At 38.0% G+C, this 57500-nt stretch carries 53 protein-coding genes, 2 pseudogenes and 1 other annotated feature; of the genes and pseudogenes, 33 read left to right on the top strand and 22 right to left on the bottom strand.

Translation table 11 applies throughout. The features are described 5' to 3' along the window. Positions 1 to 275: 275 nt before the first annotated feature. Together V7138_RS02220 and V7138_RS02215 are read right to left on the bottom strand one after the other, a co-directional pair. Positions 276 to 1769 carry a peptide MFS transporter gene (locus V7138_RS02220; protein WP_335393850.1) on the bottom strand — a complete coding sequence of 498 codons (1494 nt, stop codon included), beginning with the start codon at positions 1767 to 1769 and terminating at the stop codon, positions 276 to 278. Positions 1770 to 1976: 207 nt separating this feature from the next. Further along, on the bottom strand, positions 1977 to 2342 hold the full coding sequence (locus tag V7138_RS02215) for a DoxX family protein (protein WP_335393848.1): 366 nt from the start codon (positions 2340 to 2342) through the stop codon (positions 1977 to 1979). A gap of 160 nt (positions 2343 to 2502) precedes the next feature. Here V7138_RS02215 and V7138_RS02210 point away from each other — a divergent pair, with 160 nt between their 5' ends. After that, positions 2503 to 3876, top strand: a complete 1374-nt coding sequence (locus tag V7138_RS02210; protein ID WP_335393846.1) for a TolB family protein — start codon at positions 2503 to 2505, stop codon at positions 3874 to 3876. A gap of 35 nt (positions 3877 to 3911) precedes the next feature. On the opposite strand, the gene V7138_RS02205 is transcribed toward V7138_RS02210, so the two are convergent. Genes V7138_RS02205 through V7138_RS02195 form a run of 3 tightly spaced genes read right to left on the bottom strand, consistent with a single transcriptional unit; the run spans position 3912 to position 6712 of the window. Further along, positions 3912 to 4088: an SE1832 family protein gene (locus tag V7138_RS02205; RefSeq protein WP_335393844.1), complete on the bottom strand. Its 177-nt coding sequence runs from the start codon at positions 4086 to 4088 to the stop codon at positions 3912 to 3914. 40 nt (positions 4089 to 4128) lie between these two features. Further along, entirely contained in the window at positions 4129 to 5382 is a 1254-nt protein-coding gene (locus V7138_RS02200; RefSeq protein WP_335393842.1) for an MFS transporter, read from the bottom strand. A 19-nt stretch (positions 5383 to 5401) separates the two neighbouring features. Continuing rightward, positions 5402 to 6712: an alkaline phosphatase family protein gene (locus tag V7138_RS02195; RefSeq protein ID WP_335393840.1), complete on the bottom strand. Its 1311-nt coding sequence runs from the start codon at positions 6710 to 6712 to the stop codon at positions 5402 to 5404. A 400-nt stretch (positions 6713 to 7112) separates the two neighbouring features. Here V7138_RS02195 and V7138_RS02190 point away from each other — a divergent pair, with 400 nt between their 5' ends. From V7138_RS02190 to V7138_RS02175, 4 genes are all read left to right on the top strand, one after another. Further along, positions 7113 to 8477: an MATE family efflux transporter gene (locus V7138_RS02190; protein WP_335393839.1), complete on the top strand. Its 1365-nt coding sequence runs from the start codon at positions 7113 to 7115 to the stop codon at positions 8475 to 8477. A 466-nt stretch (positions 8478 to 8943) separates the two neighbouring features. Beyond that, positions 8944 to 10269: a UDP-glucose dehydrogenase family protein gene (locus V7138_RS02185; RefSeq protein WP_335393836.1), complete on the top strand. Its 1326-nt coding sequence runs from the start codon at positions 8944 to 8946 to the stop codon at positions 10267 to 10269. 24 nt (positions 10270 to 10293) lie between these two features. Beyond that, a complete protein-coding gene (locus V7138_RS02180; RefSeq protein ID WP_335393834.1) occupies positions 10294 to 10851 on the top strand; it encodes a phosphatase PAP2 family protein in 558 nt (185 codons plus the stop codon). Then, positions 10848 to 11990: a glycosyltransferase family 4 protein gene (locus V7138_RS02175; protein ID WP_335393833.1), complete on the top strand. Its 1143-nt coding sequence runs from the start codon at positions 10848 to 10850 to the stop codon at positions 11988 to 11990. The genes V7138_RS02180 and V7138_RS02175 overlap by 4 nt, the downstream gene beginning before the upstream one ends. A 31-nt stretch (positions 11991 to 12021) precedes the next feature. On the opposite strand, the gene V7138_RS02170 is transcribed toward V7138_RS02175, so the two are convergent. From V7138_RS02170 to V7138_RS02155, 4 genes are read right to left on the bottom strand one after another with little or no spacing between them, the layout of a single operon-like run. Beyond that, the gene (locus V7138_RS02170) at positions 12022 to 12720 is read right to left on the bottom strand and encodes a hypothetical protein (protein ID WP_335393831.1); all 699 of its coding nucleotides are present in this window, start codon (positions 12718 to 12720) and stop codon (positions 12022 to 12024) included. Then, a complete protein-coding gene (locus V7138_RS02165; protein ID WP_335393829.1) occupies positions 12720 to 13451 on the bottom strand; it encodes a hypothetical protein in 732 nt (243 codons plus the stop codon). Before V7138_RS02165 ends, V7138_RS02170 begins: the two co-directional genes overlap by 1 nt. Then, complete coding sequence (locus V7138_RS02160; RefSeq protein WP_335393827.1) at positions 13438 to 14334, bottom strand: ABC transporter ATP-binding protein; 897 nt, start codon at positions 14332 to 14334, stop codon at positions 13438 to 13440. The genes V7138_RS02165 and V7138_RS02160 overlap by 14 nt, the downstream gene beginning before the upstream one ends. Beyond that, on the bottom strand, positions 14331 to 14717 hold the full coding sequence (locus V7138_RS02155; protein WP_335393824.1) for a GntR family transcriptional regulator: 387 nt from the start codon (positions 14715 to 14717) through the stop codon (positions 14331 to 14333). Before V7138_RS02155 ends, V7138_RS02160 begins: the two co-directional genes overlap by 4 nt. Positions 14718 to 15177: 460 nt before the next feature. Here V7138_RS02155 and V7138_RS02150 point away from each other — a divergent pair, with 460 nt between their 5' ends. After that, positions 15178 to 15828, top strand: coding sequence for a 5-bromo-4-chloroindolyl phosphate hydrolysis family protein (locus tag V7138_RS02150; protein ID WP_335393822.1), 651 nt, complete (start codon positions 15178 to 15180; stop codon positions 15826 to 15828). Positions 15829 to 15834: 6 nt separating this feature from the next. Next, positions 15835 to 17022, top strand: coding sequence for a toxic anion resistance protein (locus tag V7138_RS02145; RefSeq protein ID WP_335393821.1), 1188 nt, complete (start codon positions 15835 to 15837; stop codon positions 17020 to 17022). A gap of 39 nt (positions 17023 to 17061) precedes the next feature. Here V7138_RS02145 and brnQ read toward each other — a convergent pair whose 3' ends face one another. Further along, positions 17062 to 18393 (bottom strand): branched-chain amino acid transport system II carrier protein, encoded by a 1332-nt coding sequence (brnQ, locus tag V7138_RS02140; protein WP_335393819.1) that lies wholly within the window; start codon positions 18391 to 18393, stop codon positions 17062 to 17064. A gap of 96 nt (positions 18394 to 18489) precedes the next feature. Further along, positions 18490 to 18729 (bottom strand) — a binding site (T-box leader). Between the two features lie 133 nt (positions 18730 to 18862). Then, positions 18863 to 19624, bottom strand: coding sequence for an IclR family transcriptional regulator (locus tag V7138_RS02135; RefSeq protein ID WP_335393818.1), 762 nt, complete (start codon positions 19622 to 19624; stop codon positions 18863 to 18865). Positions 19625 to 19772: 148 nt separating this feature from the next. Between V7138_RS02135 and V7138_RS02130 the strand changes: the two genes are divergently transcribed. The 20 genes from V7138_RS02130 (at position 19773) to V7138_RS02035 (ending at position 44987) form a co-directional block, all read left to right on the top strand. Further along, positions 19773 to 20417, top strand: a complete 645-nt coding sequence (locus V7138_RS02130) for a bifunctional 4-hydroxy-2-oxoglutarate aldolase/2-dehydro-3-deoxy-phosphogluconate aldolase (RefSeq protein WP_335393816.1) — start codon at positions 19773 to 19775, stop codon at positions 20415 to 20417. A gap of 3 nt (positions 20418 to 20420) precedes the next feature. After that, positions 20421 to 21434, top strand: a complete 1014-nt coding sequence (locus tag V7138_RS02125; protein WP_335393814.1) for a sugar kinase — start codon at positions 20421 to 20423, stop codon at positions 21432 to 21434. 55 nt (positions 21435 to 21489) lie between these two features. Next, positions 21490 to 22320 (top strand): 5-dehydro-4-deoxy-D-glucuronate isomerase, encoded by an 831-nt coding sequence (kduI, locus tag V7138_RS02120; RefSeq protein WP_335394028.1) that lies wholly within the window; start codon positions 21490 to 21492, stop codon positions 22318 to 22320. A gap of 20 nt (positions 22321 to 22340) precedes the next feature. Continuing rightward, positions 22341 to 23123: a 2-dehydro-3-deoxy-D-gluconate 5-dehydrogenase KduD gene (gene kduD / locus V7138_RS02115; protein ID WP_335393812.1), complete on the top strand. Its 783-nt coding sequence runs from the start codon at positions 22341 to 22343 to the stop codon at positions 23121 to 23123. A gap of 188 nt (positions 23124 to 23311) precedes the next feature. Then, on the top strand, positions 23312 to 23977 hold the full coding sequence (locus V7138_RS02110) for a YesL family protein (protein WP_335393810.1): 666 nt from the start codon (positions 23312 to 23314) through the stop codon (positions 23975 to 23977). Further along, positions 23955 to 25736, top strand: a complete 1782-nt coding sequence (locus V7138_RS02105) for a cache domain-containing sensor histidine kinase (protein ID WP_335393808.1) — start codon at positions 23955 to 23957, stop codon at positions 25734 to 25736. The genes V7138_RS02110 and V7138_RS02105 overlap by 23 nt, the downstream gene beginning before the upstream one ends. Continuing rightward, entirely contained in the window at positions 25714 to 27264 is a 1551-nt protein-coding gene (locus V7138_RS02100) for a response regulator (RefSeq protein WP_335393806.1), read from the top strand. Before V7138_RS02105 ends, V7138_RS02100 begins: the two co-directional genes overlap by 23 nt. Before the next feature lie 127 nt (positions 27265 to 27391). Beyond that, the gene (locus tag V7138_RS02095) at positions 27392 to 29887 is read left to right on the top strand and encodes a hypothetical protein (RefSeq protein ID WP_335393804.1); all 2496 of its coding nucleotides are present in this window, start codon (positions 27392 to 27394) and stop codon (positions 29885 to 29887) included. Next, the gene (gene bglB / locus V7138_RS02090) at positions 29881 to 30954 is read left to right on the top strand and encodes a beta-galactosidase BglB (RefSeq protein ID WP_335393802.1); all 1074 of its coding nucleotides are present in this window, start codon (positions 29881 to 29883) and stop codon (positions 30952 to 30954) included. The genes V7138_RS02095 and bglB overlap by 7 nt, the downstream gene beginning before the upstream one ends. A 45-nt stretch (positions 30955 to 30999) precedes the next feature. Further along, on the top strand, positions 31000 to 32286 hold the full coding sequence (locus V7138_RS02085) for an ABC transporter substrate-binding protein (protein WP_335393800.1): 1287 nt from the start codon (positions 31000 to 31002) through the stop codon (positions 32284 to 32286). 72 nt (positions 32287 to 32358) lie between these two features. After that, complete coding sequence (locus V7138_RS02080; RefSeq protein ID WP_335393798.1) at positions 32359 to 33288, top strand: carbohydrate ABC transporter permease; 930 nt, start codon at positions 32359 to 32361, stop codon at positions 33286 to 33288. After that, positions 33285 to 34103: a carbohydrate ABC transporter permease gene (locus V7138_RS02075; RefSeq protein WP_335393796.1), complete on the top strand. Its 819-nt coding sequence runs from the start codon at positions 33285 to 33287 to the stop codon at positions 34101 to 34103. Before V7138_RS02080 ends, V7138_RS02075 begins: the two co-directional genes overlap by 4 nt. Positions 34104 to 34185: 82 nt before the next feature. Further along, complete coding sequence (locus tag V7138_RS02070; protein ID WP_335393794.1) at positions 34186 to 36576, top strand: glycoside hydrolase family 31 protein; 2391 nt, start codon at positions 34186 to 34188, stop codon at positions 36574 to 36576. A gap of 344 nt (positions 36577 to 36920) precedes the next feature. Continuing rightward, positions 36921 to 38105, top strand: coding sequence for a DEAD/DEAH box helicase (locus tag V7138_RS02065; protein ID WP_335393792.1), 1185 nt, complete (start codon positions 36921 to 36923; stop codon positions 38103 to 38105). 80 nt (positions 38106 to 38185) lie between these two features. Beyond that, positions 38186 to 39211 carry a Gfo/Idh/MocA family protein gene (locus tag V7138_RS02060; protein ID WP_335393790.1) on the top strand — a complete coding sequence of 342 codons (1026 nt, stop codon included), beginning with the start codon at positions 38186 to 38188 and terminating at the stop codon, positions 39209 to 39211. A 220-nt stretch (positions 39212 to 39431) separates the two neighbouring features. Then, positions 39432 to 39929: a TRAP transporter small permease gene (locus tag V7138_RS02055; RefSeq protein WP_335393788.1), complete on the top strand. Its 498-nt coding sequence runs from the start codon at positions 39432 to 39434 to the stop codon at positions 39927 to 39929. Then, positions 39930 to 41225, top strand: a complete 1296-nt coding sequence (locus V7138_RS02050; RefSeq protein ID WP_335393786.1) for a TRAP transporter large permease — start codon at positions 39930 to 39932, stop codon at positions 41223 to 41225. 59 nt (positions 41226 to 41284) lie between these two features. Continuing rightward, positions 41285 to 42307, top strand: a complete 1023-nt coding sequence (locus tag V7138_RS02045; RefSeq protein ID WP_335393784.1) for a TRAP transporter substrate-binding protein — start codon at positions 41285 to 41287, stop codon at positions 42305 to 42307. A 114-nt stretch (positions 42308 to 42421) separates the two neighbouring features. Then, positions 42422 to 44272, top strand: coding sequence for a sensor histidine kinase (locus tag V7138_RS02040; protein WP_335393782.1), 1851 nt, complete (start codon positions 42422 to 42424; stop codon positions 44270 to 44272). Then, on the top strand, positions 44247 to 44987 hold the full coding sequence (locus tag V7138_RS02035) for a response regulator transcription factor (RefSeq protein ID WP_335393781.1): 741 nt from the start codon (positions 44247 to 44249) through the stop codon (positions 44985 to 44987). The genes V7138_RS02040 and V7138_RS02035 overlap by 26 nt, the downstream gene beginning before the upstream one ends. A 30-nt stretch (positions 44988 to 45017) precedes the next feature. Here V7138_RS02035 and V7138_RS02030 read toward each other — a convergent pair whose 3' ends face one another. Further along, positions 45018 to 46004: a LacI family DNA-binding transcriptional regulator gene (locus V7138_RS02030; RefSeq protein WP_335393779.1), complete on the bottom strand. Its 987-nt coding sequence runs from the start codon at positions 46002 to 46004 to the stop codon at positions 45018 to 45020. A 333-nt stretch (positions 46005 to 46337) separates the two neighbouring features. On the opposite strand from V7138_RS02030, the gene uxaC reads away from it, so the two are divergent. Together uxaC and larC are read left to right on the top strand one after the other, a co-directional pair. Then, the gene (gene uxaC / locus V7138_RS02025; protein WP_335393778.1) at positions 46338 to 47738 is read left to right on the top strand and encodes a glucuronate isomerase; all 1401 of its coding nucleotides are present in this window, start codon (positions 46338 to 46340) and stop codon (positions 47736 to 47738) included. A 211-nt stretch (positions 47739 to 47949) separates the two neighbouring features. After that, positions 47950 to 48423: a nickel insertion protein gene (gene larC, locus V7138_RS02020; RefSeq protein ID WP_335393776.1), complete on the top strand. Its 474-nt coding sequence runs from the start codon at positions 47950 to 47952 to the stop codon at positions 48421 to 48423. A 166-nt stretch (positions 48424 to 48589) separates the two neighbouring features. Here the strand turns inward: larC and V7138_RS02015 are convergent, their stop codons facing one another. The 6 genes and pseudogenes from V7138_RS02015 to V7138_RS01990 form a co-directional block, all read right to left on the bottom strand. Continuing rightward, positions 48590 to 49072 (bottom strand): peptidoglycan-binding domain-containing protein, encoded by a 483-nt coding sequence (locus V7138_RS02015; protein ID WP_335394027.1) that lies wholly within the window; start codon positions 49070 to 49072, stop codon positions 48590 to 48592. 54 nt (positions 49073 to 49126) lie between these two features. After that, positions 49127 to 49639 (bottom strand): annotated as a pseudogene (locus V7138_RS02010) (peptidoglycan recognition protein family protein); the annotation flags it as partial. A gap of 715 nt (positions 49640 to 50354) precedes the next feature. Beyond that, positions 50355 to 50543, bottom strand: coding sequence for a YfhD family protein (locus tag V7138_RS02005; protein WP_309535690.1), 189 nt, complete (start codon positions 50541 to 50543; stop codon positions 50355 to 50357). 105 nt (positions 50544 to 50648) lie between these two features. Further along, positions 50649 to 50765, bottom strand: a complete 117-nt coding sequence (locus V7138_RS02000; RefSeq protein ID WP_335393774.1) for a YfhE family protein — start codon at positions 50763 to 50765, stop codon at positions 50649 to 50651. 92 nt (positions 50766 to 50857) lie between these two features. Further along, positions 50858 to 51415 carry a GNAT family N-acetyltransferase gene (locus tag V7138_RS01995; protein ID WP_335393772.1) on the bottom strand — a complete coding sequence of 186 codons (558 nt, stop codon included), beginning with the start codon at positions 51413 to 51415 and terminating at the stop codon, positions 50858 to 50860. A gap of 306 nt (positions 51416 to 51721) precedes the next feature. Further along, positions 51722 to 52639: a TIGR01777 family oxidoreductase gene (locus tag V7138_RS01990; protein ID WP_335393769.1), complete on the bottom strand. Its 918-nt coding sequence runs from the start codon at positions 52637 to 52639 to the stop codon at positions 51722 to 51724. A 99-nt stretch (positions 52640 to 52738) separates the two neighbouring features. Between V7138_RS01990 and recX the strand changes: the two genes are divergently transcribed. Together recX and V7138_RS01980 are read left to right on the top strand one after the other, a co-directional pair. Then, positions 52739 to 53560: a recombination regulator RecX gene (recX, locus tag V7138_RS01985; protein ID WP_335393768.1), complete on the top strand. Its 822-nt coding sequence runs from the start codon at positions 52739 to 52741 to the stop codon at positions 53558 to 53560. Positions 53561 to 53562: 2 nt separating this feature from the next. Beyond that, the gene (locus V7138_RS01980; RefSeq protein WP_335393766.1) at positions 53563 to 53880 is read left to right on the top strand and encodes a YfhH family protein; all 318 of its coding nucleotides are present in this window, start codon (positions 53563 to 53565) and stop codon (positions 53878 to 53880) included. Positions 53881 to 53914: 34 nt separating this feature from the next. On the opposite strand, the gene V7138_RS01975 is transcribed toward V7138_RS01980, so the two are convergent. From V7138_RS01975 to V7138_RS01965, 3 genes are all read right to left on the bottom strand, one after another. Further along, positions 53915 to 54067, bottom strand: a complete 153-nt coding sequence (locus V7138_RS01975) for a YpzG family protein (RefSeq protein WP_116354056.1) — start codon at positions 54065 to 54067, stop codon at positions 53915 to 53917. Between the two features lie 87 nt (positions 54068 to 54154). After that, the gene (locus V7138_RS01970; protein ID WP_010677476.1) at positions 54155 to 54313 is read right to left on the bottom strand and encodes a small, acid-soluble spore protein K; all 159 of its coding nucleotides are present in this window, start codon (positions 54311 to 54313) and stop codon (positions 54155 to 54157) included. A gap of 163 nt (positions 54314 to 54476) precedes the next feature. Beyond that, positions 54477 to 55460: a metal-dependent hydrolase gene (locus tag V7138_RS01965; protein WP_335393762.1), complete on the bottom strand. Its 984-nt coding sequence runs from the start codon at positions 55458 to 55460 to the stop codon at positions 54477 to 54479. 245 nt (positions 55461 to 55705) lie between these two features. On the opposite strand from V7138_RS01965, the gene mutY reads away from it, so the two are divergent. Next, the gene (gene mutY, locus V7138_RS01960; protein ID WP_335393761.1) at positions 55706 to 56785 is read left to right on the top strand and encodes an A/G-specific adenine glycosylase; all 1080 of its coding nucleotides are present in this window, start codon (positions 55706 to 55708) and stop codon (positions 56783 to 56785) included. 14 nt (positions 56786 to 56799) lie between these two features. On the opposite strand, the gene V7138_RS01955 is transcribed toward mutY, so the two are convergent. Then, complete coding sequence (locus V7138_RS01955; RefSeq protein ID WP_335393760.1) at positions 56800 to 57027, bottom strand: cytosolic protein; 228 nt, start codon at positions 57025 to 57027, stop codon at positions 56800 to 56802. Between the two features lie 370 nt (positions 57028 to 57397). On the opposite strand from V7138_RS01955, the pseudogene V7138_RS01950 reads away from it, so the two are divergent. Next, positions 57398 to 57500, top strand: a pseudogene (locus V7138_RS01950) (gamma-type small acid-soluble spore protein); the annotation flags it as partial.

Here is a 57500-nt window from a genome sequence, read left to right as displayed (position 1 = left end):
GACAGGTCGTTCTTGATAAACGAGAGTTGAGTCCAAATGAGATAGTGATTCTGACAGGTCGATCAGGAAAATCGCGAGTCTAGTCAAAATGAGGTGCTAATTTTGACAGGTCAAGCAGGAAAATTATAAAACGAGTCCAAATAAGATGCCGTTTTTGACAGGTCTATCGGTAAAAATCCGAAAGCAAGTCCTTTCAATATCCCTTAATCAAAAACAAAGAGCGTGAGTTACATCTCACGCTCTTTGTTATACTGTATTATCAACAGGGCTAATAATTAGTTAACACCCTTCATGAACTTTTGAATCTTAGGTGACACAAATAATAGGATGATACCTAAAACGATTGATGCCCCGCCAATGATTCCGAAATAAGCCATTTCTGTTTCGGGTGTATAGAACTTAACAAGCTGTGCATTAAGAGCTTGTGCCGCAGCATTTGAAAGCATCCATAAACTCATCATCTGTGCAGTAAATGCAGCAGGTGCTAATTTTGTTGTAGCTGAAAGTCCAACCGGTGAAATGAGTAATTCCCCAAGAACAACGATGAAATAACTTAGTACTAGCCATAAAGGATTTACTAATGAATCCGCTCCGGCAAAATAACCTGGTAAAAGAATCACTAGGAATGAAAGACCAGCAAACAGCAATCCTAAAGAAAATTTCTTAGGAACTGAAGGTTGGCGATTTCCAAGCTTCACCCAGAACCATGCGAATACTGGTGCAAGGATAATAATAAATAATGGATTTAAGGATTGGAACCAAGCTGGTGAAATTTCCATGCCTGCAAAATTTAACTGTGTTCGTGTATCTGCATAGTTGGCAAGAATCGTTGCCCCTTGTTCTTGAATAGACCAGAACATAACGGCAGCTAAGAATAAAGGAATATACGCTAAGATTCTTGAACGTTCCACATCAGTTGTTTTTGAACTACGGTACATTGTCACAAAATATAAAGTAGGAATTAAGAAACCTAGTATACCAATAAGTGCGATAAATGAATCAAATGTTAGGAAACCTGTAGGAATTCCAACAGCAACTAAAATTGCAACAACAATTAAGCCGATAGCAATCTGTGTATAAACTTTTTTCTTTTCAGTTGGTGCTAGTGGGTTCGGTACGATTGTCCCAGCAAGACCAAGATTCTTTTTCTTTGTTAAAACAAACATGATTAATCCAATGAACATACCAACAGCGGCAATCGAGAAACCTAAGTGGAAATTATGCTTCATTCCAACTTCACCAACGATTAATGGTGCAAGGAATCCACCAAGGTTGATACCCATATAGAAAATACTAAATCCAGCGTCACGACGTGAATCAGTTTCACTATAAATCTCACCAACAACACTAGACACATTCGGTTTTAGTAATCCTGTACCAAGTACAATCAGAACCATTGAGATAAAGAATAAAGTGATGGTTCCTGGAATCGCAAGTGCGATATGACCTAACATAATTAAAATTCCACCGTAGAATACGGCTTTTGAAGTACCGAAGATCCGGTCTGCTAACCAACCTCCGATAATACCTGACATATATACAAGTGATCCATAAATGGACATAATCGCCATCGCAGTATGCTGGCTAAGTCCAAGACCACCTTCCGTTACTTCATAATACATGTAGAATAATAGAATGGCTCTCATACCATAATACGAGAATCGTTCCCAGAATTCTGTGAAGAAAAGAGTGAAAAGTCCTTTAGGGTGTCCGAAGAATCCGTTTTGAGGAACACTGTCCACAATTTTCTGTCTATTATAGCCTGACATAACATAACCTCCAAAATAGTATATTGGTATAATAATTTAAATTGTTTCACTATGTCAAATATAAGAAAATTCTGATTCGATTCAATATTTTACAAGGTTTATAATCTTATATAAACTGAAAGGGTCTACAGTAATTGTTTTATTAAAAAAATAAACAGATTGCATCGGCAATCTGTTTATCACTTCCAAGATTGGACATATTTTCAATTATTTTTGGTGTGAATTATATAGAATGTATAATAATGCCAGCATGACGATATCAAGTCTTGCTGCAAAAGCGAATTGTAAGAATCCTGTATGTAGAATAGGAATTTTAACTAAAAGGATAGCTGCAATGATAATGACGAGTAGTGGAATCGTTGCTTTTTTTACTTCTTTATTGATGGCAATGAGAATTCCACAAATGATTTCAAGTATGGCGACAATATACATGACCATCACTGGTGCAGGTAATGGCAGATTCATAAAGGTGGCGCTTAGTTCGTTGCTAAGAAGCTTCAACGCGCCTGCTGCAATAAACACATAGGCAACAGAATAATGGATGAGCTTCATGCTAGAAAACGTTTTGTTCAAGATTATTTCCCTCCTTTTTCTAACACTCTATGCCTTGAGGGACAAACTATTCTTACAATTGGTTCAGGAAAAGATAAATACATAAAAAGTAGTAAGCCGAACCGAATTCAATTGACTGAATAAAATAGGCAAAAGACATCTTTAGAGGGGATGATGTATTTTGTCTTTTTATGATAGGGCACGACCAAATGGCGTGATAGCCTATACTTCAAGTAGAGGCGGTCAATACGATATTTGGCTTTATTATTTACAAAATGGGGCTACAATGCAGCTAACGAATGGGTTAGCGGATTCTTTTTCAAAGCCTTATTGGTCAGGGGATAATAGTAAAATTGCTTTTGTTGGGAGAAACCAGATTGTGTATGTCATCTATCTTTCTACAGGAAGAATGGCAGCCATAGACCAGATTGGTCCGAATGAGGACCTTACATTGGATTGGTCCCCAAATCATCGGACACTGGCTTATACAACGCGAAATCATATCATGATTTATGATGTTTTGACACACCGGGCCACAAGTGTTTCAGCTACGGGTGCATCAGATGTCCAGTGGTTTCCGAACGGAAGGGAGCTTCTTTTTCAAGGAGTGGATTCTTCAGGTATCCAGCAATTATTCCGTATAGCTACAAATGGTTCAGAAAGAAGGCAAATCACAAATAATTCAGAAGGTCCATTAAATGATGTTTCCCTTTCTCCCGACGGAACATTTGTGCTTTATACGACACCAGGGGCAAGTATTTCATTGATTCGTACAGTCGACTTGTCGTCGGGGGAAGTATACGAAATCAAAGGCGGTGAACAAGCAAAAAATTTCTACCCGACTTGGTCACCCAATTCCCAGTTAATTGCCTTTAGTGCCACAGCTTACAATGAAGGAACTGGCTATTATAATGAAATACGTGTTGTTGGAAAACGCGGTGGCAATGAACGGGTACTTGTGAAGTCTTCATGCTATGCAACACCTGTTACATGGTCGCCCGATAGCCGTTTTATTGGTTATTTGTCGGGCTGCTCAGAACAAGGATTTGCCACTGAAATGTGGATGATTGATTTACAGAATCCGTCACCTGTCATGCTCACGAGAGAACCGCAAATTGGAAATCTGAGCTGGTCATCAGGAAATATTCGTCCAACAAACGGGGTCTATACAAATGAAACGTATAGAGTGAGATTCCGTTATCCGTCGAACTGGCACCAGGTAAATTCGGAGAGATATGAAGGAGCAGATGGATTTTTTCAAATTTCCGCAATCGGTGGTGGAGATGATATTCATGAAGTCTGCAGGGGAGAAGCATACCACCAATTGCTGCCTTATGGATCTTCGCCACGCATTTACCAAACAAGAATAAGCAGTCAAGAGGCATGCCTAATCTATCCATCTGCAGACCAACCTTCTGAAATGAATCGCCAAGCCGCAGCCATCGTCAGATATCCTGTCCCAGTAACAATTGAAGGTTCAACGTATAATTACTTTATTTTATGGGCGGATGAAGACCATCTAAATTCGATCGCAAGAACAATAACATTTCTATGAAAAAAGAGTTGCAACCATTCTGGCTGCAACTCCTTTTACATTTCGCGCAGTTGTTTAGATAATGTGCTGATTTCTTCTTCGAGATCTGCAATTTGACGCTCCAATGGCGAGATATTGCCATTCACAGAATCTAATTTTTCCAGATCATTTTGAAGACGGACATAGTCTAATTTCAGCTCGCGCAGTTTGTATTCCAATTCTTTTTTATCCATTGGTAGTCCTCTTTCAGGTTTTTCTTTATTATATCATTTCTTATTTTGCCTCGCTTGGTTCAGGAACACGCGTTAAAATGATAAAACCGATAATGAATAGGATGACTAAACTGAATACGCCTGTGTTTGATTTACCCGTAATTTGCGCTGTTACGCCAACTAATAACGGCCCCATAATGGCTGCGAATTTTCCAAAGATATTATAAAAACCAAAGAACTCGTTTGCATTTTGTTTCGGTACAAGTTTAGCAAAATAAGAACGGCTTAACGCTTGGATGCCACCTTGAGAAGTTGCAACCAGCATCGCAAGGATCCAGAAATCCAAGGTGGTTTTTAAGAAATACGCATAGACGCAAACAATAATATAAACAAAAATTCCGACATAGAGCATCTTTTTACCCGTGAATTTTTGTGCCAGTCTCCCGTATAGAATCGCAAATGGAGCTGCTACAACCTGTGTCACAAATAATACGATTAATAGATTTGTCGCACTAATTCCAAGGTCTGTTCCATATGCTGTAGACATCGAAATCACCGTACCCACTCCGTCAATATAGAAAAAATAGGCGACTAGGAACAAAAACACAGCACGGTATTTTTTAATTTCCTTAAAGGTTTTTCCAAGTCGCTTGAAACTGTTCACGACTGGATTTGGTTCACGCTCAATGTAGTAACGCTGATGAACATTTTTAAAGATTGGGATTGAGAAAAGCCCCCACCAGACGGCTGTAATGAGAAAGGCAATCTTGCTGGCAACCGTTGCTGAAATCGGTAGAATTTCTTTCTGTGCAAGTAAGATAATCGCGATGGCAAGTAAGAATGGAATCGTACTGCCGATATAGCCGAGCCCATATCCCCGTGCAGAGACACGGTCCATTTTTTCCTCATCTGTTACATCGACGAGGAAGGCATCATAGAAAACATTCGCACCTGTTGAGCCTAGTGCAGCAAACGTATAAACAATCAATAAGAGCAGCCAATTGTCAGCTGGAATAAAGGCTAATAAAGCGGTTGCCGATACCCCTAAAGCAAAGAAGAACGTGAAAAATTTCTTTTTGTAACCCTGATAATCGGCAATGGTTCCTAAAATTGGACCAAGCATGGCTAAAATAAAGGTAAAAATCGCAATGGTGTAGCCAAGATAAGCAGTCGAGTCGGCCGGATCAACACCCGCATTCGTTGCAGCAGCCTTATAAAAAATGGGGAAAACAGCTGTTGTAATAATAATCGAATACGCCGAGTTGGCCCAATCATAATACATCCAGCTTGATTCCTCTTTCGTAAAACTTCTCATCCCAAAACCTCCTTAAAAGTTAGTATATATCTAGTAAATCTTCAACAACACAACCATCCGTTTCCCCTAGATCCAGGCCTAATAGGCGGGCAAATGTTGGGCCTTCGTCAACAAGGTGCATGGCCGGGATTTCAATGTTCGGTCGTATTCCTTTTCCAGATGCAATGAGTACCGTTGTGTAATTCTCTTTTTCTGGTGAATAGCCATGACTCGCGAACGTATAGCGTTTTTCACGAACATCTTCGGCGTTGATTTCATCGATATACTCACCTTCAAGATTCTCCTTGAAGTAGTAACCCAGGCGCGCTTCTAGCATAAATGTGGCGTTGGCGTCTGCACCTTTTTCCTTTGCTTCATTATTAGATAGAATTCGTTCAATTCCGTTCTCCTCATTTTTGCTTAGGTCTGTTAAAAGCGCTCTTACTTGTTCTAGTGTTTTTGTATCATTTTTATCCTTGATATAAATATAGGCTGAGCCATCACAGCTCTTGCAATAAGCCTTCCAATCGATCACTTTACCTTCTGGACCTACGGAAATAAGGCCTTCCCTTTTAAATAGTACATTTGGCTTAATTGCTTTCGATTCATCTAATGCACTGTGGTCGCCTAAAGCGATGATCGTTGTTTCTTCATAGATTCCACTTTCTTTCAGTGCATTCATTATTCTGCCGAGTCGTTCGTCATGGCGACGGAGGGCAGCCATTGCTTCAATAGAGGAAAATCCATGATAATGACGCTGTGAATCTAAATCGACAAAATGAACAAGCATTAGATTCGGCTTTTTTGTCTTTATTGTTTCAACTGTTGACTCAAGTACAAAATCATCTAGTTCGGGCTGATTTAGTCCATTTCGTAGATGTCCAAATTTACGATTCATTTCCAACTGATAGAGTGGACTTCCATTAAATAAGGAAACCAAAATTTGATTTTGCCAAGGTCGATTTGCGAAAATCTCTGGCATATTGTAATCGATATTTGCCTTTGCAGTAACAGGCCATAGTAGAGCTGCTGTCTTCATGTCAGCTTTTTTAGCCTCGTCGTATAAAGTCGTACTTTTCACATGCCTACGATGCCAATACCAATCCGGTGAAAGCCTGCCAGGCTGAAGAAATGTATTATTCACGATTCCGTGATTCCTTGGGTACTTACCGGTGACAATCGTAGCGTGACAAGGATAAGTAACAGATGGATAGATGGTTTCCACATTCCTGCAAAATGACGCTTGTTCGAATAGCTTTTTGAAATTGGGAAGCTTTTCGATGATTGGAAAATCTAGTGATGATAGACAGTCAAATGAAATGACGAGTAAGTGATCTGTAAGTCGAGACATAGGGACGTTCATCCTCCAAAAGTCTTATAATCTACCTTTAATATAACAGAAAATTGGCAATTAAAATATGAATTTCATGTAAAGGGAAAGTAAAAAAGTATTCAATTTACTGGTAGATGGAATATAATAATGGTTATGTTTGATTAACTTTATTCAGAAGAACTTTTACTTTAAATTCAATCTGAGAACAAATTTGCTGGGGGTTCAAACTCATGCTGAAAAAAGTTAATGCCTCCGGCGGATGCCACGATTTTTCAAAGGGAATTTTTCGAGCATAAGATCAAAGACTAAGAACGCCACTTCCTGTGGCAACGTCTTTGTGACCCACCTCGTGTGGGCCTAAAAAAAATCGGGCGCAAATACGCCAAGGCGCATTTGATTCAATGAAGGAGAACGTGTCATGTACGAAACACACACCATTAGAGAAAAGATAAAATTAATTTTTGTCATGTTAATCCCGATTTTAATTACACAGCTCAGTATGTTTTCCATGGTCTTTTTTAATACGATTATGACGGGACGCTTTAATTCTTCAGACCTGGCTGGAGTAGCAATTGGATCTTCTATTTGGAATCCTATTTTTACTGGACTCAGTGCTATTTTACTAGCGGTATCACCAATTGCTGCCCAAAGATTTGGTGAAAAAAAGAGTCATGAGGTAGCGACGGTTGTATCAAGTGGGATTTATTTATGCTTCATCATTGGGTTAGTGGTCATTTTAGCTGGAGTCATCTTTTTAAATCCGTTGTTGACGATGATGGATTTGCCGGAGAATGTTCATCAGACTGCACATGATTATTTAGTAGGTTTGAGCTTTGGAATCATTCCGCTATTTATCTTTAATGTGTTACGGTCATTCATTTATGCATTAGGAATTACGAGAGTTGTAATGTTCATTCTATTGGTATCTGTACCTATAAACCTTCTATTAAATTATGTTTTGATTTTTGGAGCATGGGGCTTTCCAGCGCTCGGTGGTGGAGGAGCGGGGCTTGCCACCTCGATTACGTATTGGGTGATCGTATTAATTACGGCTTTTATCGTGATAGCAAAAGAACCGTTCTCGTCCTATAAAGTTTTTGTGGGTCTTAAAGGGTTTACCTTTAAAGAAAGTAAGGAGATTTTAAAAATCGGTGTCCCTATGGGGCTATCAACGTTTTTTGAAACAAGCATGTTTGCGGTTGTGACCATTTTAATTAGTAAATTTTCAGTTACAACCGTTGCGGCATATCAATCTGCATTGAACATTGTTTCGTTCCTCTATATGATCCCGGTGAGCATTTCGATGGCGTTGACGGTTTTAGTAGGATATGAGGTAGGTGCCCGCCGCTATAAGGATGCGAAAGTATACAGTTGGCTTGGGATTGCGCTATCTATGCTCATCGCTCTTGTAACTGGATTATTTGTGATCTTGTTCCGCTATGAAGTAGCAGGGCTTTATTCAACGGAAACGGCGGTTATCACATTAACCGCGCAATTCTTGATTTACGCGTTATTTTTCCAAGTGTCAGATGCCATTCAAGCAACGGCACAGGCTGCTTTAAGAGGGTACAAGGATGTTAACATCGCGTTTGTGATGACCTTGATTGCCTACTGGCTCATTTGCTTGCCTGCAGGATGGGGGCTCGCTCACTTTACAGATTTGGGAGCAGCTGGTTATTGGCTCGGACTGACATTTGGCTTGCTCGCAGCAGGTGTCGGTTTATCAGCAAGACTTATTCATATTCAACGAACACGGTTTTCGGAGGAGAAGATGGTGGGGTAAGTTGGATAGGCGGTACCGTACGCTTAGATTTTGTTAACACAGTTGGAGTGTTATTTAGAAGTGTCTATGAGCCTGGTCTCGTGGACAAAACGAGTTGTAGTACGACGTGAAATGTCTTTGAACCCAACTCTCGAAGACAAAACAATGCAAAGCGGAGTATCAATAATTAATTTAGAAAAACGAAGGAAGGGGAGCCCCTTCCTTTTTTTAATACTCCTATACCAAAACTTTACAATTCTTTAACCGTAGCTAAATTAAATAATCGCAATTTTTCGATAAGATGTAATAAAGTGCATGTTCAAAAGGAGGATGAAAAGGACCAAGAAGTTCGAGGCGGCGCAGTTTTGAGTAGCGGAACGTATGTAGTAAATACGTGAGCAACGGAAAAACAAGCCAACGAAGAAATTCGATGTGTCATTTTCACCGGACTTTTTGAACATCCTCTAAAAGGTGATGGAGGGGTTAGATGAAGATTACGGTTGCTGGTGCAGGCTATGTGGGGCTGGTTACGAGTGTTTGTTTAGCTGAACTTGGTCATGAAGTCATTTGCATGGATATCCAAGCTGAGAAAATTGAAAAGCTGCAAGAAGGGTTTTCTCCTATTTATGAACCAGAGCTGGAGCCGCTTTTACAGAAAAACTTGATCGAAGGCAGACTTTATTTTACGACAAACCCTCGTTATGCGTACACACATGCTGATGTCATTTTTATCGCAGTTGGTACTCCACAAAATGCGGATGGTACTGCAAATCTTGACTACGTCTATACCGTTGTTGAAACGATAGCTGTTCATATTGAAAATGATGTGATTATTTGTACAAAAAGCACCGTTCCTGTGGGGACGAATGAAAAAATAAAACGAATCATTGATTCAAAAAAACTCCCGCAGCTTCAGGTTGAGGTCGTATCTAATCCTGAATTCCTTCGTGAGGGATCAGCTGTATTTGATTTCTTTTACGGAGATCGAATTGTAGTGGGGGCAGAAAACGGTGAGAGTGCTAGAGTGATTGAACAAATCTATCAGCCTCTTAAAATTCCACTCATCAAAACGGATGTGAAAAGTGCAGAAATGATTAAATACGCCTCAAATGCTTTTCTTGCGACAAAGATTAGTTTTGTGAATGAGATTGCAAGAATGTGTGAAAAAGTAGGCGCGAACATTGATGACGTAACATATGGAATTGGCAAGGACCAACGAATTGGACCCTATTTTTTAAAAGCGGGGTTGGGTTATGGAGGTTCTTGTTTTCCAAAAGACACGAGAGCTTTGATGCATACCTCGGGTAGTTTGGGACATCATTTTGAATTACTTGAGGCCGTTATTCAAGTGAACAACCGTCAAAGATCATACCCTGTCCTCAAAGCAAAAGAGATTTTGGATTCAATAAAAGGGAAAAGGGTTGCGGTTTTAGGTCTTTCCTTTAAACCAAATACTGATGACATGCGAGAAGCAGCTTCTATCACGGTCATTAAAGAATTGCTTCAGGAGGGGGCTAGTGTTACAGCATACGACCCTATCGCGATTCAAAAGGCGAAAGAGATATTTGGAAATTCCATTGACTATACAGACGAAATTCCAAAAGCTATTGAAAAAGCTGACTTAACAATCATTACAACCGAGTGGGATCAAATTAAACAATTCCCATTAGACCAATACAGTTTCTATATGGAAGAGCCGAAAGTAATTGACGGAAGAAATTGCTATCCTCTAGAAGAAGTACAGAAACACCCACTGTTCTATGTTTCGGTTGGAAGACCAACAGTGGTGAATATGTTAACAAATAAGCTGTAAGGGTTAAGAGAGGGGAGTTGAATCATGAAGCTTTTTCTTTCAATGTATCATGCTGATTGTCGAATCTTTCAAAAGGTAAACCAGTATTATGACAAAAAATGGCTACACTTTTTCTTCTCGAGAATCACATTTTTAGGTGGGGCGACTTTTACAATTATCACTTGTCTTGCATTAGCCTTGATCACAACAAATCAACTAAGAATGACGGCTATTGCAAGTGCGCTTTCCTTAGCAATTAGTCATATACCAGTACATGTGATTAAGAAACTGTATCCAAGAAAAAGACCGTATTTAATAGTAGAAAAATCAAAGTTTCCTTTAAAAGCATTAACAGACCATTCGTTTCCATCGGGACACACAACGGCCATCTTTTCGGTTATTATTCCTTTTATTTTATATATGCCATACCTTTCACTCATTCTGCTTCCAATTGGGATAAGTGTGGGACTGTCCAGAATATTCTTAGGCTTACATTATCCCTCTGACGTAATGGCGGGTGGAATGTTGGGAACCACAGCTGGAATTCTAAGCTTACCTATCGTAAATCAATTAACGGAATCTACCTTAAGGGGGATCTTATGAAAATAGCGATTTTTACAGATACCTTTTATCCAGAGGTTAACGGTGTAGCACGCACATTAAAGAGGTTTACAGATTATTTAGAGGAGCAAGGTATGGATGTGAAGGTGTTTGCGCCAAAATCGGACTCGAATGAATATGTAACGAGTCATATACACCGATTTAAAAGTTTATCCTTTTTCCTATATCCCGAATGCAGGCTGGCTTTTCCAAATATGTTTCACATTCGGGCTGAACTTGAAAAATTTTCACCAGATATCATCCATGTCGCAACACCTTTTAACATTGGATTTTGGGGAAGCTATTATGCAAAGAAGTTAAACATACCGCTTGTAGGTTCATATCACACCGATTTCGACTATTATCTGCAGTTTTACGATTTGCAGTTTTTATCCAATCCTTTGTGGTCTTATATGAAATGGTTTCATCGACCATTTCAAAAGCTATATGTTCCAACCCTTGTGACAAAAAATCAGCTTGTAGAAAAAGGGTTTGCTAACATTGAAATATGGACCCACGGGGTAGATTGCGAACTGTTTAATCCTTACTATAATCATGTTGTCGTTCGGAAGAAATATCAGGTTTCTAAAAAGTTTATGCTGACGTACGTGGGCAGGTTAGCTCCGGAAAAGAATGTAGAATTACTCATTGAAATTGCTAAGTCATTGCCGTCGGAGTGGAGTGAACAAATCCAATGGTTAATCGTCGGTGACGGACCACAGAAGAGCAAAATGGAGGAAGCAGCTCCACCGAATATGACCTTTACTGGATTTTTGAAGGGAACGGATTTGGCAGAAGTGTATGCTGCATCAGATTTATTTGTCTTTCCATCCTCATCTGAAACCTTTGGGAATGTCATGCTTGAATCCATGGCAAGTGGCACCCCGGTAATTGGGGTGAACGCTGGGGGCGTTAAGAATGTTGTACAAGAAGGAATTACTGGCCATTTATGTGAGCCCGGTCATACACAGGAAATGATGAATACAATCCTGCATCTCCTTGAAAATGATGGTGTTCGCAACCGAATGGGAATGGAAGGAAGAAAATATGCATTAACCCAAAAATGGGATGTCATCTTTGAAAACTTACTTTATAGCTATTCAACCGTTATAAAAGAACCAAGCAAACAAAAATATGCTTAAAAAGGAAGGGGCGACCCTTCCTTATCTTGATTCATTCTCCAAGAAAGTTCACAAACTCGCTCCCAATTAGCTCGATGCTTTTCGGAACACGGACGATGAGAAACTCATAATTAAGTGGCTTATCGTCCTCATACCTTCTTTCGAAATCATCCGTAATTCCTCCGCCCCTAAATTGGGAAATCACAAAATCATTATGAAAGCTATAAAGCTTAACCTGATTGTCCGTTGGGGGATACGCCGTCAAATAATTTCCTTCGATTGTAACGCTTGGTACTGGGATTTCTTCATAAAAATCATACCCGTTAAAATTCGTATTCGCCACATAATAAATGACCTCAATGGTTTTGTCTTCGTTTTCTTTTCGATCAAAAATCGCATACATGTTATTGTTTTCAAATAGTTGAATGTTAAGTTCCTTTTGCTCAAATGGAATATTCCATCTTTCTTTTTCTTTAATCGCTTCGACATTTTCGATTTTACCTTGTTCAATCGCTTGATGAATTTGGTCATAGGTCAAATTTTCAGTATCGCTCTCCGATGCAAAGAAGCTAGATTGAGGGATGCTATAATAAACAATGACGGTTGCGACTAAAATGATAAAATACGTTCCGAGTAAAACTTTCGTACTTTTCGTACCATTAAACTTTTTACCAAAAAATACAGTAAGTAAAACAGCCGCTATAATAAACAAGATGATCGCTGGAAGGATGAATGTACCGATTATTGACATTATTTTCGAACCTCCAATCGGTTGGTTGCAGCAATTACAATCCATACCATTACGGCAATTGTAACGACAACTTTAATTGTAAAAACAAGAATGGATGTTTCAGTGAAAAAGAATGTAATCGAGCTAATCGTATCATTTGCACTTACTTCATAAAACGCCCATCCAATCAATAGTGCTGGAATCATAAATCCGAATAGTTTATTGATTTGAGTAAACATTCCAATGAAATATCCTAATGTTGCAAATAACAATAAATATAAGGTACCAATATAAATGCCGACTAATAAATCAGAGAATGGAATGAAAAAATGGTTCGCGATTATTTTTTCACTACCTTCTTTAAAATAGAGGATTACCCTTAATAAAATCCCTGCAAAAGTGGAGCCGATACTTGCGATAAATGAGTAAACAATAAGCATCCCAACTGTTGATAGATGACTACTCATTCTGTTTGTCACAAATGAAAAATCTATATAATGATAGGCTTTTGTCGTTAAAGTGGTAGCCGTAATGAAAGCCCAAAAAGCAGTAAAAACAAAGATGATGCTTCCGGAATAACTCGAAATCGATAAATTACCACCAAGCCCCATCTGTCCAACGCCATTAAAAGAAAACAAGAGTGCAATTGCCTGGACTGTTACAAGGCTTGTAAATGCACCGTAATAAGCCCGAACTTTAAAGAACAATTGCTTTTTGATGACATCAAGAAAACTAGCATTAGTTAAAGACATCATTGATCCCTCCCTTATTCTTTGCCGTGAGATACACACAAAGGTCCTCTGTTGCAACAGGTGATAGTTCAAGGCCAAGCTTTTTTGCTTCTAACCAGGTGGCTTCTGGATAAACATCCTTTACAACAGAATAAATATAGTCATCACCGAATTCCTCCACATAAATGACTTCCATGCCCTTCGTAACCTGTTCGACAAGCGTTGTTTTTCCACGAACGCCAACTGCATACTCCTTCAGGTCATCAATCGGTTTATGCAGCGCTACACTACCATTCCGAATGAGAAGAACATTTTCTAGAATAGTATCAATCTCGTTGAGAAGATGGCTTGAAAAGAGGATGGTTCTAGGATGTGCGATATAATCTTTCAATAATGCCTTGTAAAAATCCTTTCGTATCGCTGCATCCATACCAGTTGTCGGTTCATCGAAGATTGTAATCGGGCAGCGGGAGGAAAGACCGATGATAATATTAAATGTACTTTTCATTCCTTTAGAAAGATGATGATGAAGCTGCTTTGGATTTAAATCGAAATAATCGAATAGACGTTTTGCCATTTCGTCATCCCAATTCGGATAAAAGCTTGCACTGGCTTTCAAGATTTCAGCTAAATTTAACCAAGGTGGAAAGACCATATTGTCGTCCACAAAAATGAGATTGGCAGATATTTTTAAATTATTAAATGGATTTTCCGAAAAAACGCGAACCTCTCCAGAAGAAACAGGGTAAAATCCGGAGATTATTTTCAATAGGGTTGTTTTACCGGCACCATTTCTCCCGATTACACCAGTGATGGTATTTGGCACAATCGTAAAAGTAAGTTGATCTAAAGCTTTTAGACCACCGTAGAGTTTGGATACATTTTGAACTTCAATTGCATTCACTTCTGATTCCCCCTTTGCCGTTCTTTTTCAGCTTTAATCATATTGACCAACTCTATTTCACTAACTCCTAAACGCTCCGCTTCCAAAACCAGCTCATAAACTAGATTTTTCATCGTTTGACTTTTCCTTTTCTCTAAAATAAATTGTTTCGCATTCTTCGTCACAAACATCCCCAAGCCTCGTTTTTTATAGAGGATATTTTCGTCTGCCAGGAGATTCAGCCCCTTAGCTGCCGTAGCAGGATTAATATTGAACATCTCCGCAAGCTGATACTGTGAAAACACCTTTTGATCCTCAAGTATCGCTCCACTTAAAATTTCGGTTTCGATCCATTCTGAAATTTGAACATAAATCGGCTTTGCGCCATCCTGCTTAAACTTCATATAAACACCTCCTTAGGTGATTATGTACATTAGTGCATTAGTGATATAATGTACTATACTACATACTATGAAAATTTTCCAGAAAATTTACTAAAATTTTAAAAAATGACTATAATTAGGGTAGTGGTGGAGCGTGTTATCGGTAAAATACGCCTCAAGTCTTAGATTCTTGTAAATTCTAGGTCCATAGTTTGAATAAATATCTTATAGTATAGTTAAGTAGAGGAAAAAGAGAAGATTGAAGGGGAAAAGGGTGTATTGTGTGGTGGAAATCCTGTTGATCGAAGTAATGAAGTCCCGCACCAAGCTCACAACACCAAGAATAGTTAATCATTATCAAATCCGAACAAGGACGCCAATGCTACAGCCACATCACCAATTTTTCCCTCGAAAGTTTTTGAAACCAACGTTCGGGTTGGTTCGTATATAATAGTAAGACAGAATGTTAGGAGTCGATGATATGAATTCGTTTCTCGCTTTTATTGTTAAATCGTTCATTTCAGTACCGACAACGGTTACTATTTGGTTAGTAAGCTTTTTTGCATTTGATCAAACTTTCCTACTTTCGTCTGGATTTGCATTAATAGGGGGCGGAATTGCCTACGTCGGCACGTCAGCCATTCTCAAACAATCTTTTTTGCGAAAACATCGCCTTACGAGGAAGGAATATCAGTATATAGAGAGAAATCTAAAAGAAGCAAAGAAAAAACTTGCCCGACTAAATAAATCCCTTTTTACCGTTCGTCACATCCCGTCACTAAAGCAAAGGGTTGACCTGCATCGTGTCACAAAGAAAATCTATCGCTTAACGAAGAGCGAACCGCGACGCTTTTACCTAGCGGAACGATTCTATTTTTCACATCTTGATTCAGTTGTGGAGTTATCCGAAAAGTATGCTTTTCTTTCATCCCAACCGAAGAAAAATAGTGAACTGGAACGGTCGCTTCACGAAACGCGGCGGGTACTTGAAGAATTAACGAACACGATTGAGAAGGATTTACACAAAATGCTCTCGAATGATATTGAAGACCTGCATTTCGAAATTGATGTAGCTAAGAATTCGAATAAACAAGCAAATGATTCTGCATTTCTTGATCAAAATAGGAGGTAATTGAGTATGAGTGAACAGTATTCTCCAAAATATAAAGAACCCAGCAATTTAATGGATGAATTACTTGCGAATCCATTTGATGAGAAAAAAGATGAGCAACAGGAAAATCCAATTGTCATTTCACAAGAAGATGAAACGAAGCCTGTTCGATTAGTGGATGTATTGCCTGAGGAAAATAAGGAAAAAGCCTTGCAATTAGCGAAACAAATTGACCCAACGAATCACCAAGCGATGATCTCCTATGGAACGCCAGCTCAAAACAAACTGCTTTCATTTTCAAATACAATGCTTGAGCATGTGCAAAAGAATGACGTGGGTGAAGTTGGAAAAATTATTTCAGAACTCATGCACCGTCTAGATGACATGAAGCCTGAAGAATTGAATCCTGAAAAGCGGTCAATGATTGCACGGATGTTTGGAAAAATCTCTAATTCCGTTCAAGAGGTACTATCAAAATACCAAAAAACAGGGGCTCAAATTGATCGAATTAGTGTGAAGCTTGAACGAAGTAAGAATGTTCTTTTATCCGACATTGCGATTTTGGAGAAGCTTTACGACAACAATAAGGATTATTTTGATGCATTAAATGTGTACATTGCAGCGGGTGAACTGAAGCTTGAAGAGATGCATAAACAAGTTATCCCAGAGTTAAAGAAACAAGCAGAAGTAACAAATGATCAAATGAAGGTTCAAGAAGTAAATGACATGGTTCAGTTTGCAGACCGCCTTGAAAAACGTGTTCATGACCTGAAGTTAAGTCGAGAAATCACGATTCAAAGCGCACCACAAATTCGCTTAATCCAAAACACTAACCAAGCTCTTGTAGAAAAAATTCAATCTTCAATCATGACGGCAATTCCGTTATGGAAAAACCAAGTGGCGATTGCATTAACATTAATCAGACAGCGTCATGCAGTGGAAGCACAAAAACAAGTGGCTAAAACAACAAATGAGCTTTTATTGAAGAATGCTGAAATGTTAAAGAGCAATACCCTTGAAACAGCGAGGGAAAATGAGCGTGGCTTAGTCGATGTGGAAACATTGAAGAAAACGAAGGAAAACCTCATTTCTACATTAGAGGAAACGTTACGTATCCAAGAAGAAGGCCGTAACAAGCGACGTCAAGCCGAGCTTGAACTAGCTTCGATGGAAACCGAATTACGCCAAAAATTACTAGATATCAAAACAGACTAAAAAGGATAGGTACCCATTCAAGGTACCTATCCTTTCATTTTATGATGCTTCTATCTTGGCCTCAACAATTTCAGGGCTTTTACTAAATTGACTCATCACAAGGCCCAATGCTGTACCAACGAGAGCGGGAACAATCCACTCTAATCCAGCAGATGCAAGTGGAAGCATATTTTTCATATCTTGAACAGGTCCAAGGTCAAGACCAAATGCATTCAATCCACTGATTAGCGCGAAAACACCTGTGAACAACATGGCAGAACCATACACAGCTTTGACATTTTTATAATAACGACTAAAGAAGGTTAATACCACTAACACGATTAGAAGTGGGTATGTCATTACTAGGAAAGGAACAGAGACTTTTAAAATCTGAGCCAATCCAAGGTTTGAAAGGGTAAATCCGACTAACGTTACCATAAGTACAACAGTTTTATAGCTCAACTTTGGAAGTAAGTTTGAGAAATACTGTCCACAAGCAGTTGTTAATCCAACAACGGTTGTAAAACAAGCTAATGTAAAAATCAGACCGAGTAATAACGTTCCGCTTTGTCCAAATAACATGGTTGCTGCAGATGATAAAATTCCTGTACCATCTTCAAATGTGCCCTGACCGGCCATCTTTGCCCCGATTAATCCAATTCCAACATAAATGGCAGACAGTAGGATACCTGCAATAATTCCAGCTTTAAATGTATATTGTGTCAACTGTGAACGATTTTGGATGCCTCTTTTTTGAATAGCGTTTAAGATGACAATTCCGAATGCTAAAGAGGCTAGAGCATCCATTGTGTTATATCCTTCAAGGAATCCTGTGAAAAACGCGCCTGATTGATATCCTTCTGTTGGGCTAAGGAACGGTGTATCCATCTTAAATAATCCGACAGTGATTAAAATAACAATAGCAACGACCAAGGTTGGTGCAATGAAGCGCCCCATATATTGTTCCATCTTACTTGGGTTTAAGCTGATAAAATAGACCACTCCAAAGAAGATGACTGAGAAAAGCAATAGGATTAGAGCTGTATTGGTTGATTCAGGTAAAAATGGGGTAATTCCCATTTCGAACGCAACGTTTGCGTTTCTTGGAATTGCAAGAAAAGGACCGATACATAGATAAACTGCAACCATAAAGACGGTGCTAAATACGGGATGGACACGATCGCCCATGGCTTGTGCACCACCTTTAACAAGGGAAACAGCAAAGATAACAAGAACGGGTAAACCAACTCCGGTTACGATAAATCCAAGCATCGCACTCCAAAAATTTGTACCAGCGCCAGCGCCTAAAAACGGCGGGAAAATTAAATTTCCAGCTCCAAAGAACATGGAAAACAACATAAATCCAATAAACAACGTATCTAACTTCTTCATCTTAAAACTCTCCTTTTTTGTTTTATTAATATAACTTTCTGAGACGGAGGGACAGGTCCGCTGTCCCAACGAAAAACAAAAAACCTCGCCCCTATAAAAAGGGACGAGGTTAACTCGCGATACCACCCAAATTCCGCAATCGATTAGACTACGGCACTCACTAACGTACCATCATACGTGTTCCTTCGTAACGGCGGACTCCCCGTCAAAGCTTACTTCTTTCGGCTTTGCATCTCTGAGATGATTTTCGGATGGCTCTGAACATCGACTTTCAGCAACTGTCGACTCTCTGGGGAACAGAATTCCAATCGTACTCTTTCTCGTCATTGATTTTTAATATATTGGTATATTAACAGAGAGGGTAAAGAAGGTCAATAAGTTTTTTGATATTTTTTATAATTGGAAGTTTCTTTAACATAAAAATCTTTAGTAAAAAGTAGGAATGGCTGGGAAGGAGACCTTTGTCCCATTAGCCTAATTCACTCTCAATCCCTCTTTTGCAAGCAAGGACATATTCGATGATTTGTGTAATGAATTCATCGGTGATTCGGTATTTTGGCACACTGACACTAAATGCGCCGTGGTTTTTGCCGTTAACGGTTATGCTTGCTCCTACACAGAAGATATCTTGTTCGTGTTCTTCATTGTCAAATGCATACCCGTTTTTGCGGATTTCATTGATTTCCTTCATAAAATCTTCTTTTGTTGTAATCGTGTTTTCTGTCTTTTTTTCTAACGTATGGTTGTTCAAGTAGTCTTCAATTTGGTCGTCGCTTTGGTCGGCTAGGATAGATTTTCCCATTGCAGAACAATAGAGTGGGATGGCTTTTCCGACACGAGAGTACAAGGAGACTGGATTGAAACTCTCTAGTTTTGTGATGTAAATGATGTTTGATTGGTCAAGGATGCCCATATGGACGGTTTCAGTTGTTTGTTCCCTGAGTTTTTCCAAATAGGGTTGTGCCAGATCTTTTATTTCGGTTGAGTTTAATGCTTTGTTTGCGTATTTGATGATGGCCTTTCCTAAGCGGAACCTTTTAGTTTCCTCATCCTTATGCACATACCCTATTAATTGAAGAGTATCTAAAATTTTTAATGCGGTAGAGCTAGTTAATTCAGTTTCTTTTGCGATTTGTTGAAGGCTTTGCGGCTTGTCCGTAGTGGACAGGTATTTTAAAATATTGTCCGCTTTTATCAGGACGGTGCCGTATGGTTGTTTCTTTTTTTGCAAGGTAATCACTCACTTTTAGCTAATTTTCTAAAAATACCAATTTATTGGTTGAAATCCCTTACACTATTATATATAATAATCTTGTAAGTTTCCATATAATAAAGTTAATTTCCAAATAGGAAATAGTCAACAGATTTTGGAGGAAACCATGAAAAAAATAAAGATACTCTCAAAAATCGCAGATTGCGGCGTTGTCGCAGTTGTCCGAGCTGACTCAAAAGAAGAAGCGATTAAAATCTCAGAAAGCTGTGTAGAGGGTGGAATCGTTGGAATCGAGGTGACCTTTACAGTCGATGGTGCTGACGAGGTTATTAAGGAACTGTCTTCAATTTACAAACAGACTGATGTTGTAATCGGAGCCGGAACTGTTCTTGACGCAACTACTGCACGAATGTCTATTTTAGCAGGAGCAAAGTTTGTTGTAAGCCCAAGCTTTGATAAAGAAACTGCTAAACTATGTAACTTGTATCAAATCCCATATATGCCGGGATGCATGACAATTACGGAAATGAAACATGCGCTTGAATCAGGTGCTGACATTATTAAGCTTTTCCCAGGGAATGCCTTTGGTCCAGATTTTGTGAAAGCGGTTAAAGCGCCACTTCCACAAGTCAACATTATGCCGACGGGTGGAGTAAGCCTCGAGAATATTGATCAATGGATTAAAAATGGATGTGTTGCAGTAGGTGTAGGCGGGAATTTAGTAGCCCCTGCCAAAACAGGAGACTACGCCAAAATAACCGAATACGCAGCCCAATATGTCGCTAAAGTTAAAGAAGCAAGAGGGGCGTAAACCATGAAAAAGATTGTTGTATTTGGGGAACCCTTACTTCGTTTATCTACTAACCTAGGAGAACGTCTTTTTCAAACGGATAAGCTCACAATGCATTACGGTGGAGCAGAAGCAAATGTGGGAGCATCCCTTTCACGTTTTGGCTATGATGTCTATTTTGTTGGGAAAGTACCGAACAATCCACTCGGGCAAGCATATGAACGACATTTACTCTCATTTGGCATTCATACCGATTACCTTTTAAAAGGGGGAGAGCGCCTCGGTACATACTACCTGGAAACAGGTGTAGGTGAAAGAAGTGCACAAGTGACATATGACCGAAAAGGGTCGAGTTTTGCTCAGTTATCTACGGATGAAATTAACTTTGCTGAAATTTTACAAGGTGCGGATCTCTTTCATGTGTCAGGGATTACGCCTGCATTATCGAAAAAATTACAGGAATTAACCCTGCAAGGTTTAAAGGTGGCCAAAGACCTAGGAGTCACGACGAGCTTTGATTTTAATTACCGAGCAAAATTATGGAGCCTCGAAGAAGCTTCTGCTGCAATGAAACCATTTTTACGATATGTCGATATTTGCTCTTGTGGTGAATTGGATGCGCTTAACTTATTAGGAATTGAAGCAGCGGGCGAAACTTTAGATCAGTCTCAGAGACTAGCATTTTATTATAAAAAGATTACGGAAATGTATCCGAATCTTAAATTCTTATATTCTACGTTTAGAGAAGTACTTTCTGCTTCACATAATAGATTACAAGGGAATTTATTTGTAAACGGGGAGTTGTACCAATCGAGGGTGCATGACATTAACCAAATAGTTGACAGAGTTGGAGGCGGAGATGCGTTTGCTTCTGGCATTCTTTTTGGAATTTTAGAGGGACATGAGCCCGAGCAAATTATCACCTTTGGTACGGCAGCTTCTGCATTAAAACATACTGTTCATGGAGATAGCAATATCTTTTCGGAAGAGGATATCAAAGCATTTGCTGAAAATGCCCCAGGTAAAATCGTCCGGTAAAGATATTCATATAAAAAAATATTACTTTTAGGAGGAATATGTAATGGAAACAAAAATGGAAACACGCTATGCAAATCATCCTGAGGAAATCAAACGATTTAATACAGATGAACTAAGAAAGCAATTTTTGGTGGAAAAAGTATTCGAGCCTGGCAAGGTACATTTAACATACACACATAACGACCGCATGATTTTTGGTGGCGTTACACCTGCTGACCAAGAATTAACAATTAAACTTGATAAAGAATTAGGTGTGGAGTATTTTTTAGAGCGCCGTGAATTAGGAATTATCAACATCGGTGGCGAAGGATTGGTCATCCTTGATGGAGAAGAGTACAACATGGTTCGTCAAGATGGACTATATGTTGGTAAGGGGACGAAGGAAGTATTATTCCGTTCAAAAGATCCGAATAATCCAGCGAAGTTCTATATCAACTCAGCACCAGCACACCACAAGTATCCAACTGTCAAAATTGATATTAATGAAATTACACCATTAGAAGCAGGCGAGCCTGGAACACTGAACGAGCGTAAAATCTATCAATATGTACATCCAAACGTATGTGAAAGTTGCCAGCTACAGATGGGTCTAACGATGCTTTCTCCAGGAAGCGTGTGGAACACAATGCCATGTCACACACATGAGCGCCGAATGGAAGTTTACTTATACTTTGATATGGAGCCAGAAACTCGCGTATTCCATTTCATGGGCCAACCTGATGAGACAAGACATCTTGTGATGAAAAATGAGCAAGCAGCAATTTCACCAAGCTGGTCCATTCATACGGGTACGGCAACTAGCAACTATACATTCATTTGGGGTATGTGTGGAGAAAACATTACGTACACGGACATGGATGTTGTAGCAATGGAAGATCTACGATAAGAGACTTGGAGGACATAAAAATGACAACACAATTGTCTGATTTTTCATTAGACTTTTTCACTTTAACAGGTAAGGTTGCCATTGTAACTGGCGGAGCAACTGGACTTGGCCAAGGCTTCGCGGTTGCATTAGCAAAAGCGGGGGCTGACCTGTTTATTACGACACACGGCACTAGCTGGGATGATACAAGGGAATTAATCGAAAGTGAAGGTCGTCGTGTCGAATTTTTCCAAACGGATTTATCCAAACGTGAAAATGCAAGAGAAGTAGTAGCTGCTTGTGTAAAAGCATACGGAAAAGTGGATATTTTAGTAAACAACGCAGGTACAATCCGTCGCTCTCCCATTCTCGAATACAAGGAAGAGGATTGGGATGCGGTCATCGACTTGAACTTAAACTCTCTTTATATTTTAAGCCAAGAGGCTGCTAAAGTAATGGTTGAGCAAAAGAGCGGCAAAATCATCAATGTTGCGTCCATGCTATCCTACCAAGGTGGAAAGTTTGTTCCTCCATATACAGCAAGTAAGCATGCTGTACACGGACTTACCAAGTCCTTTGCTAATGAACTTGCTGAATACGGAATCCAGACAAACGCAATCGCACCTGGCTATGTATCAACAAACAACACGGCACAAATCCGTGCAGACGAAAAGCGCAATGCCGAAATCCTATCACGTATCCCTGCAGCACGCTGGGCATCCCCAGCTGACCTAATGGGAACGGTCGTATTTCTAGCAAGCCGAGCATCCGATTACGTGAATGGCCACACACTCGCTGTTGATGGCGGTTGGTTGGCAAGGTAATATAATTCAAATAGCCGTATCCTTTATTTTAGGGATACGGCTATTTGAATGGAATTAAATTCTTATGGTTTTAAAAAATAAATTCACAGTTCTACCATTTTTAAATGGTAGGTGAAGAACAAATTTTTTGTTATAGTAAAAATATATGGATTCGCTTTCATATATAATAAGGCAAGAGGAGAATTAGCATGAAAGGATTAATGCAAGGCTTTTACACATTATGTGAATGGGTTATGAGATTAGCTTTTTTAAATATACTATGGGTTTTGTTTTCATTGCTTGGAGGCATTGTGTTTGGAATATTTCCATCCACTGTAGCCATGTTCGATATTTCAAAAAAATGGCTTAAAGGTGAAACAGGGCTTCCAATTTTTATCCATTATTGGCAAACTTTTAAAAAATGCTTTATAAAAGGGAATACGCTTGGCCTACTTTTAACAGTAATTGGAATTGTTTTGTATGTTGATTTTAATTTGTTTATCAATTTTGACAGCATGCCTTTTATGATACTCTCTGTATTGGCCATTATTGCCATTCTTCTCTATTGTTTGTTATTGGTGTATATATTTCCAATCTTCGTTTCGTACGAGGTTAGTATTTTACACTGTTTAAAGTTTGCTACATTAATTGGGGTATACAAACCCATAAGTACATTCTCTATTATTTGCGCTGGTATCCTATTATATCTTTTGTTTTCAACGTTTCCACCGGTCTTTTTCTTCTTCGGAGCAAGTATTACAAGCTATGTAATCATGTGGATTTCACAAAACGCGATATTAAATATAAAAAATACAGTGAAAAATTATCCTTCAGGGGAAATGGTGAAAGCCAATGCAAAGATTTCGTCTTCCTAAGTTTCGCCATCTTAAGAATCGAATGCTGTTCTGGAATTCTATTATTTTAAGTGTCATTATAGGCTTAACTGCAATTATTATATATACGATTGCGGTAAGAATCCAACTGGATGATGCCATAAGATATAACACAATAATGGTAACTCAAATCAGCAAGAGTATTGATAATATGGTAGAATCCTTTAATCGAGTTATGGATGAAGTTACATTTGATGAAGAGATACAAAGCCTCTTGCAGACAGATTATAATGATGAAAAAGAGAAGCATCTTCTAAATAAGTATATGTCTTCAAATGTTGTTGAGGAAACACTGATGTTTGATGAAGTGGACCTCATCTATCTTTATGATACGAAGAACGCGCGAGTCAATTTACGAAGAAGTGTGAATGATCAAAGCTACGACTATTTCAATCAACTCCATCCAACAAATTATAATACGAGCGGAAAAGTTACATGGAATATGGAACAATCATTGATAACTGCAAATCGTGTTATTTACGATATTCATTCATACAAAATGAAGGTAATTGGATATTTAACGATGTCCATGAAGGAATCCTACTTACAGGATAGAGTTCAAAAATTTGATCCATCGGAACAAAGGCATATCATTATTATTGATAACGAAAACAATGTGATTCTTTCAAACTCAAAGGATAAAGAAATGAACAAGGTTTCGTCTTGGCTATCAAATGTAGATTATAATTCACTGAAAAGTGATTCGTTTGTCGATGTTCCTTTTTACGGTAAAATGATTGTAAGCGTTAATAAATCGCAACTAACGGGTTGGAAAATTATTTCACTAATAAGTTTGAATGAGATAACGAAAGGACCTGCTTTTATTCAAAAGACAATCTTTTTAATTGGGCTTGTTGGAATTTTATTTGGAATCATCATCATTTGGATTTTAACGAATTATATTGTAAAACCACTAAATACGTTGAGTGTCGTAATGGATGAGGTTGAAAGAGATAACTTCAATGTACAGGTTGAGCTTGATCGTGAGGACGAGCTAGGTCGAGTTGGAGAGAGTTTTAATCGAATGATGAATAAAATAAATACATTGATTTCTGATATTTATCAAAAGGATATTAATGAAAAGGATGCCCAGCTACGTGCTTTGAGAGCTCAAATTAATCCACATTTCCTTTACAACACGCTTGATGCTATTAATTGGATGGCGCAGTTTGGAAAAACAGATGAAGTGAGTAAGATGACAATCGCCTTAAGTAGGCTATTAAAATCAAGTATCCAAAATAAAAAAGAGTTCATTACACTTGAAGAGGAAATGAATTATATTAAGGATTATATGACCATTCAACAGATTAGATTTCAGGATAAGGTTACCTATGAAACTCATATTGACCCTGCTGCAAAAAAATGCCTCGTACCAAAACTTATTCTGCAACCAATTGTTGAGAATGCAATGATTCATGGAATAGAAAAAAAGATTGAGAATGGCTATTTGTTTATAAATGGATCCATTAAAAATAATAAATTAATCATTCAAATAATGGATAACGGAGCAGGGATGAGTAAAGAAACTGTAAATGCATTATTAAATGGTAACTACGAAAATAGTGATCTTTTAAAGGGAACAGGAAATGGGATATTAAATGTGCAGAATAGAATTAGTCTTTTATATGGAGAGGATAATGGAGTAAAAATAGAAAGTAACATAAATGTAGGTACTATATTTGAGCTTACTTTACCTGTTCATAGGGAGGGCTATAAAAATGTACAGAGTACTGATCATTGATGATGAACCGTTTATTTGTAAAGGCTTGTCTGAATTAATTGATTGGACTAGCTTGGGATGTACAATATGTGGGACTGCAATGAATGGATTTGATGGAGAAAAACTAATTAATAAGTTAAACCCAGATATTGTCGTCTCCGATATTGTCATGCCGGGGAAAACAGGGCTTGAATTAGCTGACTTTGTGAATCGAAATCATAAAGGGATTATAATGATTCTTTTGTCTGGCTATGATGAATTTACCTATGCAAAAGAAGCAATCAAATATGGTGTTTTTGATTACCTCTTAAAGCCAACAGATAAAGATGAGGTTATGAGTGTTATTAGGAAAGCAGTAAAGAAAATTGAACAAACTAGAGTAATTGAAAAAAACTATGAAGATATGGAAGTAGTTCTACAGGAAAGTCTCCCAATTATAGAACAATCATTATTACACGACATAGTTATAGATGGAGTGGTGAATAATCATCATATTGGTAACCTTCGACTTAACCAAGGTAAAGGTGCTGTTATTACAGTTCAAGGATATAATGATATACTAGACAATCAAACATTTGAGAAGGTGACAGATTTAATTGAACAATTATTTAAAAGCAAGAATGTTACCACAAGAATTATAACCAACAGTAATGAAATCATTATCTTGCCAACCTTTTCTCCCAAAATACCAAACAAGGTAATTGAAACAAGGTTGCAAATGTTATCGGAAAATATTTTAGATTCATTTTTATATAAAAATAAAGACTCATTTTCTATAGGTATCGGGGGATTGTACACATCTATAGATTCGATTCATGCATCTTACTTACAATCATTAAATGCAATATCTAAAAGCTTCTTTGTAGGGAAGGGAAAGGTACATCTCTATGAAGAAGTGATAGTAGGAAACGGTACAAATGAATTCTCTGCAAGATTAATGAGATTTATAGATAGCTTCGAGGAATGGGACGTGAATAAAACTGAAAAGCAATTCGACACCGTCTTTAAGGAACTCAAAGTTTTGAACAATAAGCAAATGGTTATAAATCATAGTTTAGAACTTCTAATTAAACTCGGATTTATTGCGACTAAATGGGATAAAGAGTACTCAATGTATGTTGGTTATGAACAATTAGAAAAATGTAAGACATTTGATGAATTAGAACAATTTATGAAGGAAACGTGTCTCGAAATAAAAAAGCACCTTTATGAAACAATGAATAAAAATAATCTCGGAATCGTTAAACAAGCAAAGCAAATCATAGAGTTCCAATACTCAAACCCAGATTTAAGCGCTCAGTATATTGCAGATCAGCTTAAGGTGAATGTTAGTTATTTAAGCCGCTTGTTTAAAAAAGAGACAGGTAAAAATCTAAGTAACTTTGTAACAGAAAAAAGAATTCAGATGGCTCAAAAACTATTTGAAACAACTGATTTTAAAGCTAATGAAGTTGCTACAAAAGTAGGCTATACCGACCCAAGATATTTTAGCCAGGTATTTAAAAAAGTAGTAAAGATAACACCATCTAATTTCAAAAGAGGTAAATAAGTCAATATTTTCAACCTAAAACTCAAAAAATTAAACCTTTTATATTTCCTCCTTTTATTAGAATTAAAGGTAGGAAATATTTTTTTGTCTTTAATTGCAAGCGTTTCCAAGTGAGAGGAGGGGAATAATGAATCATCTTAGCTACCAATTATATGAAAATCAACCATTGAATCGATGGCTAGTTGCAGGTCCTTTTGAACAGGAAAAATCATTCAAGCAAATATCCATGAATGTTTCTGGTGACTTGAATCGTTGGTTAACAGAAGGTTTTGCCGTTTTTGAAAACCCAAGTCGAAAGGAATTTATTGGGTTTGAGGAAAAGGTAGAAAAAGAAAAGATAAACACATTAGAGATATCCCCTGGTAACTATTTGAACCATGTTTCTAGTGAAAAAGAATGGCAGTTATACTTTCCGTGGAAAAACAAAAAAGTTGAACTGTCAGGTTTTTGGCAACAACCAACCCATTTGCAATCTTGGGCTGTATCATCAATCCGTTCTACTAAAGAAACTAAGGCGACATTTCGTCTGACTACATGTGGAAGTGTGGTTCTGTGGGTAAATGATGAAAAAATAATAAGATTTTCACCATATACAAGAAATGAAGAGAAAAGCATACAATTCGAGGTAATGCTTCGAGAGGGAGAAAATACATTTACCGTGCTTTTTGAGGATCTAGCGGAAAGAGATACCTTGTATTATTTCCGAATGGATTATTTAGGTACACTCCCACTAAATATTGAACTTCCAATTGGAGAAGTGAATCCAGCAGATATTTATTTATTAGAGGATTCATTAAACAGAGCTCATTTTTCAAGTGATGTGATTAAGAATGGTGATGTGATTCTATATTTTGAAAACCCATTATCAGAAGAACTTGAGTTAAATAGTAGCTTCAAAGTGGAATGGTGGAGCAATAAGAATGTACTATCAACACGTGTTCAAACTGGAAGTAAAGAAGTAAAGTTAGGGAATATCGAGGACCTAACTATGGGAAATGTACTGCTAACAATCCTACTGAAATATCAAAATATCGTAATTCCAAAAAACATGTTCCTTCAGGTTCATCCAGAAAAAGTAGTTCCAGTGAATATAGATGAGAACATTCAATCAAGGAAGCAGCAAGCTCTCTCGTTTATTTCGAAGTATGGGAATCATGACATGCATAGAGCATATAGCTTAGCGAAATTAGGTATGGAATTAGAGGTAGTAGAATCCATTGTGAGAGAGACACTACATGTGATTAATTCACGTTTTGATTGTAGCGACTTTTATTTCAACCAGTTATTTCGTTTTTGGATTGATTTCCGGGAAACAAACTTGTTTGGAGAACATTTATGGGAAGAGTGCAAACAGGCAATTTTAAATTATCGCTATTGGTTTGATGAGCCTGGTGATGATGTCATGTGGTTTTTCAGTGAAAACCATGCATTGCTTTTCCATACATGTGAATACCTCGCTGGCCAGTTATTTCCAAATGAAAACTTCCCAAATGCAGGGATATTAGGATTTGAGCATAAGGAAAAGGCTAGGAAAAGGCTTCTTGAGTGGTTTGCGAAATTCGATGCAGAGGGTCTGGCCGAATGGAATTCTAGTGCATATATTCCCATCAATGTGATGGGATTCTTGAAGGTATATGATCTAGTGGATGACCTTAATCTTAAAGCAGCTGCAAAGAAGGCTTTAGATACTACATTCCGTTTGATGGCATTGAATAGTCATAATGGTTATCTCTCTTGTTCTCATGGCCGTATCTATGAGAAGGAATTGAAAGGAAATTATAATAATGCGACAACCGCATTACTCTGGATTGCTTATGGTGTCGGAAATCTCAATAATGCAACCTTTGCCACAACATCATTTAGTGTTTCAGAATATGTACCACCAGATTACCATTCATTGATTAATCTAGAGCCAGATGAAAATATGATTTTTAAACATCATCAAGGACCTGAGGGATTTGTCAATCTCTATACGTTTAAAAATCATTTTGGGCTGTTATCAAGTGCGGTATCATACAGACCTTCTAAGAAGGGGTATTCAGAGCATGTAGTGCATTGTACTCTAAGTCCGGAGGCAATTGTTTGGGTTAACCATCCTGGGGAAGAAACTGAATTAGGTACAGGTCGACCAAGTTTTTGGGCTGGAAATGGTATCCTTCCAAAAGTCGATCAATATCAAGATCTCGCAATTGTGCATTATAGAATTGAACAGAACAATGAAGTTGAATACACACATGCCTATTTTCCTATAACAGCATTTGAGGAAGTTGAAATAAGTGATAAATGGTGTTTTGGAAAAATAGAAGATTCCTTTGTTGGGATATATGCACAAAACGGAATTGAGCTGCAAGATCAAGGACAGAATCAAAATCGTGAGTTAATTTCACATGGCCGATCTAATACATGGATAATTCGCATCAGTAGTGTGAAACAATTTACAAGTTTTGCAGAGTTTGTAGGAATGATGAAGGATGCAACTATGAAAGAAAGTACAGACGAATTTATGTTTATTGATCCAATTCATGGAATTATTCAAAGTTCCTATACAGACGCTTTAAAAGTGAACGGAACCGTAGAAGCATACTTGGAACAACAAACTGAAGGAGTTCTTGAAAAATGGTAATAAGCTCGGAAATGATAAATACAAAAATAAATCTAGTATCAACTGCAATGAAATCCCTGAAGAAGGATACTAGTTTTGAAGAAAAGTTCCCTATAGGATTAATCGATATTAACCTCTGGGAATGGCCGCAGGGTGTCGGTATTTATGGTTTATATAAATACTATAAAACAACAAATGATGAGGAGACCTTCCAATTTTTACTTAATTGGTTTGACGACCGAATTCGTGAAGGACTTCCTGAAAAAAATGTCAACACAATGTCACCGTTGCTTACCCTTATACATCTAGCAGAGGAAACCAACAACCAGAAATATATAAATGTGTGTGAGGAATGGAGCGCATGGATTATGGAAGACATGATTCGCACTGGTGACGGGGCCTTACAGCATATGATTACAGGAGATCCAAACGACGGTCAAATACTAATAGACACCCTATTTATGACGATACTCTTTCTAGCGAAATCTGGCAGATTTTTTAATAAACCAGACTATATTGAGGAAGCTAAAAAACAATTTCTTGTTCATATTAAATACTTATACGATAAAGAAACGGGTTTGTTCTTTCATGGTTGGGATTTTAATGAAAATCATAATTATGGGGCAGTTCGTTGGGGAAGAGGCAATGGTTGGTATACATGTGGATTACTAGAGTTCCTCGAAATTGAAGATGTTGAAAAGGGACTTAAAGAGTACCTCTTAGATACTTGGTATAAACAAGTGAAAGCACTTTCAAAAATTCAATCGAATAGCGGATTGTGGCACACAGTTCTAGATGATCCAAATTCTTATGAGGAAACCTCCGCAACAGCTGCATTTGCATATGGAATTCTTAAAGGTGTTAGATTGGGCTATTTAGATAAAGAATTCCTAAAAGTCGGAATTAAGGCGTTACTAGCCACCCTAAATGAAATTGATGATAATGGTGTGGTTCAGAAGGTCTCATACGGGACACCAGTTGGGATGAATGATGAATTTTATAAAGATATCCCGATTAGTCCAATGACTTATGGTCAAGCTCTAGCCATTTTGCTGTTAATTGAAGGATTGGAATTAACGAGGAACTAAGATTGCTAGAATTGATATAAAAAAAGTAAAAAGGGGAGAAAATCAATGAAGAAAACTGTAAAAATACTTTCTATGTTGTTGGTTGCCGCTGTTCTTTTAATTAGTGTTGCTGCATGTTCAGACAGTTCTAGCTCTAAAGAGTCAGGTAAATCTGGTGACAAAAAGGTCACTTTAGATTTTCTCTGGTTTACTGATGGTATTGAGGGTGATGTGATGAAAGACATCATCAAGGACTATCAAGCGAGCAATGAAAATATTGAAATTAATTTAATTGAGGTTGCATATTCAGATTTTACAACAAAACTTAAAACAATGATTGCTGGGGGAGAGCCACCTGCACTTGCTCGAATAACAGATACAGGGATTTTTGCTGAGCAAGCATTAGACCTTACTCCATATGTAGGTGGAGTTGACGAGTTTACATCACAGTTTTTACCTTCCATTAAGCCATATTATGTTAAAGGCGAAAAAATCATTGCTACACCAATGGATGTAACAGCTAATGGCTTAATTTATAACAAAACTTTGTTTGATAAAGCTGGAGTGGAAGTTCCACAATCTCCAGACGAGGTATGGACTTGGGATGAATTTGCTGATGCTGTTCAACAAGTAAAAGAAAAAGGCGGAGCAAAATATGGACTATTAGTAGACTTCACCCCTCACCGTTATTCAACAATGATTTATGAATTCGGTGGAAGTATCTTTAATGAAGATCTTACTGAACCTGCAATTAATAGTAAAGAAAGTGTTGCGGCTTTAGATAATTTCATTAAGCTTCATGAAGAAGAAATCATTCCAGACTCGGTTTGGCTTGGTGGAGAAAACCCTAATAACCTATTCCGTTCTGGAACTGCTGCAGCACATCTTGCTGGGAACTGGATGTTAAGTAACTACAAGGATATTGAAAACTTCGAATGGGGTGTAACGTATCTTCCAAAAGGAGAAATTCGTTCATCAGTGCCAGGTGGAAAGTATTTTATGGCATTTGAAAACTCTGGAGTTGAAGAAGAAGCAGCTGAATTTGTTAAGTATTTATCATCAAAAGAAGTTAACGCTAAGTTTAACCAGGAATCCCTATTTTTGAGTGCAAGATTGGATAATAATGAATTAGATTATGAGTTTGGTAAGGAAATGTTTAAAGTCTTCTCTAACGAATTAGAAAATACACCAGAAGCCGCAGCTAACGACTGGGGAAATCAAGTTGTTATTTCTAAGGTTACAACGGACATAAGAGATGCAGTTGTGGAGGCTTTAAGTGGAGGCATTTCTTCTCAAGAAGCAATGGATAAAGCAGCAGAGGTATTGAAGAAAGCAATTGATGATTCAAAATAATTAGAATGGGTGACTACTCTTTCAAAGGGGTGGTCACTCCCTATAAAATGAAATATAGGTAGGTGATCATGGATGAAACCGCAGATTAAAGGTCAAGCAGCAATTCAAACTACCAAACGATTTTCCTTAAAAAAAGATAAGTTAAAACGGCAGATTGCCCCCTATTTATTTGTACTTCCAAACTTCCTTATTTTTTTCATATTTATTGTTGTTCCTGCATTTGTAGGTCTCATATACTCTTTCACAGATTATGATGGTTTAGCCGAAATGAATTTTATTGGATTGGAAAACTATAAAGAGGTCTTTACCAGTTCAGAGTATTGGAAAATTTTCGGGAATACATTTATTTATGCACTTGCCGTAGTACCGCTTATTTTTATTTCCTCACTCTTAATTGCAAATTTTCTCATTAAAGAGATAAGAGCAAAGGGTTTTTTTAGAGCCATATTTTATTGGCCCACAATGATCTCTGCAATTATTGTGGGGGTTACTTGGAAATGGATATTTGGTGACAGCTTTGGAATCATTAACTATTTATTAGAGTCGGCAGGATTAGAACCAATCAAATGGCTATCAGATCCCGTATTTGCAAAAATATCAGTTGTCATTGGTACGGTTTGGGCAAGAATTGGATTTTTTATGGTTATTTTTATGGCGGGATTGCAGAGTATTCCTAAATCTTATTATGAAGCGGCACAAATGGATGGAGCTTCTAGATTAAGGATGTTCTGGAGTATAACACTACCATTACTAAAGCCTACTAGCTTGCTTGTGTTAATTCTGTTGCTAATTGAATCATTTAAGCAATATCCATTAGTTTTAGCATTAACAGGTGGGGGTCCTGCTAAAGAAACAACCTTCCTTGTACAGTATATTTATGAATTTGGTTTCCAAAAAGGTGAACTAGGATATGCAAGTGCGATGTCAGTAGTCTTATTCGTCGTTATTGCTATCTTTACCATTATTCAGTTTAAGTGGACAAAGGGAGGTGCAATCGATTGAAGAAGAAATCTAACATACTTTTATATATAACCTTAATCATTCTCGTTTGTATCTTTATTTTTCCAGTATTATGGGTCATTCTCTCATCCTTAAAGGATTCTACAGAGTTATACAGTTGGCCGCCTAAGATTATTCCGGATAAGCCAACCTTTGAAAACTTTATTACAGCTTTTGAAAAAGGAAATTTTGGAAGGTATTTTTATAACAGTACGATAGTTACGGTAACTGCTACCCTTCTTACCTTATTAATCAACACAATGGCGGGGTATGCTCTCGCAAAGTATCGCTTTAAGGGAGATACCTTCTTGTTAATCGGTTTTATTTCTACCTTAATGATTCCTTTGGAAGTAATTATGACTCCAATCTTTACAGTGATTAGTAAACTAGGACTATATAATTCTCTTTGGGGGATTATTATTCCACCAGCAGCTACACCAACAGGAGTGTTTTTAATAAGACAATATTTGTTATCAGTTCCAGATGACCTATTAGAGGCTGCAAGAATAGATGGAGCTGGAGAATGGAAAATCTTTTGGAAAATAATCGTTCCGATTGCTAAACCGGTTATATCTGTACTAGCTATCTTTTCGTTTATGTGGAGATGGGATGATTTTATTTGGCCATTGATTGTAATTAGTGATCCAGCAAAATATACTGTTCAATTAGCTTTATCCAACTTTATAGGTGAGTACAATGTTGACTGGGGCAGCCTACTTGCTATGTCGGTTGTTACCATGATCCCAGTGTTGATTGTGTTTTTAATATTCCAAAAGCAATTTATACAGGGTATGGCGACTTCTGGTATGAAGGATTAGTCACAAGTAAAATAAAACTTTTATCAGAGATAATCCAATATGTTTATCTCTCTTTTTAAAAATTCCTAGAAGGTGAACAAGCATGAATGTTAAATGGAAATTTGAATTAATAAATGAAGAAAATAATCAATTCATTTTTGAGTCCCATCATAAACGAATACTTTTTATGGTTTTGGAAGACGATTTATTTAGGGTCTTCTTGGCTACAGGAGAGGAACCGTCCTTATCTCAAACATGGACTGTTGCTCCAGGAAGTGAAGATATACCATTCGAAGGAAGAGACAGGTTTGACCTATCACCTTTCTCTTTACCACCATATAAAAAGACTGTTACAGAAGATACTGCAGTAATTGAGACGAGCGCTTTAAAGGCCGTCATTCAATTAGATGGATTTAAAATTTCATGGTACGCAAAACTGAATGGTAAAGAAGTTCTTATCGCTAATGATCGTAACACTCAAAGCTATAATTATAATAATAAGCTGGGAGAAGGCGTTTTTCATTATTTGGAGCGTTACAAAGATGATATGTATTATGGGTTAGGTGAAAAAAGTGGCATCTTAAATAAAACGAGAAAGCGTTATATCATGAAAACAATTGACGCTATGGGTTATGATGCGGAGTTTACTGATCCACTCTATAAACATATTTCATTTTATCTAACACACAATCAAGAATCTAAGATAACCTACGGATTGTTCTATGATAATTACTCTGATTCGGTGTTTGACCTTGGCTTAGAATTGGATAATTATCATGGTAACTATAGGTACTATCATGCGGTAAAAGGCGACCTTGATTATTATTTTATTTTAGGTCCAGCTATTCATCAAGTGGTTGAAAAATACTCAAGGCTTACTGGGAAGACGATATTCCCTCCGAAATGGAGCCTTGGTTATTCAGGATCAACAATGACATATACGGATGCACCAGATGCACAAGTTCAATTAAAAAAGTTTGTTGATTCTTGCAAAGAGTACGATATTCCATGTGATTCCTTCCAATTATCTTCTGGATATACGACTATTGGTGAAAAAAGATATGTATTTAATTGGAACTTTGACAAAGTGCCTAATCCCAAGGAAATGAGTAATTACTTTCATGAAAATGGATTGCACCTATGCGCAAACATAAAACCATGCTTACTTCACGATCATCCAAAGTATACTGAACTAGCAGATAAGGGAATGTTTATCAAATCGAGCGATAATGATGAACCCGAGTTAGTACAGTTTTGGGACGATGAGGGTTCCTATCTTGACTTTACGAATCCTGAAACGATTCAGTGGTGGAAGGACAACGTAAAAAAGCAACTTCTATCATACGGAATTGATTCAACGTGGAACGACAATAATGAATTTGAAATATGGGATAAGGATGCAAAAGCTTATAACTTTGGCAATACAATTCCAGTTGACTATTTAAAACCAATCCAAACCTTATTAATGTTGAAATCCTCTTATGAAGCGCAAAAAGAGTATTCGCCGAATCAAAGACCGTATTTGATTTCACGATCAGGTTGTCCTGGTATGCAGCGTTATGTGCAAACATGGACTGGGGATAATTATACAGAGTGGAAAACGTTAAGGTTTAATCTTAAAATGGGACTAAGTTTAAGTTTGTCAGGAGTATATAATTTAGGACATGATGTTGGAGGGTTTAACGGTTTAGCCCCTGAACCTGAGCTGTTTATAAGATGGATCCAGAACGGGATCTTTCATCCTCGATTTACCATTCATTCCTGGAATGAAGATAAATCAGTTAATGTACCATGGATGTATCCAGAACATATTGAATTAATTCGAAAATTTATGAAGGAACGTGTAAAGTGGATTCCTTATTTTTATCACTTATTGTATAAGTCACATCAAGAATATCGTCCAATTTTAACACCAACATTTTATTATTTTGAGAATGACTTAAACACATTTGAAGAAAATGATGACTTTTTAGTTGGTGGGGACCTTCTTGTCTGTAATGTAGTTGAAAAAGGTGCGGTAACTAGGACAGTATACCTCCCTAAAAATAAAAATGGTTGGTATAACATGAATAATGACCAATGGTATGAGGGGGGGCAAACCATTGTTGTAGAGGCTGGCCTTGATACAATCCCACTTTTTGCACAAGCGGGAGCAGTATTTCCAATACGTGATGGAGAAGTTACCTTTAAAAATAAATCAATGGATGAAAGAGGCATTCTTATTTATCCATCATTAACCCCTGGTGTTAACACTTACCAATTTTACGAAGATGATGGAGAATCAATGAATTATCAAAAGGGTGAATATTCATTCCTGGTTGTTAACACAACAACATCTGAGGATAAAGTTGAGATTAAGGTGTCAGTAGGAGGATCATACAATATACCATATGAAACTGTTATGATCCATCTTCCTAAAAACGAAAAAAGAAAAGTATCTATTAACGGTAGATTAATCAATTCAAGACAACCGTACAGCCTTACATTAGAATAAAATACATTATTACGATAAAAGATTTGTGGGTGGATAGCCCTAAAAAGGCTATCTTTTTTTTAGACGAAAGGACTCCGCGTCAATTATTAGCAGATTGATGCCATTCCAACTGCTCTGGGAGCATAATAAATTCCAATTATTAGGGAGTTGGTAGTACTCCAGACACTCTGGGGGTACATCATATTCCAGTTATTAGGGGGTTGATGCTACTCCAGCCCCTAAAACAATTCCCAAAAAGCTTCCATCCCATCCTCAAACAAAGTACTTTTTGCACTTTACCCAAAAGATAGTTAGAATAAAAATTAGTCAATTTAAAGTGAACTGAATAAGGAAGGTACAAAACAATGACAAAATGGTCTCAATTAGAAGAAATGAAACCTTTTATACAGAAAGTCTGGGAGGAATCAGGTTACGAAGCTCCAACCGCTATTCAAGAAAAAGCGATCCCGGCAATACTTGAGGGGAAGGACGTCATCTGCGAATCCCCGACAGGAACAGGGAAAACTCTTTCCTATTTACTTCCTGCGATACAAAAGCTTGATGAAACTAAGAATGGTCTCCAGATTGTGATCCTTGCTCCATCACGCGAGCTTGTCATGCAAATTTTCGAGGAAGTCCAAAAATGGACGAATGGTACGAACATCGTTAGCGCGTCTTTCATCGGTGGTGCAAATGTAAAAAAACAGGTCGAGAAGCTAAAAGAACGCCCGCAAATTGTCATTGGCACAACGGGTCGAATCATCGAACTTATTAAGATGAAAAAAATGAAAATGCACGAGGTTACAACCATCATTGTTGATGAGGCGGATCAACTTGTTTCAAATGAACACCTATCAAATATACAAAGTATTATTAAATCAACCTTAAGGGATCGTCAAATCGTATTCACCTCCGCGACAATCTCTGAGCAAACTGAAAAGATTGCAAAATCAATGATGAATAACGCCGAGACGATTCGGGTTCAACAAACGCTTAGCCAGGAAAATACATCACATATCTATTTCCTTTGCGAGCAGCGCGATAAAATTGATGTGCTTCGCAAAATCATGTTTACCGAACCAGATAAGGCAATTGCTTTTATTAAGAGTCTTGATAAAGTCGAAGAAATTGAAGCAAAGTTAACCTATAACCATATTGAGGTTGCGGTGCTTGCTGGAGAAGCGAAAAAGCAAGAACGTCAGCAATCGATGAAAAATTTCCGTGCTGGAAAAATACCATTATTGCTAACAACCGATGTAGCGGCAAGGGGTTTAGATATTCAGGATGTCACCTATGTGATTCATTTTGATTTTCCGAAAACAACGGAACAGTATGTTCACCGCTCAGGTCGAACAGGCCGAATGGGGAAAAAAGGGGTCGTCATCTCTATTGTTAACGCGCTCGAGGAAAGCTTCCTCAAAAAAATGGGGCATGAACTCGGAATTGCATTCAGCAAAAAGGATTTCTACAAGGGTGCAATCGTAGATGCACAAGAAAAGAGAACGCCCACTCCCAAAACGAGAAAACCAGCTTCAAAAAAGAAACGTTAAAGAGACGAACTACCACAGTTCGTCTTTTTCTAATTTGGTATAATGTAGTTGATAACGTTTACAGGGGATGGGGAATAGTCATGTCAAAAACAGTAAAAATAGGGGTCGTTGGATCCGGAAGCATTGCCAACACCCATATAAAAAGCATTAAGCAAGTACCAAACGCTGAACTTGTTGCGATTTATTCTCGCAATAAGGAAACCGTTCAAAATCTGGCCGATACATACCATATCAAGGCTTACACGGACTACCAGGACTTTCTAATGAATGCTGGAATCGATATGGTTGCCATTGTCACACCGAGTGGAACCCATGCTGAACTAGGGATGGCTGCAGCTAAAGCAGGTAAGCATGTCGTTGTAGAGAAACCAATCGATATTACGATTGAAAAAACAAATCAACTAATTGAATCTTGTAACCAAGCAAACGTCACATTAAGCTGTATTTTCCAGCACCGTTTCGATGAAGCGATTCAAGATGTCAAAAAAGTGTTGAACGAAGGAGAATTTGGTCAATTAAATTTTGGCGCTGCTCGCACGACCATTTATCGCTCTCAAGAATATTATGATAGCGGTGCTTGGCGTGGTACATGGGAATTGGACGGTGGAGGTGCATTAATCAACCAATCCATCCACTATATTGATCTTCTTTTATACATGATGGGCCCAGTTGATGAGGTCTATGCTTACACTGCCACCCGTGCCCATGAGCGTATCGAAGTGGAAGATATCGCAGTTGCGACAGTTAAATTTAAATCGAGTGCACTTGGACTCATTGAAGGGAATACGACTGCTTATCCCGGCTTTTCAACCACACTTGATATATTCGGCACAAACGGAAGTGTCATCATTGAAAATGACAATGTGAAGGAATGGAAGTTTAAAAGCGGCTTGGAATACGAGAAAAAACAAGATCAGATTGCAAATGATGTATCCTCAAATGCTGTAAAATCAAATGAATCTTTCGTAAAACAATACACAGATGTTGTTCAAGCCATTTTAGAAAATCGGAAACCACTTGTTTCCGGTGAAGAAGCCAAAAAATCACTTGAATTAATTTTAGCAATTTATCAATCGGCAAGAGAAGGAAGACCTGTAAAACTATAACCTTATAGATTAAAGACTAGTACGCCACTACCTGTGGCTAGGTCTTGTGACCCGCATTTTGTGGGCTTAAGTGTCTCAAATATGAGGCACTTTTTTAGTGTAAAAGTCCCTTACCTAAAAAAAACACAAATATCTCTAAAAAAATAACATTTCAAAAATATTCGCAAAAAAGTAATATTTGAAGTGAGAAAACGCTTTCTTTAATAGAGGGGGGAAACATATGAGTCTATTGAAAAAAATCTATTCATTAATTGACAACGTTTTCGAAAAGTTTACGCTTATAACTTTAGTGCTTCTTGTAGTTATTGTTACGATGCAGGTAGCTACTCGATACTTCTTCAACTTCGTGTTTTTTTGGTCGGAAGAAGTTACGCTCCTATTGTTAGGTTGGTTTGCCTTTATGGGGATTGCGATTGGTTTTCGCGAATACGTTCATTTAGGTATTGATTCCTTCACTAATCTATTTCCAAAAGGGTTTAACAAAGTATTAGATATTATTATTAATCTTAGTGTTTTTGCCTTTGGAATTTATCTCGTTGTACAAGGATGGCAATTTACAGTACTGATGATGGACTCAACTCTTCCAGCCACAAAACTTCCAAGTAGTGTTACGTATCTAACGATGCCTGTTACAGGGGTCATGATATGTTTATATTCACTATTGCATCTATTCAATGTGGATACAGCAAGATATAGAGAATTGGAGGAGGGGATGTAGGTGACTAGCACTACGATTGCAATTATTATTCTAGTATCGAGTTTCGTGCTGTTGATCTTGTTTAGATTTCCAATCGCACTCACACTTGTTATTTCATCATTACTAACAGTACTTTATTTAGATATACCTTTACCGGTTATCGGGCAACAGATGGTGCAAGGGATTAATTCCTTCTCCTTACTGGCTATTCCATTTTTTATCTTAACAGGACAAATAATGAGTGCTGGGGGATTAGCCACCAGGATTGTTAACCTCGCAACCTTATTGGTTGGTAGAATACGAGGAGGACTTGCTATGGTAAATAGCGTAGCCTCACTATTCTTCGGAAATATCTCTGGTTCTGCAGTAGCAGACGTTTCATCGGTAGGGTCTGTTATGATTCCGATGATGAAAAAGAAAGGCTATGAAGCTGACTATGCCGTTGGTGTTACCATTGCGTCTGCGATCCAAGGGGTAGTTGTTCCACCGAGTCATAACTTAGTCTTATACTCATTGGCAGCAGGAGGCGTATCGATTGCCAGCTTATTTATGGCAGGTATTGTCCCTGGAGTCATCATGCTAACTGCATTATGTATTACAGGTTATATCATTGCAGTAAAGCGTGGATATCAAAAAGCAGATCCAGTACCTAGAAATCAAATTGGCGGTATTCTTCTTCACGGGATTCTATCCTTAAGCCCGGCAGTCATTATTTTAGGTGGGATTATGAGTGGGATCTTTACCGCTACTGAGTCTGGTGCGTTAGCTTGTTTATATTCTTTCATTCTAGCATTTGGTATTTATCGTGATGCTCCATTTAAAACGATTTGGCCAATTCTAAAGAGAACACTAAAAACAGTATCCATGGTATTCTTCTTGATTGCCGCTTCTGCAGCATTTGGTTGGTTATTAGCTTTCCTAAAAATACCGGCTGCGGTAACAGATTTATTACTAGGTATTTCGGATAATCCGATTATCATTCTATTAATCATTAACATTATCTTGCTTTTATTAGGTGCGCCAATGGATATGGCACCAATGATTTTAATCATGACACCGATCCTTTTACCAGTAGTAACAAGCTTTGGTATGGATCCGGTACAATTCGGTATTATTCTGATCCTGAATGCAGGTATTGGATTATTAACGCCACCTGTTGGAACCGTTTTATTCGTAGGATGTGCCATAGGTAAAGTCTCGATTGCACAAGGGACAAAGGCAATGTTGCCATTCTTCTACGCATTACTTATCGTTCTATTAATTATCACCTATGTACCAGGGGTTGTAATGTGGCTTCCAAATCTATTAGCCAGCTAACCTAATGCTAGGTGTAATTATAAAAAAAAATCAAAACATACTTTTAGGGGGAAGACAGTATGAAAAGCAAAAAGTTTTTCGGTCTTATCGCAACTACGCTATTAGCTACATCTGTTCTTGCAGCATGTGGCGGACAAGATAAAGCTGGATCATCTGATGATGGTTCTAAAAAAGAAGAAGCTAAACTTACATTACGTTTAGCAGATAACCACCCAGTCGACTATCCAACAGTCATTGGGGACCAAAAATTTGCTGATTTAGTAAGTGAAAGAACAGACGGTCGAATTACAATTGAAGTATTTCCATCCGGACAGCTTGGAGATGAAAAATCAGTACTTGAGCAAGTTCAACTAGGTGCAATCGACTTTGCTAGAACAAATGCAAGTCCATTAGCAGAATTTAATGATGATTTATCTGTATTCTCTGTTCCTTACTTATTCGATAGCGATGAGCATTTATGGAACTTCTTAAATGGTGAAACTGGAACATCATTATTAGAAGGTCTGCAAGAAGCAAAGATGCAAGGTCTTGCTTACTATGATTCAGGTTCTCGTAACTTCTACTCAACGGAGCCATTGAAAAGCATTGACGACTTAGATGGATTGAAAATCCGTGTTCAACAAAGTGAAATGAACATTAAATTAATGGAAGCTTTAGGAGCAAGTGCAACACCAATGCCATATGGAGAAGTATTCTCTGCTCTACAAACTGGAATCATTGATGGAGCTGAAAACAATTTACCAAGCTTTGACTCATCCAACCATTTCCAAGAAGCAAAACACATTATTATGGATGGCCATACTCGTATTCCAGAAGTATTGTTAATGAGTAAGACTGCTTGGGACAAGCTTTCTGAAAAGGATCAAGAAATCATCAAACAAGCGGCTATTGACTCAGTTGAAACACAAAGACAAGCATGGGCTGACTATGAAAAGAAATCTTTACAAAAAATCACAGATGCTGGTGTAACAATCACAGAAGTTGATGATGTAACTCCTTGGAAAGAAGCTGTATCATCAATCATCGAGGAATTTGAAAAAACGTACCCAGAAATTGCTAAAGCAGTAGAAGCAGCAAAATAATTGATTAAACAATAAAAGACGGCCTGCCTAGTAATATACTCTATTTACTAGGTGGGTGTTTTTTATTATGATGAAAGATAAGAGGCATCTGGACTTTCAGAAAGGACAATAAGAATGCTAGGAAAAAAAATCACAGGATTTATTGAGCGTTATATCTTATTAAAAAATAAATCAATCATGACAAAGCTATTTGTCTTTTCTAGTATTCTGGTGGTTGTTCCAGTTCTAGCTGTCGGGTTAATCTCCTATAGAACCTCTTCCGTTCACTTGGAAGAGGAGTTCAAGCAATCTAGCAGACAAATTATGGAGCAGGTAGAGTCGCATATCGAATATTATGAACAGGATTTTGAAATAACGAGTTTGAAAATTATTAACTCGCCAGACTTTAACGCCATACTGAGAACGAATCAAACCATTTACAATCAAGAAGTTACAGATTCAGCTAGAAGCGTTTTGAAAAATGCAGCGTATTCAAGACCTGACATCTCAAACATAACGGCCATACTGGATAATGGGCTTATCATTGACACATTAGGGCAGCGTAATTATTACCCAGCGTCAAAAATAGAAGAAGAATATTGGTATTCTTCCCTACCTAAAAATGGGATGGTCATGTTAGTCAGTAGGACGTTAAAAATAAAGGATAAAGAGGAACCTGTTATATCCCTTGTAAGACGTCTGTTTAATCCAAATACGTTTAAGCCTGCAGGCACTCTTGTAATCGATATCAATTTCCGGAGAATTCGAGAAATTTCAAGTATGGTCACATTGAGTGAAAATGGGTATTTTTTCATTCTCGATAATAAAGGGCATTATGTGTATCATCCAGATTCAAGAAAACACGGTACAAAGGTTGAATACAAGCAGCTATTAAAATTGGGTGAGGAAGAAAGCGGTTCCTTCATTATGGAGAATGGACAAAAGGAATTCGTTTCCTACTCCCGATCATCAAATCTAGGATGGCGATTTTTCACAGCCGTTCCATACCAGGATTTAAGGGGCCCTATCGAACAAATTCGAACCGTAATTACATGGACAATCGTTATTTCGCTTATTTTTGCTTATTTTTGGGGTACCGTTTTTACAGTTAGAATTGTCCGGCCGATCAGAAGACTGCGGCGTTACATGAAAGAGGTTGAAGTAGGAAACTTAAGCGGCAGAGTAAAAGTAGAATCAAGTGATGAAATTGGCCAATTAACCCATGGGTTTAATAATACAGTAGAAAGACTATCTAACCTGTTAGAGGAAGTTTATATCTCAAAGCTAAAGGAAACAGAGCTGTCCCTCTATAAAAAGGAGACCGAATTAAAGGTACTTCAGTCACAGATTAACCCGCATTTTTTGCATAATTCTCTTGAAACGATTCGTGGTATGGCCCTTGAAGAGGGGAAAACGGAGATTGCAAATATATCGTACTCACTAGGAAAACTTTTACGATATAATCTTAGAAATAATTCTCCGATAGTAAGTTTTGGAGAAGAATTAAAAGTAGCAGAGCTCTATTTACAGATTCAAAAGTATCGTTTTGAGGAACGATTTACGTATTCATTAGATATTCCTGATTGGGTCAAGCATCAGAGAGTGTTGAAATTCTCTCTCCAACCAATCTTGGAAAATTGCTTTGTTCACGCTTTTGGTACGAATAGTGAAATGATTCATATCTCTATTAAAGTCGAATTAACCACAGATGCAAACTATCTCATTCGAATCATCGATAATGGAAAAGGGATGGACGCAAAAGTGTTGGAAGAATTTAACCGAAAATTATCACAAAGTACAATCACCCTAGATGGTCAACATATAGGGATTATGAATGTCCATCAACGAATTCGATATTTATTTGGTGAACAGTATGGTGTGTCAATCGGAAGTCAAAAAGGGATTGGTACAGAAGTAAGTATCACATTACCTCTCATTGAGAATAAGGATGTGGAGTCAAATGAAAACGATTTTACTCGTGGATGATGAGAGATGGGTACGTAAGGCACTAATATGGACAATTAATCAATTGAATCTACCGCTACATGTCGTTCATGAATGTAGCAATGGACTTGAAGCACTAGATTGGGTAAAAGAGAATGAGGTGGATTTAATCCTCACGGATATTCGAATGCCCATTATGGATGGCATCCAATTTGTGAAAGAACTAGAAAGCCTTAATAAATCAATGGATGTTGTCGTGATAAGCGTTCACGACGAATTTCAATTTGTTCAACAAGCGATTCGGAGCGGTGTATTTGATTATCTATTAAAACCAATCGATGAAGAGGAATTAAGAGCTTGCTTGGAAAAATGGTTGAACAAAAGCTCCACTACTAAAAATAAAGAAAACGAAGTGACAGGTGAAAACCTTCCAGCATCTTCAATTGAAAAGGTACTAGATTATATTTCGAAAACTCCCTTAAATCAATTGAATTTAAAGGATGCGGCAAATCATGTTCACATGAATCCAAGCTATTTAAGTCAATTGTTCAAACAACAATTGAATAAAAAATTTGTAGATTACGTAACCGAAATTAAAATACAAGAGAGTAAAAAGCTTTTGGCAAATACAACCTTAAGAATGTCCGAAATTGCAGACAGACTTGGATACGCAGATGTGGCGTACTTTAGCAATAATTTCAAGAAAATAACGGGACTTTCTCCCTCAGATTACCGAAAGTCAACCGTAGAGCAATAAAAAGGAGGCTAGATAGAAGGAATCTAGCCTCTACATGTGTCTGCTGCAAGCACATGAAATTCGTTCATTGATTGTTGGGGTTAAGTGTGTAATGGAAGGGGCCGATTCCTTTGTTTTGATTCGGGTTAAAAGGGTATTCACCATATGGCTCGCAATTTCTTCAACAGGCACACCCACACTCGTTAATGGTATCTCTAAATTCGCCATTTGCGGGATATTATCGTAACTTATGACAGATATATCTTTTGGAATAATGAAGTTTGCCTCTCGTAATGCACGAACAATCCCGGCGCTTATATCATAACTTGAGCCTACGACTGCTGTAGGAGCAGAAGTATTCGATAGCAATCGTTTTGTTGCAACATAACCGTCATACCAACCGAGTCCAGCTGTATTGATAAAATTTTGATTGGTGATCGGAAGGTTAAACCGATTCATCGCTTTTTTTATACCTAGAAACTTTTCGGATTGTCGATCATCTATTGGGGAAAAATCACCTACATAGGCAATATCCCTGTGTCCAAGATGATATAAATACTCGATGGCCATTTCCATTGCTGCCTGATAATTCACATCGATGATAGAATGGGTATGATTTCGGCCCACTCCATACGTAACAAGGGGGACGGTGACCGAATCAAGAATGTCATGATTCTGCTCATCAAAAACAATCACACCATCCACCTGGAACCGCCTAAACATTTCTAGCGATTCTTCAATGGTACTGATGGATAAGAGCATTGAATAGGAGTTAGCCCTGATTTCTTCATTGATTTTAGTGACTAATGTAGAAGGGGCAATCCGTTCCAGGGTAGGCCAAATTAAACCAATGACTTTCGATTGCTTCGATACTAGCTGTTGGGCAGCAAGGTTTGGCTCATATCCAAGTTCCTTCGCTATGTTCATTATTTTCTTTTTCGTTTCAGGTTTTACTAACGGGCTATTGTTCAATGCTTTAGAGACAGTGGAATAACTTACACCTGCCACTTGAGCGATATCCTTAATCGTGATATTCATGATAAACCACCTATTTTTTATGATTAACAACGTTATTATTTTTTGAAAGTAAAACTATAAAAATAATACCATTAAATTTTCTTATTTTACAGGTAGTCGTTAAAAATATCCGGTAAAAGACTTGAAAACGGTCATTGTTTATTTTAAGATGAAGATGGAATAACAACGTTGTTATTTCTATTTAATCAAGAAATAACTGAAAGCGATTGCGTGCGCTTTCAATAAGATTTACATATGGTTTAGCCAAAATAATGGAATTATAGACTTTTCAGATACCATTATTTATTTCTACCATTTGGGTTACTATAAAAAATAAAAAGCAGGTGGAACAAGATGAAAAAATTTATGGATGAAACATTTTTATTATCAAATGACACTGCAATAGCGTTGTACAATAATTTCGCAAAGGACCTGCCAATTATTGACTATCACTGTCATTTAAGTCCTCAAGAAATTTATGAAAACAAAACGTTCAAAAATATTACGGAAGCTTGGCTATACGGCGACCACTACAAGTGGAGAGCAATGAGAGCAAATGGGGCTGAAGAAGATTACGTAACAGGCAATGCATCTGATTATGATAAATTTGTTGCTTGGGCGAAAACAGTTCCAATGACAATCGGAAACCCATTATTCAACTGGACTCACCTAGAACTTCAACGATACTTCGATGTTCATGAAATTTTAAACGAAAAGACAGCTCCTGCTATCTGGGAAAAAGTAAATAGTAAGCTTACAGGTGAAGGATTCGGAGCAAGAGACTTAATTAAAAAGTCAAATGTTGAAGTCGTTTGTACTACTGACGACCCTACTGATTCTTTAGAATATCATAAGCTAATCGCTGAAGATACAAGCTTCGATGTAAAGGTATTACCAAGCTTCCGTCCTGACAAAGGCCTAGAAATCAACCAAGATACGTATGTGGACTGGGTGAAGAAACTAAGTGAAGTTTCAGGAATTGAGATTTCAAGTTATGATGATTTCTTAAAAGCTTTAGAAAACCGAATCGAATTTTTCCACTCACTTGGTGGACGTGTATCTGACCATGCGCTTAACACAATGATGTATGAGCACTCTACTAAGGAAGAAGCTGCAGCTGCTTTTGAAAAAGGAATCAAAGGTGAAAAGGTTTCTGTAGAAGAAGAGACTAAATACAAATCCTATACATTAGTTTTCTTAGGAAAAGAATATGCAAAACGCGATTGGGCCATGCAATTACATATTCACGCATTACGTAACAACAATACAAGAATGTTTGGAAAACTAGGACCAGACACTGGTTATGACAGCATCAATGATGGGGAGTTAGCTCGTCCATTAAACCAATTCCTTGATGCACTTGATACGGAAGATTTACTACCAAAAACAATTCTGTATTCATTAAATCCAAACGACAACTATATTATTGGAACAACAATTGGTAACTTCCAAGGTGGAGGCAAACCAGGAAAAATGCAATTTGGAACAGCTTGGTGGTTCAATGATCAAAAAGAAGGTATGCTTGAGCAAATGAAAGCATTAGCTGCCCTTGGCTTATTCAGCCGATTCATTGGTATGCTAACAGACTCCAGAAGCTTCCTTTCTTACACAAGACATGAGTATTTCCGTCGCTTAGTTTGTAGCTTAATCGGAGAATGGGTAGAAGACGGTGAAGTTCCAAACGACATGGACTTACTAGGAGATGTCGTGAAAGGCATCTGCTACCAAAACGCAAAAGAGTACTTTGAATTTTAAAATAAAAGTTAGTAGATAGCTCGCCAGTTCGGCGGGCTATTTTAACTTTATTCAGCTGGGGTTAAACCTGTCTGAAATATAGGAACTCAGACTAAGAACGTCCCATCCTGTGGGCATAAAAAATCTGGGCAATCAAATACGCCTAGGCGTATTTGATTGCCCAATGATATACTAGCGGTAGTTAATTTTACGAACGAAAGGGAAGGGAATAATGGACAAAAAACTTCCACCAAATCATGAACATATTGACGATGACATGATGAAGCTTGAGGTCAATCTTGATAATATGTCTGGCGAATGGCTTGGCTATGTAATGGATTTATTATTTGATGCAGGGGCAAATGACGTCTACTATACCCCAATTTATATGAAAAAAAACCGACCGGCTGTCCTCCTGCAGCTTCTTTGCTCAAGAAGTAAATTAGAAAAAATGAAGGAAATCTTATTTGCAGAAACAACAACATTAGGTTTACGCTTTTATCCTCTGACCGTTCACCGCCTCGAGCGATCTTTTACAGAAGTGATGACGAAGTGGGGGAAAGTCACGATAAAAGAGGGAATTTTCGAAGGAAAATCTCTACAAAAGTCCCCTGAATATGAAGATTGCCGCCAAATTGCCGAAGAACACGGCGTTCCGCTGAAAAAAGTGTATGAAGAGGTATGGAAGGAGATTCATAAAAGGTGAATTAATCGAGTTTGTGGTCGTTATTTTAAACCTATGGCTGTTAACTCAACTCCTATGGTCGTTATTTTTATTTTATGGTCATTAGCTTGACGCGTATGGCTTTTAATCTAATTGCAGGGTCCAGCTATCGCAAGAACAAAACCCACTGAAGCCAGTGGGTTGCATATTACATATCATCCAATTCCATCTGAATATATTTTTTTGTGTTCGGACCATAGATTCCATCATCTGCAAGAGCCGCATACATGGACTGGAATCTGCGAACCGCATCCTCGGTTAAAGGACCATAACTACCGTCAATCATTTTCGGGTCAAAATGGATATGCTTTAAGGCACGTTGAATCATACGAACCTCTTCACCCTTGTCACCACGCCCCCAAACGCCATCAGGCAGTGGAAACTCTTCCTGGGTTGAATTCCCCTGTTTGATCACTTCTTCAAGCTTCCTCAAAGTTGCTTGACCAACAAGGCCATCTACCACTAGCCCATACCGTTTTTGGAATCGCATAACAGCCGTCTCGGTTTCAGGACCGAAGCTGCCATCCGCTCCGTAACGAGGCAATGGGAAACCAGCTTTAATCAAATCTTGTTGAATTTCCTTAACGAATGGTCCTTTATTACCTCTTCGAATCGGAAGTCGTGTTGACACTCCGGCAACAACAGGCTTTGGATTACTCGTCGGAATCCCTTTAAAATCGCGATTAAATGATTCTTGCACATCATTTATAAACTCTTCCCAAGAAATACCATGTGGACGCAACGCATTTTGTGGGTCTGATCTCCTTGATGGATCTAATGTGCTATGGGCAACGATATGTCGTTTCGGATCTAGATTAAACTTGTCACATAAATAAGCATGGTACCAGACATATCGATTATATGCCTCTTGGAAATTAATTTTCCCCCCATGACAAAACTCTACACCAATTGCTGCATCATTAGCATCATCTCCAAACATAGCATTGTCTTTTGTTACATTGTAACGAACATGCCATGCTTTTTCGATAAGAGGGATTATTTCTAAAATATATTTATCATCAATAAACGTATGGGCAGAAGCACTTGGCTGTGACCGGTCAAAATAATTTCGATTCCCATAGGCTGTTGAACCAGGATTTCCGGTATCATGACTTACGATGAAACGAACCTTTGAAATCTTTTGGCCTGAACGTGAATTTCCAAAACGAATATAATCTCTTGTAATTGGATACTCCATTTCATTCACCTCCATGAATAATGAGTATTACAATCCTTTTATTTTATGCCTTTAAAATATAGAACGTGCCAAAATATGCTTGTATTATGGAGGTGACAAGGGGGTAAGGTGAGGAAAAAAGCTAGCTGAGTCAAAAATTCAGTGGTAATTCTGACAGATAAAAGCAGAACAATGAGAATGTTGTTTAAATGTATTTCTCATTTTGACAGAAATGTGAGGGAAAACACCAGCAGAGTCAAAATGAAGCAATGATTCTGACAGATGAAAGGAGAATCAGGAGGGTGCTGTCCAAATGTACCTCTAATTTGGACAGATATATGAGGAAAAACACCGCTAGAGTCAAAATTAAGCAATGATTTTGGCAAAGGGTAGCAGAACCAAGAAAAGGCTGTCCAAATGTACCTCTAATTTGGACAGATATATGAGGAAAAACACCGCTAGAGTCAAAATGAAGCAATGATTTTGACAAACGAAAGCAGAACCAAGAGAAGGCTGTCCAAATGTACTTCTCATTTGGACAGAGGAAACGCAAATCCTGGGAGTAATGTCCAAATGCAACCCTGATTCTGAAAGAGATAACGGAAATCAGGATCCTAGAGTCAAAATGAAACATGTATTCGGACAATAAAACCGCTCAATCTCCTTAATATGTCTAATAGAAATACCTCATGATAAAAAAAACAAAGGGAATGCACTCCCTTTGGTTTGAGGCAATTTATTTCTTTTTCCGTTTCTTCGCTCTGGCATCTGCCGCATTTGAGCGTGCTAGTGCCTCTAAATCATCCTGGTCCGCAAGTTCGCGTGAGAACTCGACATCGCGACCATCTGATTTCATGTTTTTCGGAACCTGTGGTAAGCTCCCTTTGTTTTTATCTCGTGTTTTTTGTCCCCTTGAACGTCCCATGATCAACACCATCCCGAAAAATAATGGAGAGGCCACCAGAGGCAACCTTCTCACTTATAGGATGACCGGGAATAACAAGTTCATAAGTGGAACAATTTGACCTTATTACCTTTTTGTATAACCGCCTGCACGATCCGCCATTTTAAATTCCCTAGAATATGTAACCTCTTGCATGCTGCTTAGTGTGTTTTTAGACTTGTCACGCTTTTTTTCTTTTGCCATTATAGTTACCTCCCTTTCTAAGTAATGTAGTATTATTTTATCCAACCCAAAAAAATCCAAACAAAAAACCCGTTAAAAAACGGGTTTCTAATTTAAGCTTCTTTTAAATGTTCTTCTTCAGTAATATGTCCAACACGTAATGTGTGGAGTGTATATAAATCCTTCGAAACTTCAAATAGGTTGTAAAAATCACCATTTGCATTTAACTCGTCAAGTATCGACTTACGTGTTTCATTGGCGAGAGTTACATATGGGAGTTTTTGAACAGCCATCATTGAGCGCTGGTTAATTTTACGAACCCTCATAAAGATGGTTTCAATCCCCAGTTCGAAAAAGAGTTCAGCGAAGAATGCATCCTTAGCTGGTTGATTGTAGCCTTTCCCGTGAAATGGCTTGCCTAGCCAGGTTCCAAGGAAACCAGCATTGTCCTCGATATCGTATAAATTAATGGTACCGATTGGAGAGCCCCATTCGTCTAAAATGGTACGTGAAATTAGTTCACCTCGCTCTTCTGCCTCAATCGTTTGCTTTGTTAAAAATAAAAATTCTTCATAAGAATAAGCCTTTTGACGCACGAATGGGAAGACATCCGGGTGCACCATTAAGTCATAAAGAGCTTGACTATCCTGAAGTTCACGCTTTTTTAGCATCAGTTTCCCCTCCAAATGAGGACAGACCGGACCTGTGGTCAGAAATCCACCCTCGAAATTTTTTGTGTTATTAAAAAATTTCGGGGTGGGAATCGAACCCACTAGAACCAGTGAAACTGGTGGCGCACCATTTGCCTTCCCTAAAGTTAGCCACTTTGCTACGGCCAAATTTAAGTTTGTGTATATAATTTTTTTACTTTACTTAAGGTATCATACTTGAATCTTATGTAAAAATAAATAGTTTTTTTGTGAAATTTTTGTATCAAATTATTGGTAATTTCGACGTTTTTGCTGAACTTTGTGAGCTTATGTCGAATGACCTTTAAAAATGTTCTTTAACGCCTTTTCAACATTGTTAAACGTAAAAGTAAACCCTTGTTCAACTAGCTTTTTCGGAAGTACCTTTTGTCCTTCCAACACCAAAATACTCATTTCACCGAGTAAAAGCTGGAGGGCGAATCCCGGTACAGGTAGCCAATGGGGACGATTTAGCACTTTTCCAGCGGTTTTACCAAACTCCTTTATGTGCACAGGATTTGGTGCCACAAAATTAATAGGGCCACTCACTTCATCATGATGTAAAAGAAAATCAATTCCTTTCAATACGTCTTCAATATGAATCCAAGATAGCCACTGGCTCCCAGAGCCAATTGTACCTCCGATAAAAAACTTATATGGGAGAATCATGCGAGTTAATGCACCGCCTTCATCCCCCAGAACCACACCAAGCCGTAACAAACAAGTCCGTACACCTAGTTCGTCGGCTCGATTTGCTTCCTGCTCCCAAGCTGAAACCGTATGAGCTAGAAAGTCATTTCCAAGCACAGTTGTATCTTCGGTAAATGTGCTGCTCTCAGAGGTTCCATAAATTCCGACTGCACTCGCATTTAATAAGACTTTCGGCTTTTTCGATAGGGAAGAGATAATCCGCACGATTTCCTTTGTAGCGGTTACCCTGCTGTCCAAGATTCGTTTTTTACGAGCCTCTGACCATCTACCACTATTCAATGATTCTCCGGCAAGATTAATGAGTGCCTCAACGCCCTCAAGCTCGATTTCTGGAGCGCTCGTTGCCTTTAGCCATTCTACATAATGGAGATTGGGATGATGGCTTGTTTTATCCGCATTTCTTGTTAAAATAAACACCTCATGCTGTTGGATTAATAGGTACTCCGTCAGCTTTTTTCCGACAAAGCCTGTTCCACCTGCAATTGAAATCTTCATGTTTTACGTCCTTTCCATCTCTTTTCCTACATAATTCAATAAGTTTTCCATATATCCTTCAAAAATCTTATGCTACTATTAAGGAGAGGTGTAATTGAAATGGCAATAATAGCGAAAATCACAACTCAAAAGAAAAATACAGAACGATTTAACATATTTCTTGACTATGGGAATGGCAAAGGTGAGGAATATGCCTTTAGCGTTGACCAAGATATCCTCATTTCTTTTCAGCTAAAAAAAGGAATGGAACTGGACGACCTTGATATAACGGAAATCCAATTTGAAGATGAAGTAAAAAAAGCCTTTAATTTGGCATTGAATTATTTATCCTATCGAATGCGTTCGACGAAGGAAGTCATCGATTATCTTAAGAAAAAGGAAATCGATGAACCCATCATTCCAGATGTCATCCATAAGCTTGCGGAGTATAAATATATAAATGATGAGGAATTTGCAAAAGCCTATGTCAAAACGCAAATCAACACAACGACTAAGGGTCCTGAGGTAATCAAGCAGGAACTTTTTGAAAAAGGAATTGCACAGGATATTCTAATGCAAAGTCTTACACTATTTACGATGGACGAGCAAATTAAAAAAGCTATTAAGCTGATTACAAAAACAATGCCAAAAAATAATAAAGCTTCAGAGCGCCAAACAAAGCAAAAGCTAGAGCTAACGCTTCAACGAAAAGGCTTTCCATGGGATGTCATCCAAATCGCCATGGAAGAAGCATCACCTGAGAAGGATACGGATGAAGAGTGGGAAGCGCTTAAGCATAATGGTATGAAAGCTCATCGTAAATATGAAAAACTGGATGGATGGGAATATGAACAAAAAATGAAGCAAGCCCTTTTCCGAAAAGGCTTTGACTTGGATATGATTGAGCGATTGATTGAAGATATAAAGGATGGAGAGAACTAAAGATGCAAGAAAAACGATATAGTCAAATGACAGAATATGAATTAAGACAGGAAATTGCCAATTTAAAAGAACAAGCACGAAAGGCAGAACAACTTGGGATTGTGAATGAACTTGCCGTCCTTGAACGAAAAGCTTCGATGGCAAAAGCGTATATGCTTAATCCCGAGGATTTTAAAAAGGGTGAAACCTATGAAATTGATGGCGACCCTGGCAGTTATTTTAAAATTCACTATCTCAACGGAGTATTTGCCTGGGGGCATCGTGTCGGGCAAGAAGACAAAGAAGAGGCATTACCGATTTCATTACTGATTCGAGAATAAAACCAGAGAGGGGATCTCTCTGGTTTTATTAGTGCTAGGAGCGTTTTCTAGTTTCACGCTCTAAGATGATGAGGTTTTGGGTCAGTCTTGTTTCTCCATTCACCTGGGCCCAAGCATGTTTCGGATTAGCCCATGCTTGTTGGAAAGGATTGTTATATTCATTTCGTTTATATCCTTTTTTACCCATTACACGCACCTCCAAGTTGTACTCGAGTCGATTTTTAGGCCCACACGAGGTGGGTTTGTGTCGTTCTTAGTCTTTGTTCTTAAGAACTTAAAAATCGTGTCGTTCACTTGAAGCTTTCATTCGCTCCTGTGGATGTGTGTTAATGGAACCATCTGCTCTTGTTGAAGCGTATTCAGCCTTTGCTCTTGGCTCACCTTGAAACTTATTACGATTCTGATTCGGGAATCCTCGTTTCTTGTTCCGCATACGAATACCTCCTAAAAGGGCATTTGGACGTCGTGCATAAAGGGAGTTCTCTCCCTTTAAACACGTATTACTAGTATGGTGAACTTCTCTTGTTTACATGTAAAATGGATGACGTGAATTAATGGAAATCCCCATAACAAAGGTTGTTATGGGGAAAAATGGGTTAGCTTGGAATAAGCTCAAGTTTTTTCCGAAGCTTTTCCTCGCTGAAAATCCAGCCGGTATAGGATGTTATAATGTTTAAATCAAGGTCTAACTGAACGACCGCAACAAAAGGATAATGCCCTTTGCTTCGATAACGAAGATCAATAAAACGAACCTCGTAATGATCGTCATACTCATCGATTTCCCAGCGATAAATAGGTGAAAAGTGAAGGAATGCCGCCAAGTTCTTGTCTTTTCGTGCAGCATTTACCACTGGAGTATCAGGAATTGGGCGTTTTGCAAATTGATCGTGTATAATAATTTCATTGTTTTTGGCGCGTGCGACATAAAAATATTTTTCAGTCACGATTGCAATATGCCATTGATTAAAGCGATAGGTTGGCGAAATGATGATTTCTGTGATATCCTCATCGATTCTAGCACGAACCGCTGCTTCAACGTTATTCCGCATTCGAAACCGGATGATATAATATACAAAAAGAATGAAATAGATCGAAAAGAAAGTAATCCCAGGATGCAAGCCAAGTTTCCACACAACAATTCCTGCTAAATGAATCAAGAAAATAAAGGGGTCAAAAGTATTGATAACGCCTAGCGCCACCCATTTATGTGAAAAGGGTCGCAAAGCCTGGGTTCCATACGCATTGAAAATATCAACGAATACATGGAGAATTACCCCAATGAAGGTCCACATCCAAAGATGTAGAAGATTCGCTTCCGGGAAAAAGAATAAAAGGGCTCCTGTAATCAAGATTGGCCATAGCAATACGGCCGGAATGGAATGTGTAATCCCACGGTGATTTTTTATATATTGTGCATTGTTCCGCAATTTAAGAATGGTATCAAGGTCCGGTGCCTGTGAACCAATTAGCGTTCCAAAGAGAACAGCATGAGTAGTAGCGGGGTTGACTGTAACGACTGGGTCAAGAGTGGCAATACCACCTAAAGCAAGACCCATGACGACATGTGTTCCTGTATCCAAAAATGGAACCTCCTTTTTTGATACTTCTCTAAGATTAGAGTAACCAACAATCACTTTTTTAGATAAATTATTTTCACTTTATTCAGCTGAAGTTCACTACAGCTGAATAAAGTGAAAGCCTCCGGCGGATGCCACGATTTTTCAAATGAAACTTTTCGAGCAAGCTCGAAAAAAATCGGGCTCAAATACGCCAAGGCGTATTTTGATTAATAATAACACCTTGGGAGAGGGAATGGTATGAATAAATGAAAATGTTAGAAAATTTTTCGAAAAATGGGTTTCAAAAGGACCTTATTGAGTGGTTTGAAGAAGAACAAAGGGACCTTCCTTGGAGGCAGGATCAGGATCCGTATAAAGTATGGGTTTCTGAAATCATGCTTCAACAAACAAGAGTAGATACCGTTATTCCTTATTTTGAAAATTTCATTTCGAAATTTCCCACCATCGAGGATTTGGCTGAAGCAGAGGAAGAAAAAGTACTCAAAGCATGGGAAGGCTTGGGCTACTATTCACGAGTGAGAAACCTCCATGCCGCGGTAAAAGAAGTAGCGGCAGAGTATGACGGTAAAGTACCAAACACTGTCCAGGAAATATCGAGTCTAAAAGGCGTCGGACCCTATACAACTGGGGCCATTTTAAGTATTGCTTATGGAATACCAGAGCCTGCTGTTGACGGTAATGTGATGCGTGTACTTTCAAGAATTTTATCCGTTTGGGATGATATCGCTAAACCAAAAACTCGTCAATTGTTTGAAGACATTGTGAGAGAAATCATTTCGAAGGAAAATCCATCTGCTTTTAATCAATCGCTAATGGAGTTAGGGGCATTGATTTGTGTTCCCGGGAACCCCGCCTGCCTCTTATGTCCAGTTCGGGAGCATTGTCGTGCATTTGAAGAAGGGGTTCAAAAAGAACTCCCTGTAAAAAGCAAGAAAAAAGCCCCAACCGCTGTATCAATGGCAGCTGTAGTTTTAACAGATGAAGAAGGGCGATTTCTAATTCATAAACGTCCGGAAAAAGGATTATTAGCCAATCTATGGGAGTTTCCAAATCACGAAACAATTGCAGACCTTCAAGCACCAAAGGAACAGCTCAGTGATTTTTTAATAAATGAATATAAAGTCCATACAAAGATTGGACAAGCATTTACAACCATACAGCATGTATTTTCCCATTTGATTTGGAATATCACTGTTTTTGAAGGGAAAATCAAAGGGTGGGAGAATGAAACTGATCATTTAAAACTTGTCACGTTAGAGGAATTGGAGGAATATACATTCCCGGTTTCCCATCAAAAAATATTAAAAAGCTTTCTCAATCGCTGAGAAAGCTCCTTTTTTCATTCAGTGTCATACGACATCCTAATATCACTCGTGTAGTCATAGTTACGATGGAATCCGCCTCTGGCTTCGATTTCTTGAACAATTTCACGGTGAAGGGATTGCCCCTCCGCATTCAAGTATGGAACAATTTGTTGAAAGGAATGGTGGAAAAAAGCAAGCTCGCTTTCCTTCCATTCATTTTTTGGGATCATTGATAAATGAGTCATGTCTCGACCAGAATACATCTTCAATTACCCTCCTTTTTATCGGATGTCCAAAAAGTCCGGTGAAAATGACACGTCGAATTTCTGCGTTGATTTGCTTTTCCGTTCCTCACGTATTAACTACATACGCTCCGGTACTCAAAGCTTCACCGCCTTGAACTTTCGAAGCACAGGACGTGCTAGTGTCGACAATGCCACAGGATGTGGCGTTTTTGTCGACGTGGTCCTTTTCCTTCTCCTTTTTGAACCCGTATATTAATTCATTTGTTCAATTAATAAGATTATCCAATAGATGAAAAATTATCCTACTTATTTGAAAATTAATTTCATTATTTTTTAGGGATATTAATATTGCTTCTGGGACAAATTAATTGTCGTGGAGGTGATAATAATGGCTAAACAACCAAACAAATCTTCTGCTGGAACTAACATTCAGCAAGTAAGACAACAAAACGCTCAATCTCAAGGTGCTGGAGGTCAATTCGGTACTGAGT

It is taken from the genome of Bacillus sp. JJ1533, assembly GCF_036965045.1.
GTDB lineage: Bacteria > Bacillota > Bacilli > Bacillales > Bacillaceae_L > Ferdinandcohnia.
This window is presented reverse-complemented; position numbering and strand designations above follow the sequence as displayed.

Excerpts from the sequence above, each read along its gene's own strand:
- V7138_RS02060 (WP_335393790.1), top strand. The coding sequence starts at position 38,186 with ATGTCAAAAACAGTAAAAATAGGGGTCGTTGGATCCGGAAGCATTGCC.
- V7138_RS02165 (WP_335393829.1), bottom strand. The coding sequence starts at position 13,451 with ATGTCTTTAACTAATGCTAGTTTTCTTGATGTCATCAAAAAGCAATTG.
- V7138_RS02055 (WP_335393788.1), top strand. The coding sequence starts at position 39,432 with ATGAGTCTATTGAAAAAAATCTATTCATTAATTGACAACGTTTTCGAA.
- brnQ (WP_335393819.1), bottom strand. The coding sequence starts at position 18,393 with ATGAAGAAGTTAGATACGTTGTTTATTGGATTTATGTTGTTTTCCATG.
- V7138_RS02200 (WP_335393842.1), bottom strand. The coding sequence starts at position 5,382 with ATGAGAAGTTTTACGAAAGAGGAATCAAGCTGGATGTATTATGATTGG.
- V7138_RS02085 (WP_335393800.1), top strand. The coding sequence starts at position 31,000 with ATGAAGAAAACTGTAAAAATACTTTCTATGTTGTTGGTTGCCGCTGTT.
- V7138_RS02150 (WP_335393822.1), top strand. The coding sequence starts at position 15,178 with ATGAATTCGTTTCTCGCTTTTATTGTTAAATCGTTCATTTCAGTACCG.
- V7138_RS02130 (WP_335393816.1), top strand. The coding sequence starts at position 19,773 with ATGAAAAAAATAAAGATACTCTCAAAAATCGCAGATTGCGGCGTTGTC.
- V7138_RS01975 (WP_116354056.1), bottom strand. The coding sequence starts at position 54,067 with ATGGGTAAAAAAGGATATAAACGAAATGAATATAACAATCCTTTCCAA.
- V7138_RS02145 (WP_335393821.1), top strand. The coding sequence starts at position 15,835 with ATGAGTGAACAGTATTCTCCAAAATATAAAGAACCCAGCAATTTAATG.
- larC (WP_335393776.1), top strand. The coding sequence starts at position 47,950 with ATGGACAAAAAACTTCCACCAAATCATGAACATATTGACGATGACATG.
- mutY (WP_335393761.1), top strand. The coding sequence starts at position 55,706 with ATGAAAATGTTAGAAAATTTTTCGAAAAATGGGTTTCAAAAGGACCTT.
- V7138_RS02125 (WP_335393814.1), top strand. The coding sequence starts at position 20,421 with ATGAAAAAGATTGTTGTATTTGGGGAACCCTTACTTCGTTTATCTACT.
- V7138_RS02185 (WP_335393836.1), top strand. The coding sequence starts at position 8,944 with ATGAAGATTACGGTTGCTGGTGCAGGCTATGTGGGGCTGGTTACGAGT.
- V7138_RS02190 (WP_335393839.1), top strand. The coding sequence starts at position 7,113 with ATGTACGAAACACACACCATTAGAGAAAAGATAAAATTAATTTTTGTC.
- bglB (WP_335393802.1), top strand. The coding sequence starts at position 29,881 with ATGGTAATAAGCTCGGAAATGATAAATACAAAAATAAATCTAGTATCA.
- V7138_RS01970 (WP_010677476.1), bottom strand. The coding sequence starts at position 54,313 with ATGCGGAACAAGAAACGAGGATTCCCGAATCAGAATCGTAATAAGTTT.
- V7138_RS02045 (WP_335393784.1), top strand. The coding sequence starts at position 41,285 with ATGAAAAGCAAAAAGTTTTTCGGTCTTATCGCAACTACGCTATTAGCT.
- V7138_RS02170 (WP_335393831.1), bottom strand. The coding sequence starts at position 12,720 with ATGTCAATAATCGGTACATTCATCCTTCCAGCGATCATCTTGTTTATT.
- V7138_RS01980 (WP_335393766.1), top strand. The coding sequence starts at position 53,563 with ATGCAAGAAAAACGATATAGTCAAATGACAGAATATGAATTAAGACAG.
- V7138_RS02035 (WP_335393781.1), top strand. The coding sequence starts at position 44,247 with ATGAAAACGATTTTACTCGTGGATGATGAGAGATGGGTACGTAAGGCA.
- V7138_RS02155 (WP_335393824.1), bottom strand. The coding sequence starts at position 14,717 with ATGAAGTTTAAGCAGGATGGCGCAAAGCCGATTTATGTTCAAATTTCA.
- recX (WP_335393768.1), top strand. The coding sequence starts at position 52,739 with ATGGCAATAATAGCGAAAATCACAACTCAAAAGAAAAATACAGAACGA.
- V7138_RS02205 (WP_335393844.1), bottom strand. The coding sequence starts at position 4,088 with ATGGATAAAAAAGAATTGGAATACAAACTGCGCGAGCTGAAATTAGAC.
- V7138_RS02080 (WP_335393798.1), top strand. The coding sequence starts at position 32,359 with ATGAAACCGCAGATTAAAGGTCAAGCAGCAATTCAAACTACCAAACGA.
- V7138_RS02100 (WP_335393806.1), top strand. The coding sequence starts at position 25,714 with ATGTACAGAGTACTGATCATTGATGATGAACCGTTTATTTGTAAAGGC.
- V7138_RS02110 (WP_335393810.1), top strand. The coding sequence starts at position 23,312 with ATGAAAGGATTAATGCAAGGCTTTTACACATTATGTGAATGGGTTATG.
- V7138_RS02040 (WP_335393782.1), top strand. The coding sequence starts at position 42,422 with ATGCTAGGAAAAAAAATCACAGGATTTATTGAGCGTTATATCTTATTA.
- V7138_RS02180 (WP_335393834.1), top strand. The coding sequence starts at position 10,294 with ATGAAGCTTTTTCTTTCAATGTATCATGCTGATTGTCGAATCTTTCAA.
- kduI (WP_335394028.1), top strand. The coding sequence starts at position 21,490 with ATGGAAACACGCTATGCAAATCATCCTGAGGAAATCAAACGATTTAAT.
- V7138_RS01995 (WP_335393772.1), bottom strand. The coding sequence starts at position 51,415 with ATGCTAAAAAAGCGTGAACTTCAGGATAGTCAAGCTCTTTATGACTTA.
- V7138_RS02005 (WP_309535690.1), bottom strand. The coding sequence starts at position 50,543 with ATGGGACGTTCAAGGGGACAAAAAACACGAGATAAAAACAAAGGGAGC.
- V7138_RS02105 (WP_335393808.1), top strand. The coding sequence starts at position 23,955 with ATGCAAAGATTTCGTCTTCCTAAGTTTCGCCATCTTAAGAATCGAATG.
- V7138_RS02195 (WP_335393840.1), bottom strand. The coding sequence starts at position 6,712 with ATGTCTCGACTTACAGATCACTTACTCGTCATTTCATTTGACTGTCTA.
- V7138_RS02065 (WP_335393792.1), top strand. The coding sequence starts at position 36,921 with ATGACAAAATGGTCTCAATTAGAAGAAATGAAACCTTTTATACAGAAA.
- uxaC (WP_335393778.1), top strand. The coding sequence starts at position 46,338 with ATGAAAAAATTTATGGATGAAACATTTTTATTATCAAATGACACTGCA.
- V7138_RS02175 (WP_335393833.1), top strand. The coding sequence starts at position 10,848 with ATGAAAATAGCGATTTTTACAGATACCTTTTATCCAGAGGTTAACGGT.
- V7138_RS02000 (WP_335393774.1), bottom strand. The coding sequence starts at position 50,765 with ATGGCAAAAGAAAAAAAGCGTGACAAGTCTAAAAACACACTAAGCAGC.
- V7138_RS01955 (WP_335393760.1), bottom strand. The coding sequence starts at position 57,027 with ATGTATTCTGGTCGAGACATGACTCATTTATCAATGATCCCAAAAAAT.
- V7138_RS02070 (WP_335393794.1), top strand. The coding sequence starts at position 34,186 with ATGAATGTTAAATGGAAATTTGAATTAATAAATGAAGAAAATAATCAA.
- kduD (WP_335393812.1), top strand. The coding sequence starts at position 22,341 with ATGACAACACAATTGTCTGATTTTTCATTAGACTTTTTCACTTTAACA.
- V7138_RS02030 (WP_335393779.1), bottom strand. The coding sequence starts at position 46,004 with ATGAATATCACGATTAAGGATATCGCTCAAGTGGCAGGTGTAAGTTAT.
- V7138_RS01990 (WP_335393769.1), bottom strand. The coding sequence starts at position 52,639 with ATGAAGATTTCAATTGCAGGTGGAACAGGCTTTGTCGGAAAAAAGCTG.
- V7138_RS02095 (WP_335393804.1), top strand. The coding sequence starts at position 27,392 with ATGAATCATCTTAGCTACCAATTATATGAAAATCAACCATTGAATCGA.
- V7138_RS02220 (WP_335393850.1), bottom strand. The coding sequence starts at position 1,769 with ATGTCAGGCTATAATAGACAGAAAATTGTGGACAGTGTTCCTCAAAAC.